General features: G+C 73.2%; 54 protein-coding genes and 1 pseudogene (1 of these 55 cut by a window edge). 36 read left to right on the top strand and 19 right to left on the bottom strand.

Features of this window, described 5'->3' with window-relative positions; genetic code table 11:
• On the bottom strand, positions 1-264 hold the 5' portion of the coding sequence (locus AQJ66_RS19330; RefSeq protein ID WP_061923490.1) for a hypothetical protein. Its footprint begins 966 nt before the window's first position; the window shows 264 of its 1,230 coding nt (coding positions 1-264); its start codon is at positions 262-264; its stop codon lies beyond the left edge, outside the window.
• Between the two features lie 135 nt (positions 265-399).
• On the opposite strand from AQJ66_RS19330, the gene recD2 reads away from it, so the two are divergent.
• Both recD2 and AQJ66_RS19320 read left to right on the top strand, forming a co-directional pair.
• Positions 400-2,655 carry an SF1B family DNA helicase RecD2 gene (gene recD2 / locus AQJ66_RS19325; protein WP_061923487.1) on the top strand — a complete coding sequence of 752 codons (2,256 nt, stop codon included), beginning with the start codon at positions 400-402 and terminating at the stop codon, positions 2,653-2,655.
• A gap of 240 nt (positions 2,656-2,895) precedes the next feature.
• Positions 2,896-4,185: a citrate synthase gene (locus AQJ66_RS19320; protein WP_061923484.1), complete on the top strand. Its 1,290-nt coding sequence runs from the start codon at positions 2,896-2,898 to the stop codon at positions 4,183-4,185.
• A gap of 656 nt (positions 4,186-4,841) precedes the next feature.
• Here AQJ66_RS19320 and AQJ66_RS19315 read toward each other — a convergent pair.
• The 4 genes from AQJ66_RS19315 to AQJ66_RS19300 form a co-directional block, all read right to left on the bottom strand.
• The gene (locus tag AQJ66_RS19315) at positions 4,842-7,103 is read right to left on the bottom strand and encodes a heavy metal translocating P-type ATPase (RefSeq protein WP_061923481.1); all 2,262 of its coding nucleotides are present in this window, start codon (positions 7,101-7,103) and stop codon (positions 4,842-4,844) included.
• Positions 7,104-7,204: 101 nt separating this feature from the next.
• Positions 7,205-7,444: a heavy-metal-associated domain-containing protein gene (locus tag AQJ66_RS19310; RefSeq protein WP_061923479.1), complete on the bottom strand. Its 240-nt coding sequence runs from the start codon at positions 7,442-7,444 to the stop codon at positions 7,205-7,207.
• A gap of 72 nt (positions 7,445-7,516) precedes the next feature.
• A complete protein-coding gene (locus AQJ66_RS19305; RefSeq protein ID WP_061923476.1) occupies positions 7,517-8,467 on the bottom strand; it encodes a PrsW family glutamic-type intramembrane protease in 951 nt (316 codons plus the stop codon).
• Positions 8,468-8,564: 97 nt separating this feature from the next.
• Positions 8,565-9,257 (bottom strand): TetR family transcriptional regulator, encoded by a 693-nt coding sequence (locus AQJ66_RS19300; RefSeq protein WP_208611398.1) that lies wholly within the window; start codon positions 9,255-9,257, stop codon positions 8,565-8,567.
• Between the two features lie 106 nt (positions 9,258-9,363).
• Here AQJ66_RS19300 and AQJ66_RS19295 point away from each other — a divergent pair, with 106 nt between their 5' ends.
• Positions 9,364-11,595, top strand: a complete 2,232-nt coding sequence (locus AQJ66_RS19295; RefSeq protein ID WP_061923471.1) for an MMPL family transporter — start codon at positions 9,364-9,366, stop codon at positions 11,593-11,595.
• Between the two features lie 146 nt (positions 11,596-11,741).
• Here AQJ66_RS19295 and AQJ66_RS19290 read toward each other — a convergent pair whose 3' ends face one another.
• Together AQJ66_RS19290 and AQJ66_RS19285 are read right to left on the bottom strand one after the other, a co-directional pair.
• Positions 11,742-12,626: a hypothetical protein gene (locus AQJ66_RS19290; RefSeq protein ID WP_244162874.1), complete on the bottom strand. Its 885-nt coding sequence runs from the start codon at positions 12,624-12,626 to the stop codon at positions 11,742-11,744.
• A gap of 5 nt (positions 12,627-12,631) precedes the next feature.
• Positions 12,632-13,285, bottom strand: a complete 654-nt coding sequence (locus AQJ66_RS19285; RefSeq protein ID WP_061923466.1) for a papain-like cysteine protease family protein — start codon at positions 13,283-13,285, stop codon at positions 12,632-12,634.
• A 253-nt stretch (positions 13,286-13,538) separates the two neighbouring features.
• Between AQJ66_RS19285 and AQJ66_RS19280 the strand changes: the two genes are divergently transcribed.
• Positions 13,539-14,540: a hypothetical protein gene (locus tag AQJ66_RS19280; protein WP_425264292.1), complete on the top strand. Its 1,002-nt coding sequence runs from the start codon at positions 13,539-13,541 to the stop codon at positions 14,538-14,540.
• Between the two features lie 60 nt (positions 14,541-14,600).
• Positions 14,601-15,647, top strand: coding sequence for a zinc-dependent alcohol dehydrogenase family protein (locus AQJ66_RS19275; RefSeq protein WP_061923463.1), 1,047 nt, complete (start codon positions 14,601-14,603; stop codon positions 15,645-15,647).
• 84 nt (positions 15,648-15,731) lie between these two features.
• On the opposite strand, the gene AQJ66_RS38885 is transcribed toward AQJ66_RS19275, so the two are convergent.
• From AQJ66_RS38885 to AQJ66_RS19265, 3 genes are all read right to left on the bottom strand, one after another.
• Positions 15,732-16,160, bottom strand: coding sequence for a hypothetical protein (locus tag AQJ66_RS38885; RefSeq protein WP_159052585.1), 429 nt, complete (start codon positions 16,158-16,160; stop codon positions 15,732-15,734).
• 217 nt (positions 16,161-16,377) lie between these two features.
• Positions 16,378-16,578, bottom strand: coding sequence for a helix-turn-helix transcriptional regulator (locus tag AQJ66_RS19270; RefSeq protein WP_061923461.1), 201 nt, complete (start codon positions 16,576-16,578; stop codon positions 16,378-16,380).
• 246 nt (positions 16,579-16,824) lie between these two features.
• Complete coding sequence (locus tag AQJ66_RS19265) at positions 16,825-17,739, bottom strand: sugar phosphate isomerase/epimerase family protein (protein WP_079060287.1); 915 nt, start codon at positions 17,737-17,739, stop codon at positions 16,825-16,827.
• A gap of 125 nt (positions 17,740-17,864) precedes the next feature.
• Here AQJ66_RS19265 and iolC point away from each other — a divergent pair, with 125 nt between their 5' ends.
• The 6 genes from iolC (at position 17,865) to AQJ66_RS19235 (ending at position 25,798) form a co-directional block, all read left to right on the top strand.
• A complete protein-coding gene (iolC, locus tag AQJ66_RS19260) occupies positions 17,865-18,815 on the top strand; it encodes a 5-dehydro-2-deoxygluconokinase (RefSeq protein ID WP_061923456.1) in 951 nt (316 codons plus the stop codon).
• Positions 18,816-18,883: 68 nt separating this feature from the next.
• Positions 18,884-19,762 carry a Cgl0159 family (beta/alpha)8-fold protein gene (locus tag AQJ66_RS19255; RefSeq protein ID WP_061924019.1) on the top strand — a complete coding sequence of 293 codons (879 nt, stop codon included), beginning with the start codon at positions 18,884-18,886 and terminating at the stop codon, positions 19,760-19,762.
• Positions 19,763-19,769: 7 nt separating this feature from the next.
• Positions 19,770-20,594, top strand: coding sequence for a 5-deoxy-glucuronate isomerase (iolB, locus tag AQJ66_RS19250; RefSeq protein WP_061923453.1), 825 nt, complete (start codon positions 19,770-19,772; stop codon positions 20,592-20,594).
• Positions 20,591-22,468, top strand: a complete 1,878-nt coding sequence (gene iolD, locus AQJ66_RS19245; RefSeq protein ID WP_061923450.1) for a 3D-(3,5/4)-trihydroxycyclohexane-1,2-dione acylhydrolase (decyclizing) — start codon at positions 20,591-20,593, stop codon at positions 22,466-22,468. The genes iolB and iolD overlap by 4 nt, the downstream gene beginning before the upstream one ends.
• A gap of 14 nt (positions 22,469-22,482) precedes the next feature.
• Entirely contained in the window at positions 22,483-23,985 is a 1,503-nt protein-coding gene (gene mmsA / locus AQJ66_RS19240) for a CoA-acylating methylmalonate-semialdehyde dehydrogenase (protein WP_061923447.1), read from the top strand.
• A 421-nt stretch (positions 23,986-24,406) separates the two neighbouring features.
• Positions 24,407-25,798 (top strand): APC family permease, encoded by a 1,392-nt coding sequence (locus tag AQJ66_RS19235; protein ID WP_061923444.1) that lies wholly within the window; start codon positions 24,407-24,409, stop codon positions 25,796-25,798.
• 4 nt (positions 25,799-25,802) lie between these two features.
• On the opposite strand, the gene AQJ66_RS19230 is transcribed toward AQJ66_RS19235, so the two are convergent.
• Complete coding sequence (locus tag AQJ66_RS19230; RefSeq protein WP_061923441.1) at positions 25,803-26,228, bottom strand: GNAT family N-acetyltransferase; 426 nt, start codon at positions 26,226-26,228, stop codon at positions 25,803-25,805.
• 114 nt (positions 26,229-26,342) lie between these two features.
• On the opposite strand from AQJ66_RS19230, the gene AQJ66_RS19225 reads away from it, so the two are divergent.
• From AQJ66_RS19225 to AQJ66_RS19200, 6 genes are all read left to right on the top strand, one after another.
• The gene (locus AQJ66_RS19225) at positions 26,343-28,994 is read left to right on the top strand and encodes an alpha/beta fold hydrolase (RefSeq protein WP_061923438.1); all 2,652 of its coding nucleotides are present in this window, start codon (positions 26,343-26,345) and stop codon (positions 28,992-28,994) included.
• On the top strand, positions 28,991-29,854 hold the full coding sequence (locus AQJ66_RS19220) for an ABC transporter permease (RefSeq protein WP_061923435.1): 864 nt from the start codon (positions 28,991-28,993) through the stop codon (positions 29,852-29,854). The genes AQJ66_RS19225 and AQJ66_RS19220 overlap by 4 nt, the downstream gene beginning before the upstream one ends.
• 182 nt (positions 29,855-30,036) lie before the next feature.
• Entirely contained in the window at positions 30,037-30,426 is a 390-nt protein-coding gene (locus AQJ66_RS19215) for a hypothetical protein (protein WP_061923431.1), read from the top strand.
• A gap of 442 nt (positions 30,427-30,868) precedes the next feature.
• Positions 30,869-31,189 (top strand): hypothetical protein, encoded by a 321-nt coding sequence (locus AQJ66_RS19210; RefSeq protein ID WP_061923428.1) that lies wholly within the window; start codon positions 30,869-30,871, stop codon positions 31,187-31,189.
• Positions 31,190-31,256: 67 nt separating this feature from the next.
• A complete protein-coding gene (locus tag AQJ66_RS19205; protein ID WP_061923425.1) occupies positions 31,257-31,577 on the top strand; it encodes a hypothetical protein in 321 nt (106 codons plus the stop codon).
• 74 nt (positions 31,578-31,651) lie between these two features.
• Complete coding sequence (locus tag AQJ66_RS19200; RefSeq protein WP_061923422.1) at positions 31,652-31,975, top strand: hypothetical protein; 324 nt, start codon at positions 31,652-31,654, stop codon at positions 31,973-31,975.
• A gap of 173 nt (positions 31,976-32,148) precedes the next feature.
• Here the strand turns inward: AQJ66_RS19200 and AQJ66_RS19195 are convergent, their stop codons facing one another.
• Positions 32,149-32,478, bottom strand: a complete 330-nt coding sequence (locus AQJ66_RS19195; RefSeq protein WP_061923421.1) for a hypothetical protein — start codon at positions 32,476-32,478, stop codon at positions 32,149-32,151.
• A 327-nt stretch (positions 32,479-32,805) separates the two neighbouring features.
• Between AQJ66_RS19195 and AQJ66_RS19190 the strand changes: the two genes are divergently transcribed.
• The 8 genes from AQJ66_RS19190 (at position 32,806) to AQJ66_RS19155 (ending at position 42,422) form a co-directional block, all read left to right on the top strand.
• Complete coding sequence (locus tag AQJ66_RS19190) at positions 32,806-33,990, top strand: glycosyltransferase (protein WP_061923417.1); 1,185 nt, start codon at positions 32,806-32,808, stop codon at positions 33,988-33,990.
• Entirely contained in the window at positions 33,987-35,447 is a 1,461-nt protein-coding gene (locus tag AQJ66_RS19185) for an exopolysaccharide biosynthesis polyprenyl glycosylphosphotransferase (protein WP_061923414.1), read from the top strand. Before AQJ66_RS19190 ends, AQJ66_RS19185 begins: the two co-directional genes overlap by 4 nt.
• A 57-nt stretch (positions 35,448-35,504) precedes the next feature.
• Positions 35,505-36,785 carry an O-antigen ligase family protein gene (locus AQJ66_RS19180; RefSeq protein WP_061924017.1) on the top strand — a complete coding sequence of 427 codons (1,281 nt, stop codon included), beginning with the start codon at positions 35,505-35,507 and terminating at the stop codon, positions 36,783-36,785.
• A gap of 212 nt (positions 36,786-36,997) precedes the next feature.
• Positions 36,998-38,704, top strand: a complete 1,707-nt coding sequence (locus AQJ66_RS19175; RefSeq protein ID WP_425264294.1) for a lipid II flippase MurJ — start codon at positions 36,998-37,000, stop codon at positions 38,702-38,704.
• Positions 38,694-39,497 (top strand): polysaccharide deacetylase family protein, encoded by an 804-nt coding sequence (locus tag AQJ66_RS19170; protein WP_061923412.1) that lies wholly within the window; start codon positions 38,694-38,696, stop codon positions 39,495-39,497. Before AQJ66_RS19175 ends, AQJ66_RS19170 begins: the two co-directional genes overlap by 11 nt.
• Complete coding sequence (locus AQJ66_RS19165; protein WP_061923408.1) at positions 39,494-40,633, top strand: glycosyltransferase; 1,140 nt, start codon at positions 39,494-39,496, stop codon at positions 40,631-40,633. The genes AQJ66_RS19170 and AQJ66_RS19165 overlap by 4 nt, the downstream gene beginning before the upstream one ends.
• Positions 40,633-41,298 carry a YveK family protein gene (locus AQJ66_RS38345; RefSeq protein ID WP_061923405.1) on the top strand — a complete coding sequence of 222 codons (666 nt, stop codon included), beginning with the start codon at positions 40,633-40,635 and terminating at the stop codon, positions 41,296-41,298. The genes AQJ66_RS19165 and AQJ66_RS38345 overlap by 1 nt, the downstream gene beginning before the upstream one ends.
• The gene (locus AQJ66_RS19155; RefSeq protein ID WP_061923402.1) at positions 41,295-42,422 is read left to right on the top strand and encodes a GNAT family N-acetyltransferase; all 1,128 of its coding nucleotides are present in this window, start codon (positions 41,295-41,297) and stop codon (positions 42,420-42,422) included. Before AQJ66_RS38345 ends, AQJ66_RS19155 begins: the two co-directional genes overlap by 4 nt.
• A 3-nt stretch (positions 42,423-42,425) precedes the next feature.
• Here the strand turns inward: AQJ66_RS19155 and AQJ66_RS19150 are convergent, their stop codons facing one another.
• The 3 genes and pseudogenes from AQJ66_RS19150 to AQJ66_RS37385 form a co-directional block, all read right to left on the bottom strand.
• Entirely contained in the window at positions 42,426-43,655 is a 1,230-nt protein-coding gene (locus tag AQJ66_RS19150; RefSeq protein WP_107118974.1) for a glycoside hydrolase family 26 protein, read from the bottom strand.
• A gap of 150 nt (positions 43,656-43,805) precedes the next feature.
• Positions 43,806-44,441: a hypothetical protein gene (locus AQJ66_RS38880; protein ID WP_159052584.1), complete on the bottom strand. Its 636-nt coding sequence runs from the start codon at positions 44,439-44,441 to the stop codon at positions 43,806-43,808.
• A 215-nt stretch (positions 44,442-44,656) separates the two neighbouring features.
• Positions 44,657-44,976, bottom strand: a pseudogene (locus AQJ66_RS37385) (long-chain fatty acid--CoA ligase); the annotation flags it as partial.
• Between the two features lie 111 nt (positions 44,977-45,087).
• Between AQJ66_RS37385 and AQJ66_RS19140 the strand changes: the two are divergent.
• The 8 genes from AQJ66_RS19140 (at position 45,088) to AQJ66_RS19105 (ending at position 51,087) form a co-directional block, all read left to right on the top strand.
• Entirely contained in the window at positions 45,088-45,585 is a 498-nt protein-coding gene (locus AQJ66_RS19140) for a tyrosinase family oxidase copper chaperone (protein WP_061923397.1), read from the top strand.
• Positions 45,569-46,435, top strand: coding sequence for a tyrosinase family protein (locus AQJ66_RS19135; protein ID WP_061923394.1), 867 nt, complete (start codon positions 45,569-45,571; stop codon positions 46,433-46,435). Before AQJ66_RS19140 ends, AQJ66_RS19135 begins: the two co-directional genes overlap by 17 nt.
• Before the next feature lie 157 nt (positions 46,436-46,592).
• Positions 46,593-47,552: a D-2-hydroxyacid dehydrogenase family protein gene (locus AQJ66_RS19130; protein WP_061923391.1), complete on the top strand. Its 960-nt coding sequence runs from the start codon at positions 46,593-46,595 to the stop codon at positions 47,550-47,552.
• 183 nt (positions 47,553-47,735) lie between these two features.
• Positions 47,736-49,136 carry a condensation domain-containing protein gene (locus AQJ66_RS19125; RefSeq protein WP_061923388.1) on the top strand — a complete coding sequence of 467 codons (1,401 nt, stop codon included), beginning with the start codon at positions 47,736-47,738 and terminating at the stop codon, positions 49,134-49,136.
• 150 nt (positions 49,137-49,286) lie between these two features.
• Entirely contained in the window at positions 49,287-49,529 is a 243-nt protein-coding gene (locus tag AQJ66_RS19120) for a hypothetical protein (protein ID WP_061923385.1), read from the top strand.
• A 163-nt stretch (positions 49,530-49,692) separates the two neighbouring features.
• Positions 49,693-50,058, top strand: a complete 366-nt coding sequence (locus AQJ66_RS19115; RefSeq protein WP_061923381.1) for a hypothetical protein — start codon at positions 49,693-49,695, stop codon at positions 50,056-50,058.
• 122 nt (positions 50,059-50,180) lie between these two features.
• A complete protein-coding gene (locus tag AQJ66_RS19110) occupies positions 50,181-50,573 on the top strand; it encodes a hypothetical protein (protein ID WP_061923378.1) in 393 nt (130 codons plus the stop codon).
• Between the two features lie 166 nt (positions 50,574-50,739).
• A complete protein-coding gene (locus tag AQJ66_RS19105; protein WP_061923375.1) occupies positions 50,740-51,087 on the top strand; it encodes a hypothetical protein in 348 nt (115 codons plus the stop codon).
• Positions 51,088-51,190: 103 nt separating this feature from the next.
• Here AQJ66_RS19105 and AQJ66_RS19100 read toward each other — a convergent pair whose 3' ends face one another.
• The 3 genes from AQJ66_RS19100 to AQJ66_RS19090 all read right to left on the bottom strand — a co-directional run bounded on the left by AQJ66_RS19100 (position 51,191) and on the right by AQJ66_RS19090 (position 52,750).
• Positions 51,191-51,490, bottom strand: a complete 300-nt coding sequence (locus AQJ66_RS19100; RefSeq protein WP_061923372.1) for a hypothetical protein — start codon at positions 51,488-51,490, stop codon at positions 51,191-51,193.
• Positions 51,491-51,763: 273 nt separating this feature from the next.
• A complete protein-coding gene (locus AQJ66_RS19095; protein WP_061923369.1) occupies positions 51,764-52,048 on the bottom strand; it encodes a hypothetical protein in 285 nt (94 codons plus the stop codon).
• 216 nt (positions 52,049-52,264) lie between these two features.
• On the bottom strand, positions 52,265-52,750 hold the full coding sequence (locus AQJ66_RS19090; protein ID WP_061923366.1) for a hypothetical protein: 486 nt from the start codon (positions 52,748-52,750) through the stop codon (positions 52,265-52,267).
• Positions 52,751-53,184: 434 nt separating this feature from the next.
• Between AQJ66_RS19090 and AQJ66_RS19085 the strand changes: the two genes are divergently transcribed.
• Both AQJ66_RS19085 and AQJ66_RS19080 read left to right on the top strand, forming a co-directional pair.
• On the top strand, positions 53,185-53,958 hold the full coding sequence (locus tag AQJ66_RS19085; protein ID WP_061923363.1) for a hypothetical protein: 774 nt from the start codon (positions 53,185-53,187) through the stop codon (positions 53,956-53,958).
• Between the two features lie 88 nt (positions 53,959-54,046).
• Positions 54,047-54,325 carry a hypothetical protein gene (locus tag AQJ66_RS19080; RefSeq protein WP_061923360.1) on the top strand — a complete coding sequence of 93 codons (279 nt, stop codon included), beginning with the start codon at positions 54,047-54,049 and terminating at the stop codon, positions 54,323-54,325.
• A gap of 106 nt (positions 54,326-54,431) precedes the next feature.
• Here the strand turns inward: AQJ66_RS19080 and AQJ66_RS37380 are convergent, their stop codons facing one another.
• Positions 54,432-54,794, bottom strand: coding sequence for an ASCH domain-containing protein (locus AQJ66_RS37380; RefSeq protein WP_107118978.1), 363 nt, complete (start codon positions 54,792-54,794; stop codon positions 54,432-54,434).
• 253 nt (positions 54,795-55,047) lie between these two features.
• Between AQJ66_RS37380 and AQJ66_RS19070 the strand changes: the two genes are divergently transcribed.
• Positions 55,048-55,341 carry a hypothetical protein gene (locus AQJ66_RS19070; RefSeq protein WP_159052583.1) on the top strand — a complete coding sequence of 98 codons (294 nt, stop codon included), beginning with the start codon at positions 55,048-55,050 and terminating at the stop codon, positions 55,339-55,341.
• Positions 55,342-55,555: the final 214 nt, after the last annotated feature.

Below are 55,555 nucleotides of genomic sequence, written 5' to 3'. Positions count from 1 at the left end.
CAGGAAGTCGCCCCAGAAGACGACCGCGTCGTGGTCGCGGAGGGTGTCGAGGTCCTCGATCAGGGACCGGAAGCGGAACGGGAGTTCGGTGTCCCGCGCGCACGCGCGCAGCGGCACGGTCTCCGGCGGGTGCAGGGTGTACCAGGTCGTGTCGAACCCGGCGCCCGTGCGCCGGCGCAGTGACTCGAAGGCCAGGTCGACGGTCAGCATCCCCGTGTTGCGGTAGCCGATGTTGGGCGCGGTGATGACGGCGACGCGTGCCATGTGCTCGTTTCCCCCCAGCGGTTGCTGCCCCGGAGCGGGGTGCGGTGCGGTCACCGGCCAACGTACACAGCGGGGCCGGTCACCGGATTCCCCGGGCAGGGCAACGCTGTCACACCCCACCGGTACCGTCGGGTCATGTCCAACCACACGGGGAACCCCACGGCCGAGCGCCGGCTCGCCGTGCTCGAGGGCGTCCTGGAGCGGATCACGTACGCCAACGAGGAGAACGGCTACACGGTCGCCCGGGTCGACACCGGACGGGGCGCCGGCGACCTGCTCACCGTGGTCGGCGCGCTGCTCGGCGCCCAGGTCGGGGAGTCCCTGCGGATGGAGGGCCGCTGGGGCTCGCATCCGCAGTACGGCAAGCAGTTCCACGTCGAGAACTACACGACCGTCCTGCCGGCCACCGTCCAGGGCATCCGGCGCTACCTCGGGTCCGGGCTGGTCAAGGGCATCGGGCCGGTGTTCGCCGACCGCATCACGCAGCACTTCGGGGTGGACACGCTGCGGATCATCGAGGAAGAGCCCAAGAGGCTCGTCGAGGTGCCCGGCCTCGGTCCCAAGCGGACCAGGAAGATCGCCGACGCCTGGGAGGAGCAGAAGGCGATCAAGGAGGTCATGCTCTTCCTCCAGACGGTCGAGGTGTCGACGTCGATCGCGGTGCGGATCTACAAGAAGTACGGGGACGCGTCCATCTCGGTCGTCAGGAACCAGCCCTACCGGCTCGCCTCCGACGTCTGGGGCATCGGGTTCCTCACCGCCGACAAGATCGCCCGGTCCGTCGGCATCCCGCACGACAGCCCCGACCGGGTCAAGGCGGGCCTGCAGTACGCGCTGTCCCAGTCCGCCGACCAGGGCCACTGCTACCTGCCCGAGGAGCGGCTGATCGCCGACGCCGTCAAGCTCCTCCAGGTCGACACCGGGCTCGTCATCGAGTGCCTCGCCGAGCTGGCCGGGCCGGGGGAGGAGGGCGAGGAGCCGGGGGTCGTACGGGAGAAGGTGCCGGGGCCGGACGGGGACCCGCAGCCGGTCACCGCCGTGTACCTGGTGCCGTTCCACCGCGCCGAACTCTCCCTGTCCGCCCAGCTGCTGCGGCTGCTGCGGACGGACGCGGACCGGATGCCGGCCTTCCGGGACGTCGACTGGGGCAGGGCCCTGGGCTGGCTGAGGGGCCGGACCGGGACCGACCTGGCGCCCGAGCAGGAGGCCGCCGTCCGGCTCGCGCTGACGGAGAAGGTCGCCGTCCTCACCGGCGGGCCCGGCTGCGGCAAGTCCTTCACCGTCCGCTCGATCGTGGAGCTGGCCCGCGCCAAGCGGGCGAAGGTGCTGCTGGCCGCCCCCACCGGGCGGGCCGCCAAGCGCCTGGCCGAGCTGACCGGCGCCGAGGCCTCCACCGTCCACCGCCTGCTGGAGCTCAAGCCCGGCGGCGACGCGGCCTACGACCGGGACCGGCCGCTCGACGCCGACCTGGTGGTCGTCGACGAGGCCTCCATGCTGGACCTGCTGCTCGCCAACAAGCTGGTCAAGGCCGTGCCGCCGGGCGCCCACCTCCTGTTCGTCGGGGACGTGGACCAGCTGCCCAGCGTGGGGGCCGGCGAGGTGCTGCGCGACCTGCTCGCCGACGGCGGCCCCGTCCCGGCCGTCCGGCTCACGCGGGTGTTCCGGCAGGCCCAGCAGTCGGGCGTCGTCACCAACGCGCACCGGATCAACGCCGGGCAGCATCCGCTCACCGACGGCCTGAAGGACTTCTTCCTCTTCGTCCAGGACGACACCGAGGAGGCCGGCCGGCTCGCCGTGGACGTGGCCGCGCGGCGGCTCCCGGCCAGGTTCGGACTCGATCCGCGCCGGGACGTGCAGGTGCTCGCGCCGATGCACCGGGGACCGGCCGGCGCCGGCGTGCTCAACGGCCTGCTCCAGCAGGCCATCACGCCCGGCCGGCCCGACCTGCCGGAGAAGCGGTTCGGCGGCCGGGTCTTCCGTGTCGGCGACAAGGTCACCCAGATCCGCAACAATTACGAGAAGGGGGAGAACGGCGTCTTCAACGGCACCGTGGGCGTGGTCACCTCGCTCGACCCGGTCGACCAGCGCCTGACGGTGCTGACCGACGAGGACGAGGAGGTTCCCTACGAATTCGACGAACTGGACGAACTGGCGCACGCGTACGCCGTGACGATCCACCGTTCACAGGGAAGTGAATATCCCGCCGTGGTGATTCCCGTCACCACCGGCGCGTGGATGATGCTCCAGCGGAACCTGCTGTACACGGCGGTGACACGGGCGAAGCGACTGGTCGTCCTCGTCGGTTCACGCAAGGCGATCGGACAGGCGGTGCGCACGGTGTCGGCGGGCCGGCGCTGCACGGCGCTGGACCACCGGCTGCGCGGCTCCTGACCGCCCGCGACCAGGGACGCGGACCCCGGTCGCCAAAAAATGATCGATCAAATGAGTCGTGAAGGTCACAGAGCACTTCCAGTTGCCTGCCGGAGGGGGCAGGATGAGCAGGTTGGCGGCACTGAGTGCCGCCGATAGGCCCAATGGTCGACCCCGAGTGCACTCTCCTGAGCCAAATGGGGGATGGTAGAGACAGTCAGGGCACCTCGAAGATGAGGCACTACGTCGGTGAGGGAAGACGTGAGCGACAACTCTGTAGTACTGCGGTACGGCGACGGCGAGTACACCTACCCGGTGGTCGACAGCACCGTCGGTGACAAGGGCTTCGACATCGGGAAGCTCCGCGCCCAGACCGGTCTGGTGACTCTGGACAGCGGTTACGGCAACACGGCCGCCTATAAATCCGCCATCACCTACCTCGACGGCGAGGCGGGCATCCTCCGCTACCGCGGCTACCCCATCGAGCAGCTGGCCGAGCGCTCCACCTTCCTCGAGGTGGCGTACCTGCTGATCAACGGCGAACTGCCGACCGTCGACGAGCTGACGACGTTCAAGGACGACATCACGCGGCACACCCTGCTGCACGAGGACGTCAAGAACTTCTACAAGGGCTTCCCGCGCGACGCCCACCCGATGGCCATGCTGTCCTCGGTCGTCTCGGCGCTGTCCACCTTCTACCAGGACAGCCACAACCCGTTCGACGAGAAGCAGCGCAACCTCTCCACGATCCGCCTGCTCGCCAAGCTCCCGACGATCGCGGCCTACGCGTACAAGAAGTCGATCGGTCACCCGTTCGTCTACCCGCGCAACGACCTCGGTTACGTCGAGAACTTCCTGCGGATGACCTTCTCGGTGCCGGCGGACGAGTACGAGCTCGACCCGGTCGTCGTCTCCGCCCTGGACAAGCTGCTCATCCTGCACGCGGACCACGAGCAGAACTGCTCGACGTCGACGGTCCGCCTGGTGGGCTCCTCCCAGGCCAACATGTTCGCGTCGATCTCGGCCGGCATCAGCGCCCTGTGGGGCCCGCTGCACGGCGGCGCCAACCAGTCGGTGCTGGAGATGCTCGAGGGCATCCAGACCTCCGGCGGTGACGTCGACTCCTTCATCCGCAAGGTGAAGAACAAGGAGGACGGCGTCCGGCTGATGGGCTTCGGCCACCGGGTCTACAAGAACTTCGACCCCCGCGCCAAGATCATCAAGGCCGCCGCGCACGACGTGCTGTCCGCCCTCGGCAAGTCCGACGAGCTGCTGGACATCGCGCTGAAGCTGGAGGAGCACGCGCTCTCCGACGACTACTTCGTCTCGCGCAGCCTCTACCCGAACGTCGACTTCTACACGGGTCTGATCTACCGGGCCATGGGCTTCCCGACCGAGATGTTCACGGTCCTGTTCGCCCTCGGCCGCCTGCCGGGCTGGATCGCCCAGTGGCAGGAGATGATCAAGGAGCCGGGCTCCCGCATCGGCCGCCCGCGCCAGATCTACACGGGCGTGGTCGAGCGCGACTTCGTTCCGGTCGAGGAGCGCTGAGTCCTGTTCGGGGCGTCCGGGAGCGCGTGAGCCTTCCGGACGCCGCCTGAACGGCGCGGCACCGCACGACGCGGACACCGCACGTCACGACTGGCGCGTCACGACACGCGCGTCACGAAGCGGAAAAGAAGGCGCCCTGGAGCGCCGGTCCCCCCACGGGCCGGCGTCCAGGGCGCCTTCCCATGTCCCGGTGCGGATTCCCCCCACGGGATCCGGCCGGGCGCTCGGAGAGGACAGCGCCTGAATCGCTGTCTGAGCACGACGGGTGGACCCGCCGTACTCCAGTGATGCGGTGCGATCTGCCGGGACAGCGCACGCAGGGAGGGCCGCTCAAAGCTTCCCGGTGTACGTGCCCCGGCAACGCATCTCTGAGGAGGTCCCCCAAGACATCCCCAGATGCCAGTCAGCGCCCCCCAAGACGCTGGTCTGACATCGCCAACTTAGACCTTCGAACCCCTTCGATGGTTACGTTCGCATCACTGTGATCTGCGTCTCTTGCATATGTCCTATAGGTGCGCAAGAGCCCCGATACGCCGATCGAGACTCAAGCGTAAGGATGATGCGCGAGCCTTGTGAAGAGCTTATGTGAGGCTCGCGCAGGACTCTAGGGGGACTCTTACATCCACGGCACCGAACCGCCGGTAACCCTTGGGGAGTTACCGGAAGCGGCGCAGCCGCAGGCTGTTGGTCACCACGAACACCGAGGAGAAGGCCATCGCCGCACCAGCGATCATGGGGTTCAGCAGGCCGGCGGCGGCCAGCGGCAGCGCCGCCACGTTGTAGCCGAAGGCCCACACCAGATTGCCCTTGATGGTGGTCAGGGTGCGCCGGGAGAGCCGGATGGCGTCCGCGGCCACCCGGAGGTCACCGCGCACCAGGGTGAGGTCGCCGGCCTCGATCGCGGCGTCCGTGCCGGTGCCCATCGCCAGCCCCAGGTCGGCGGTGGCGAGCGCGGCCGCGTCGTTGACGCCGTCGCCGACCATGGCCACGGCGCGCCCCTCGCCCTGCAGCCGCCGTACGACCTCCACCTTGTCCTCGGGGAGGACCTCCGCGTACACGTCGCCGGGGCCGATGCCGACCGCGCGCGCGACCGCCTCGGCGACCGTGCGGTTGTCCCCGGTGAGCAGCACCGGCGTGAGCCCCAGCGCGCGCAGGTCGCGCACCGCCTCGGCGCTGGTCTCCTTGACCGCGTCGGCGACGGCGAGCACTCCGCGCGCCTGCCCGTCCCAGCCGACCGTCACGGCCGTGCGGCCGTTCCGCTCGGCCTCGCGCCGGGCCCGGGCCAGCTCCTCGGGGAGATCGCCGTGCAGCCGGCCCACGGCCACCTCGTGGCCCGCCACGCGCCCGCGCACGCCCCGTCCGGGCACGTTCTGGAAGTGCTCGACGGCGGGCAGCGTGCCGGCGCGCTCCTCGGCGCCCGTGGCGATCGCGCGGGCCACCGGGTGCTCGGAGGCGTGCTCGAGGGCGCCCGCGAGCCGGAGCACCTCCTTCTCGTCCTCGCCGTCGGCGGCGTAGACCTCCTGGAGCGTCATCCGGCCGGTGGTGACCGTGCCGGTCTTGTCCAGGACGACCGTGTCGACGCGCCGGGTGGACTCCAGCACCTCCGGGCCCTTGATGAGGATGCCGAGCTGGGCGCCCCGCCCGGTGCCGACCATCAGCGCGGTCGGCGTGGCCAGGCCCAGCGCGCAGGGGCAGGCGATGATCAGGACGGCCACGGCGGCGGTGAACGCGGCGACCGGGTCGCCGGTCGCACCGAGCCAGGTGCCGAAGGTGGCGAGCGCGATGAGGATGACCACGGGAACGAACACGGCGGAGATCCGGTCGGCGAGCCGCTGCACCTCGGCCTTGCCGTTCTGCGCGTCCTCCACCAGCCGGGCCATCCGGGCGAGCTGGGTGTCGGCGCCGACCCGGGTGGCCTCGACCACCAGCCGGCCGCCCGCGTTGACCGTGGCGCCGGTGACCCGGTCGCCGGGCCCGACGTCCACCGGCACCGACTCGCCGGTCAGCATCGAGGCGTCCACCGCGGAGACGCCCTCCACCACCGTGCCGTCGGTGGCGATCTTCTCGCCGGGCCGTACGACGAACCGGTCGCCCACGGCCAGCGAGGCCACCGGGACCCGGACCTCGCGGCCCTCCCGCAGCACGGCGACGTCCTTGGCTCCCAGCTCCATCAGCGCCTTCAGGGCCGCGCCCGCGCGCCGCTTGGAGCGGGCCTCCAGATAGCGGCCGAGCAGGATCAGCGCGACGACCCCGGCGGCCACCTCCAGGTAGATGGTGGAGGCGCCGTCGGTCCGGGAGACGGTGAGGCGGAACTCGTCGTGCATGCCGGGCATGCCCGCGTCGCCGAAGAACAGCGCCCACAGCGACCAGCCGAACGCGGCGAGCGTGCCGACCGAGACGAGCGTGTCCATGGTGGCGGCGCCGTGGCGGAGGTTGGTCCAGGCGGCGCGGTGGAAGGGCAGGCCGCCCCAGACGACGGCCGGCGCGGCGAGGGTCAGCGAGAGCCACTGCCAGTTGTCGAACTGCAGCGCGGGGACCATGGCGAGCAGCACGACGGGGGCCGCGAGCAGCGCGGAGACCAGCAGCCGGTGGCGGAGGGCGGCGAGCTCGGGATCCCGTCCGGCGGCTTCCCCGGCCCGCGGCTCGGGCTCCGGCGGCGCGGGCTCCTCGGCGGTGTAGCCGGTCTTCACCACGGTCGCGATCAGGTCGGCGACCTGGACGTCCGGAGCGTGGCTGACCTTCGCCTTCTGCGTCGCGAAGTTCACGGTGGCGCTCACGCCGTCCATGCGGTTGAGCTTCTTCTCCACCCGGGCGGCGCAGGAGGCGCAGGTCATCCCGCCGATGATCAGCTCGACCTCGGAGGCCGCGCCCGTGGCGCCGCCGGCGCCGGACGGTGCTGCGGTGGTGCTGCTGGTCATGTCCGTACTCCAGACATCGGACCGGACCGTACGGATCCAGTATCGGCTGGTCGGCACGGCCCGGTCGGCGAGGCGAACAATCTTTTCGGGTCCGGCTGCGGTCAGGCGCGGCCGGCGAGCTCGAAGCCGGCCTCGTCCACGGCGGCGCGGACGGCCTCGTCGTCGAGGGGGGCCTCGGAGACGACGGTCACCTCGCCGGTGGACGCGACGGCCTTCACCGAGGTCACACCGGGGATCTCGGAGATCTCGCCGGAGACGGAGCCCTCGCAGTGGCCACAGCTCATGCCGGTCACCTTGTAGACGGTGGTGACGTGGCCCGAAGTGTCGGTCTGGGCGGTCATGTCGTTACTCCTCGTCGCATGGGGGGCCGGTGGGGCCGACGGTGGAACCCCACGCTTCCCAACAGTATACCCCTAGGGGGTATTCCTCCACGGAAGGTCCCGCTGCGCCAGTGAGCGCGCCCAGGCGGCCCCTAGCAGGGCCACGAGTACCAGGCTCCCGACCGAGAACAACGTGAAGAGGTGTCCCTGTCCGGCGCCGGGCCACAGCGTGCGCCCCGGCGCGAAGGGCTGCGCGGGCGGGGCGGTCGCGGTCAGGCGGGCCACCAGCCGGGCGGCGACTCCGTGCGAGGCGTCCCACAGAGCGTGCAGCACGCCGACGCCGAGACAGGTGCGCACGACCGGCGCGGCGAGGCGGAACTGCCCGTTCGGACGGCGGAAGGACAGCAGCGCACCGCCCGCGATCGCGGCCCACAGTCCCTGCCCGACGGGGGCGGCCAGCCCGCGCAGGAGCTCCGTCTCCACCAGCGTCCCGGGGCCGGTGCCCGGCGCGCGCAGGGCCGCGTCGAGCGCGTAGCCGCAGCTCTCCAGGGCCGCGAAGCCGCACCCGGCCGCCGCGCCGAGCACCAGCCCGGCGCGCGTCCCGCGGATGCCCGGCTGGCGGCGCAGCGCGAACACCAGCGCGCCGAGCTGCGCCGCCACCGCCAGCAGGCCGGCGCCCAGGAACGTCCCCAGGGAGGGGTGGAGCAGGTACGGCTCCACCGCGGCGGCCGCGAACACGCCGAGCGCGCCGCCCGCCAGGAAGCAGCCGAGGACCGCGCTGACACCCAGGTCGCGCGCGTGCCGCTCGTACGCCCACAGCACGAAGGAGACCGGGACCAGGAAGCCGCCGAGCAGGATCGAGGAGGGCAGCAGCGCCCCGGTCCCGGTCGCGCAGGTCACGGCGGCCATCAGCACCCACAGGGCGAGCCCGCCGCCCAGGCAGCGCTTCCACAGGCCCGCGCCGATGCGGGGATACGGCGGTGGCGGCTGCTGAGGGCCGGGGATGCGGGCCCGGGGTGTGCCGGGCTGCGGGGAGTGGGTCACGGCGGTCCCCCTCGGAACTCCTGGGCGCCTGCGGGGCTGTTCATCCCGCACCCTATGCAGACACGCCCTTCGCCGCAGTCCGGGAGATCCCGACGGGTCAGGCGGCGCCGGGCCGGTCGCCCGCCAGCGGCTGGAGGTAGCGCGTCAGCACGTTCTTGACCTCCTGGACGTAGGCCGTGCGCTCGGCGCCCTCGTGGGCGAGGACCAGTTCCAGGCCGGCCTTGTAGACGCCGAGGCAGACGTGCGCCGTGCGGGTGATGTCGGCCGGGGAGCTCCGCGGCAGCAGGGAGGCGAGCAGGTCCTCGATGCGGCCGATCAGGGTGGTGTGCAGCTGGTCGTGCGCGTCGGCGATCCTGCCGGGCACGTCCGGGCCGTGCATCAGGGCGAAGAAGACCGGGTGCTCGGTGTTGAACGCCATGAACCGGTCGACGGCCGAGCCGACGGCCTCCTCCAGCGAGGTGGCGGGGTCGACGGGGGTGAGCACCTCGCCGTAGGTCTCCCGCATCTCGTGCATGAGACGGTCGCCGAGTTCGACCGCGATCGCCTCCTTGTTCGGGAAGAACTGGTACAGCGTGCCGGGCGAGACACCGGCCTCGCGGGCGATCGCGTTGGTGCTGGCGGCCGTGTAGCCGGTGGTGCAGAAGACCTGGGCGGCGGCGGTGAGGAGCTGCGCGATGCGGCGCTCGCCGCGCGCCTGGCGGCGGCGCGGCTGCTCCTGTTCCGAGGTGTCGGACACGCGTGATCCCCAGCCCTTCGAAGGCGATTGACAAACACGAGCGGTCGCTCGCATTCTTGAGGAACGCGAGCGATCTCTCGTGTTTGCCATTTTATGGCAATGACCGACCCGTGCTGCCTGCCCGCACACACATGGGTCCCGGTGAAGGGGACACCGCACGATGACCGAAGTCAACACGGCACCGCACCAGGGGGACGGGCCGCCGGACGGGCCGCCGCGCCCCGGGGGCTGGACCCGGTTCGTGACCGCCCGCCCGCGCCTGTCGCTGCTCGTGGCCCTGGTGCTCACGGCGCTGGCCGTGCTGGCCGGCAGCGGGGTCGCGGACCACCTGGGCAGCGGCGGCTGGGAGGACCCGGCCGCCGAGTCGACGTACGCCACCAAGGCGCTGGAGCGCGAGTTCCCCGGCTCCCAGCCCAACCTGCTGCTCCTGGTCGACTCGGGGCGCGCCTCGGTCGACGATCCCGCGGTCGCCGCCGCCGCCCGCGGACTGGCCGCCCGGCTGGCCGGGGAGAAGGGTGTGACCGGCGTCGGCTCCTACTGGCAGGCCGCCCCCGCCGCGGCCGGCGCCCTGCGCGCCAAGGACGGCCACGAGGCGCTGATCGCCGCCCGCATCACCGGCGACGAGAACGCGATGGGCCGCACCCTGGACCGCATAGCGCCCCGCTACCGGGGCACGCACGGCCCGGTCGAGGTGAAGGTCGGAGGCGTCGTCGCGGTCCGGCACGAGATGCAGACGATCATCAAGGAGGACCTGACCCGCGCCGAGACGATCGCCCTGCCGATCACCCTGGTACTGCTGGTCATGGTCTTCGGCAGCGCGATCGCGGCCCTGCTGCCGCTGGGCATCGGCATCGTCGCCATCCTCGGCACGAACGCGGTGCTGCGCGGCCTGACGACGTTCACCGACGTCTCCGTCTTCGCGCTGAACCTCACCACGGCCCTCGGCCTGGGCCTCGCCATCGACTACGCCCTGTTCATCGTCCGCCGCTATCGCGAGGAGCTGTCCACGGGCGCCGACCCGCGGACGGCGGTCGGCACGACGCTGCGCACCGCCGGGCGGACCGTGCTGTTCTCCGCCCTCACCGTCGCGGTGTCGCTGGCCGCCATGATGCTCTTCCCGCAGTACTTCCTGCGGTCCTTCGCCTACGCCGGCATCGCCGTGGTGCTGCTCGCCGCGGCGGCCGCCCTCATCCTGCTCCCGGCGGCGCTCGTGCTGCTCGGCCACCGGGTCAACTCCCTGGACCTGCGCCGCCTGTTCCGCCGGGACCGCCGTGACTCCCGGGAGCAGGGCGCCGCCTGGGCGAGGACGGCCGGCCTGGTGATGCGCCGCGCCCCTCTCTTCGCCCTCGGCACGACGGCCCTCCTGGTGATCCTCGGACTGCCGTTCCTCGGCGTGAAGTTCGGCACCGCCGACGACCGGCAGCTGCCGTCGGGCGCCGAGTCCCACGTGGTCCAGCAGCACATCCGCGACGGCTTCCCCGGCAGCCCCGGCGGCGGCCTCGAAGTCCTCGCCGAGGGCAGCGCCACCGAGGCCCAGTACACCGCCTACAAGCAGCGGGTGGCCGCGCTGCCCGAGGTGGTCCGCGTCGACGGCCCGCTGGTCGAGGGCGACACGGCCTACTTCACGGTGCAGCCGAGGGGCGAGGCCGTGGACGACGCCGCGCAGCGGCTGGTGGGCGACCTGCGGTCGGTGAAGGCCCCGTTCACCACCAAGGTGACCGGCACGGCCGCCGTCCTGGTCGACTCCAAGCACGCGATAGCCGAACGGCTGCCGTGGGCCGGGGCGTTCATCGCGGTCGTCACCCTGCTGCTGGTCTTCCTGCTCACCGGAAGCGTGCTCATACCCCTGCAGGCCGTCGTCCTCAACGCGCTCAGCCTGACGGCGATGTTCGGCGCGGTGGTCTGGGTCTTCCAGGACGGCCATCTGTCCAGCGCGCTCGGCTTCACCGGCTCCGGCTCGATCGAGACCACCCTGCCCGTGCTGATGTTCTGCGTGGCCTTCGGCCTCTCCATGGACTACGGCGTGTTCCTGCTCTCGCGCATCAAGGAGGAGTACGACCGCACCGGCGACCACGACGAGGCGGTGCGGCACGGCCTGCAGCGCACCGGCGGGCTGATCACCGCGGCCGCGGTGATCCTGGCCGTGGTCATGGTGGCGATCGGCACCTCCCGGGTGACCAACACCAAGATGCTCGGCCTCGGCATCGCGCTCGCGGTGCTGATGGACGCCATGGTCGTGCGCAGCCTGCTGGTCCCGGCGATCATGCGGCTCACCGGCCGCGCCACCTGGTGGGCACCGGCGCCGCTGCGCCGCTTCCACCGGCGGTTCGGGCTCAGCGAGGGCGAGGCACCGGCCGCGCCCGCCGAGGAGCGGGAGCCCGCGCGGGTGTGAGGACCGGGGGAAACCCGGAGGAAACCGGGGGAGGGGAGGTCCCGGTGGCGTGGGTCCGTTGGCGGACCTCCCCTCGGTGCGTGCCGACGACGTGTGGGGACATCGCGGTACGCTCCCCCGTTCCCGACGGGTCACGGTGTGTCAGGTCACCGTGGCCCGTGGTCTCGCAGCCGCCGCCCGGCGAGGGCGACGCCCAGGGCGAGCGCCGCACCGGCGGCACCCAGACCGGCCAGAGTGCCGGCGTCCGCGCCGGACGGGCGCGACGCCTGCTCGGCCGCCGTCCGTTCCGCCACCACCTCGGCCGACTTCGTGGCGGCCCGGGCGGACGCCCGGCCGAAGCCGCCGGCGTAGCCGTCCCGGTCGTAGCGGGAGCCGGTCAGTCGGGAGCCGTAGGCCGCCCGGACGTGGTGCCGGTAGCCGGTCAGGGTGGTGCCGTGGGCGCCGACGGCCGCCCGCGCCTCGGTGTTGAGCGGCAGCACCCGGCCGCCGCGCAGCAGGTACCAGGCGTTGACCTGCGGTTCGCGGAACACGGTGCCGTGGCCGTGGGCCCGGGCGGCGTAGGTGGGCTCGTCGGAGCCGCTGGCGATGTTCACCACCTGCCAGCCGTGCGCGGTGCGCACGCTCCACACCGAGGCCCGCTGTCCGGTCGCCGAGACCGCCTCGGCGGCCACGAACGCCGGCTCGGCGACCGGTGCGCCCGCGCGTCCCGCGACGAAGTCGGCGTTCAGTGTGAACACGGTGGTGGCGGCGCCGGTGAGACGGGGCGCGCCGGCCGTCCGGTCCGGTCGCGCGGCGGGGGTGCCGGGGTCCGGGTCGTGGGCGAAGAAGCGCCGCAGCACGCCGAGGGTGGTGCCGTCGCCGGCCGCCGCCCGGGCGGCGGCGATCTGGCCGGCGCTGTAGGCGTGCGGGACGGCGGGGGCCGCGGGCGCGGCCGTGGCCGAGGCGGTGCCGCAGAGCACGAGCGCGGTGGCGGCCAGGGTCCCGGCGGCGGCCGGGCGCATCAGCGCACGGAGTTCGCGGGTACGCCGCATCGCGCTCACGCCCCGATCCCGTAGAGCGTGTGCGTCCAGCTGAAGTCCGCGTTGCTCGTGTAGTAGCTGTAGGTCGCCCAGTTGTAGCGGTAGTCGTCGGGCCACGGATCCCCCCAGTACACCCAGTTCCGGGAGGTGTCGTAGCCGTAGAGCACCTCCATGTGGCCGCCGCCGGAGCTCCACTGGACACGGGTCTGCACCGGGCGCCCGGCGTCGATCTCGCTCTGCACGCCGCCGTAGCCGAGCCGGCCCTGGACGTAGGAGCCGGGGTCCAGGCCCATCCAGTCGTACGCCGTCTGGTCGTCGGCGAGGGTGGCCTGGCTGTTGGGGCAGCTGGTGTCCGGGCTGTAGCCGAAGGCCGCGTCGCAGAACGAGTTCTGGCTGTAGTCGCGGCCGAACCAGGCGGCGATGGTGGCGCCGCTGGCCGCCCAGCACCAGTTGGACCGCTGCTGGGCCTGCATGGTGATGTCCAGCTGCCTGGCGCCGCTGGAAGTCGAGGCAGCGGTGGCGGCCGCGGCGGTCGTGCCGGCCGGCGGGGGAGCGGCGGCAGCGGCGGTGCTCGCCGTGGCGAGGGTCAGCGCGGTGGCCAGCAGGCAGCTCGCGAGGGCGAGCCCGCGTCTGCCGCCGGGCCGCGGCGGGTGGGGAGCGGTGGATGACATGGGGGCGGTCCTCCCTGGAGAGGGGTACGGCGGAAGGAGCGCGTCCGGACGCTTGCGGATGAGCATTCAACCGGTGACTGTGTACGGTCAACGGCTGGGAGCCGGAGGCCGGTTCGGGTGTGAACCAGGGGTGCACGGGTGTGAATGCCGCAGCCCTCGCCGCTGGTGACCTCGCGACAGGCGGCCCCGGCCGCAGACCGGAAAGTGGATGTTCACGTCGCGCGGGAACGCGGCGGAGCGGAGAGGAGGTTCCGTGACGCAGGACCGCGACGACCCCGACGACTCCGGTGCCGGCGCGGGCCCCGCCGAGCGGCCCGCCCGCCCCGCGCCGGCCGCCGCGCGCGGCGCGGCCGAGGCGCGGCTCGCCGAGGCGCTGCGCACCGGCCCGTTCCCGGAGGCGCTGCGGGCCGCGCTGGCCGCCCGCGGCCTGGCCCTGCACCGGGTACGGCACCGGCTGGCCCAGCGCGGCATCCACGTCGGCGTGACCAGCCTGAGCTACTGGCAGCGCGGGGTCCGCCGGCCGGACCGGCCCGAGTCGCTGCGCGCGGTGAGCGCGCTGGAGGACGTGCTGGAGCTGCCGGAGCACGCCCTGACCCGGCTGCTCGGGCCGCGCGCGGCGGCCGACCACCCGGTGTCCCGGACGCTGCGGGCACTGGTCGGCCCGGACTCGGTGCTGGAGCGGCTGCTCGCCGAGCTGGAGGCGCCGCAGGACGGCGGGCTGCACACCGTGCTGCAGTACGAGCGGGTGGAGATCGACCGCGCGCGGCACCTCGCCTCCCGCGAGGCCCAGCACGTGGTCCGTGCCCACCGGGACGGCGTGGACCGCTACGTGGCGATCCACTGCGGTGAACCGGGCTGCGACACCGCGGCCGTGCGGGTCCTGGGCCTGGACAACTGCCGGACGGGCCGGGTGCGGCGGGCGCCGGAGGCGGGGGTGGTGGTCGCGGAGCTGCTGTTCGACGCGCGGCTCGCGGCGGGCGAGACGGCGGTGCTGCGCTACCGCTTCGAGGACGGCACGGGCGAGCCGAGCCACGAGTACTTCCGCGGCTTCACCTACGCGGGCGGCAGCTACACCCTCCAGGTCTGCTTCGACCGCACCGCGCTGCCGGTGCGCTGCCGGCGCTTCGGCCGGCCCTCGGCACAGGCCCCGCCGCGCTACGCCGACAGCCTGACCCTGAACGCGTACGGCACGGTGCACGTCGTGGAGCCGCAGATCCGGCCCGGGCACGTGGGCGTGGCCTGGGACTGGAACTAGTACGGTCCCACCGGACCGGTACGGGCCGGTGCGGCCCCGGTGGAGAGGATGCGAGGGCGGATGCGCGCGGTGGTGTTCGAGGAGTACGGCGGGCCGGCCGAGGTGCGGGAGGTGCCCGACCCGGTGCCCGCCGGGCACGGGGCCGTGGTGCGGGTCGAGGCCACGGGGCTGTGCCGCAGTGACTGGCACGGCTGGATGGGCCACGACCCGGACGTCACCCTGCCGCACGTGCCGGGCCACGAACTCGCCGGCGTGGTCGAGGCGGTGGGCGAGCGGGTGACCGGGTGGCGGCCCGGCGACCGGGTCACCGTGCCGTTCGTCTGCGCGTGCGGCGGCTGCCCGTCCTGCGCGGCCGGCGACCAGCAGGTGTGCGAGCGGCAGACCCAGCCCGGCTTCCACCACTGGGGGTCCTTCGCGCAGTACGTCGCTCTCGACCACGCCGACGTCAACCTGGTCGCGATCCCGGACGGGATGGCGTACGCCACCGCGGCCGCCCTCGGCTGCCGCTTCGCCACCGCCTTCCGCGCGGTGGTGCAGCAGGGCCGGGTGGCGGCGGGGGAGTGGGTCGCGGTGCACGGCTGCGGCGGGGTCGGGCTGTCGGCGGTGATGATCGCGGCGGCGTCGGGCGCCCGGGTGGTCGCCGTCGACGTCTCGCCCCGGGCCCTGGAGCTGGCCCGGAGCTTCGGCGCGGCCCGGTGCGTGGACGCGGCCGGGGTGCCGGACACCGCGGCGGCCGTCCGCGAGCTGACCGGCGGCGGCGCCCACCTGTCCCTCGACGCCCTCGGCTCGCCCGCCACCTGCGCGGCCTCCGTCGGCTCGCTGCGCCGCCGGGGCCGGCACGTCCAGGTGGGCCTGCTGCCCTCGCCGGACGGCACCACCCCCGTCCCGCTGGCCCGCGCGATCGCACTGGAGCTGGAACTCCTCGGCAGCCACGGCATGGCCGCGCACGCCTACCCCGGGATGCTGGAACTGGTCGGGGCGGGAGTGCTCCGCCCCGAGCTGCTGGTCACCCGCACGATCCCCCTCGACGCGGCCCCGGCGGCCCTCGCCGCCCTCGGCACGGCCCCGGGAGCGGGGGTCACCGTCATCGAGCCCTGGAGCCGGTGACGCCCGCCGGCCTGCGGACTCAGCCGCCCGTGCCCCGCGTTCCCGCCCGGTGCTCCGCGAACTGGCGGAGGATCACCCAGCGCGTCACGGCGTACCCGAGCACGCCGGTGTACCCGGCCATGAACGCCACGCATCCCGCCGGGGAGAGGCCGGACAGCCCCAGGGCGCCGAGCAGCCGCGGCACGACGGCGGCGACGACGGCCGCCCCCGCCCCGATGGGCAGCCCGAGCGCCCACCACCGCGCGGGCAGCCGCGCCGCCAGGCGTCCGCCGGGAGGCCCGCCGTCGCCACGACGCGTCCGGTGGCCGGGTCGTGCCGTACGGCCTTGGTGACGAACAGCGAGACCAGCGGCGACAGCAGGAGGGAGGTCACGACGACGTCGGTGGTGAGGCCTCTGCTCCCGGTGAGCGGGACGAACCCGTTCCGGCGCCGGCCGAGCCAGGTGATCAGCGAGTTGATCACCACGTTGACGAGCGCGGCGGTCGTCGCCTGCCTGCGCGGGTACGAGGTCACCGGCGGCCGGCCCGCAAGAGGCGCGCCGCGCGCACGGCCGGGGTCGTCATCGGTGCACCTCCTGGACACGGGACCTGGTCACCGCCGGAGCGGACGCCCGATGCGTACCCCCTGCCCTTCCGCAACGGAGGCCTCCCACTCCCGGGGCCTCGGTGAAGGGCCGCGGGGCACGACCTGTGCCCCACCGGCGCCGTGGGGCACAGGTGGGGCCATGCCGTCAGCCCTGCCTGCGGCCCCGGTTGCCGGGTCGGGCGGCGACCCAGGCGCGGACGGTCTCGGCGTACCAGTAGGGCTTGCCGCCCTCCACGTGGTCGGGTGCGGGCAGCAGACCGTGCTTGCGGTAGGACCGTACGGTGTCGGGCTGGACGCGGATGTGCGCCGCGATCTCCTTGTAGGACCAGAGCCTTCGGTCGGTCATGTGGCACCTCCCCGCGCGCGCCGCGGCGGCGGCCGGGGGGCGGCCGTCAGGGGGAGCCGGGCGCTGCGCTCGCGATCAGCCTGTGCCCGGTCAACGACGCTCGGTGACCATCGGACAGCCCCTGTCGCCCCCGTGTGACCAAGCGCCCGCGCGGATGCGACATGCGTGACACGGCTGAGGTTTTTGTGACGAGCCCGCAGCAATGAGGCGGGCCGGACCGGCGCCGCCGGCCCGGCCAGGGTCCGGCTACGCCCCGCAGGACCGCAGGAACGCCCGGGTGCGGCGGGCGATGGGCAGCGGCTTGTCCGGGTCGCACGGGTACATGTCCTGCTCGACGATCGCGAACAGGTCCGCGTCGAGCTTCCCCGCCGCCTGGAGCACCGGCCCCAGCTCGGGCACCCCGGCCGGCGGCTCGCACATCACGCCCTGCGCCACGGCCGGGCCGAACGGCGTGCCCTGTGCGCGCACGTCGGCCAGGATCTCCGGGTCGACCTGCTTGAGGTGCAGGTAGCCGATCCGCTCGCCGTAGGTCTCGATCAGCTTGACGCTGTCCCCGCCGCAGTAGGCGTAGTGCCCGGTGTCCAGGCACAGGGAGACCAGGTCGGCGTCGGTGCCGTCGAGGAAGCGGGTGACGTTCTCCTCGCTGTCGATGTGGGTGTCGGCGTGCGGGTGGACGACGATCGTCAGCCCGTAGCGCTCGCGCACCTCCCGGCCGAGCCGCTCGGTCAGCGTGGTGAGGTCGCGCCACTGCCCCGGGGTCAGCTCGGAGGGCTCCAGCACCTGGCCCGTCTTGTCGTCCCGCCAGAAGGACGGGATGACGACCAGGTGGCGGGCGCCCATCGCCTGGGTGAGGGCGGCGATGTCGGAGACGTGCGCCCACGTCCTGTCCCACACGGCCGGGCCGTGGTGCAGGCCCGTGAACACCGTGCCGGCCGACACCTTCAGGCCGCGCCGGGCGGTCTCGTCGGCGAGCACCGCCGGGTCGGTGGGCAGATAGCCGTAGGGGCCCAGCTCGATCCACTCGTAGCCCGAGTCGGCGACCTCGTCGAGGAAGCGCTGCCAGGGGACCTGCCGGGGGTCGTCGGGGAACCACACGCCCCAGGAGTCGGGCGCCGATCCGATCCGGATGCGGGACAGTGAGGAGGGTGACAAAGACGTCATGGCCGTCAGCGTGCGGGGCCGTGGAAAGCGGTGTCAAGCTCTCGTCCGAATGTCTGGACAAAATATTGACAGGGTCCGGGAGGCAGGACTAGAAAGCCGGGGAGAGCCGTGACGAAGGGAAGCCGATGGCGTACGACCTGATCACCATGGGGCGGATCGGAGTGGACCTGTATCCGCTCCAGACCGGGGTCCCACTCGCCCAGGTGTCGTCCTTCGGCAAGTTCCTCGGCGGGTCGGCGACGAACGTCGCGGTGGCCGCCGCCCGGCTCGGCCGGCGGACCGCCGTGATCACCCGCACCGGCGACGACCCGTTCGGCGCCTACCTGCACGAGGCGCTGCGCGGCTTCGGCGTCGACGACCGCTGGGTCACCCCGGTCCCCGGGCTGCCGACCCCGGTCACCTTCTGCGAGGTCTTCCCGCCGGACGACTTCCCGCTGTACTTCTACCGGCAGCCCAAGGCCCCCGACCTGGAGATCGACGCCCACGAACTGGACCTGGACGCGGTCCGGGACGCCCGGATCTTCTGGGTCACCGGCACCGGGCTGAGCGAGGAGCCGAGCCGTACGGCGACCCTCGCGGCGCTCGCCCACCGGGCCCGTTCCGCCACGACGGTCTTCGACCTGGACTGGCGCCCGATGTTCTGGACCCACCCCGGCGAGGCCCGTCCCTTCTACGCGGAGGCCCTGCGCCACACCACGGTGGCCGTCGGCAACCTGGACGAGGTCGAGGTCGCCACCGGGGTCCGCGAACCCCACGCGGCGGCCCGCGCGCTGCTGGCCGCCGGGGTGGAGATCGCCGTCGTGAAGCAGGGCCCGAAGGGCGTCCTCGCGGTCAGCGCCTCCGGAGAGTCCGCCGAGGTCCCGCCCCTGCCCGTCACCGTCCTCAACGGACTCGGCGCCGGGGACGCCTTCGGCGGCTCCCTGTGCCACGGCCTCCTCGCCGGCTGGGACCTGGAGACGAACATGCGGCACGCCAACGCGGCCGGCGCCATCGTCGCCTCCCGCCTGGAGTGCTCCTCCGCGATGCCCACCCCCGACGAGGTGGCCGCCGCGCTCGAGGCCGGAGCGGTGCTGTGAGGGCGGGACGCGTCGCGGGCGCGCACCCCGAGGGCGGGGACACCGCGGGCCGGCACCCCCGCGTCGACGTGGCGGAACTGGTCCGCACCCGCGTCCACCACCCCGAGGCCATCGCCGAGGCCGCCGCCCGGCGGGCGCGCAGGCCCCTGCTGAACACGAGCGGCCGGCTGATGATCGTCGCCGCCGACCACCCGGCCCGCGGCGCGCTCGGGGTCGGGGACCGCAGGCTCGCCATGGCCAACCGCGCCGACCTGCTGGAGCGGCTGTGCCTGGCGCTGTCCCGGCCCGGCGTCGACGGCGTCCTCGCCACCGCCGACATCCTCGACGACCTGCTCCTGCTCGGCGCGCTCGAGCACAAGGTCGTCATGGGCTCCATGAACCGCGGCGGCCTGCAGGGCGCCAGCTTCGAACTGGACGACCGCTTCACCGGCCACCGCCCCACCGACATCCAGCGCCTCGGCTTCGACGCCGGCAAGCTGCTGCTGCGCATCGACTACGCCGACCCGGGCTCCCTGGCCACCCTGGAGTCCACCGCCCGCGCCATCGACGACATGGCCGCGCGTCGGCTGCCCGTCTTCGTGGAGCCGTTCATCAGCCGCCGCACCCCCGAGGGCCGGCTGCGCAACGACCTGTCCGCCGAGGCGGTCACCAAGTCCATCGCCATCGCCTCCGGCCTCGGCGGCTCCTCGGCCTACACCTGGCTGAAGGTGCCGGTCACCGAGAACCCCGACGACATGGCCCGGGTCATGGAGACCTCCACCCTGCCGGCCGTGCTGCTCGGCGGCGACATAGGGGACTCGCCCGAGGACCAGGTCGCCGCCTACGAGAAGTGGCGCGGCGCGCTGCAACTGCCCACCGTGCGCGGCCTGGTGGTCGGCCGCTCGCTGCTGTACCCGGCGGACGGCGACGTGGCCGCCGCCGTGGACACCGCCGTAGGACTGCTGTGAGGGCCGCATGACCAGCACCGACCTGTACCTGCCCCGGGGCGCCACCGCGAACGCCGAGTACGCCGTCGACATCGACCCGAAGCGGGCCGGCTGGGCGCACAGCAGCCTGCGCGTCGTGGAGCTGGCACCGGGTGCTTCCCATACGTTCACCACCGGGGACAGCGAGTGGATCGTGCTTCCGCTGGGCGGCGGAGGTACCGTGCGGATCGAGGAAGAGGACTTCCAACTCCTGGGCCGGGAAAGCGTGTTCAGCGGAGCCTCGGACTTCGTGTACGCCCCCCGGGACGCCCGGGTCCAGATCGCCTCCGGCGCGGGAGGCCGCTTCGCCCTGGCAGGAGCGAAGTGCGAGCGACGACTCCCCGCCCGCTACGGCCCCGCGCCGGAGGTCCCCGTCGAGGAGCGCGGCAGCGGCGGCTGCGCCCGCCAGGTGCGCAACTTCGCCTCGGCCGACTCCTTCGACTGCGACAAGCTGATCGCCGTCGAGGTGATCACCCCCGGCGGCCACTGGTCGTCGTACCCGCCGCACAAGCACGACGAGCACCGGCCGGGCGAGGAGTCCGCGCTGGAGGAGATCTACTACTTCGAGATCGACGGCCCGAACGGCCTGGGCTACCAGCGGGTGTTCCCCTCGCGCGAGGGCGGCTCGGACGTCCTCGCCGAGGTCCGCTCCGGCGACGCCGTCCTCGTCCCCGACGGATGGCACGGGCCGTCCATCGCCCAGCCGGGCCACGCCATGTACTACCTGAACGTCATGGCGGGCCCGGGCGCGACCCGGGAGTGGCGGATCCGCTTCCACCCCGACCACGTAGAGAGCACAGGGGGCTACCGATGACGATCCGGCTGACCGTCGCGCAGGCGCTGGTCCGTTTCCTCGCCGCCCAGTACACCGAACGCGACGGCGAGCGGCAGCGGCTGATCGGCGCGACCTGGGGCATCTTCGGGCACGGCAACGTGGCCGGCCTCGGCCAGGCGCTGGTCGAGTACGCCGACGTCATGCCGTACCACCAGGGCCGCAACGAGCAGTCGATGGTGCACGCGGCGGTCGGCTACGCCCGCCAGTCGAACCGCCTGTCCACGCACGCGGTGACGACCTCCATCGGCCCGGGCGCCACCAACCTGGTCACCGGGGCGGCCCTCGCCACCGTCAACCACCTGCCGGTCCTGCTCCTGCCCGGGGACGTCTTCGCCACCCGCCCCGCCGACCCGGTCCTGCAGCAGCTGGAGCCGCCGTACGCGGGCGACGTGTCCGTCAACGACACCCTGCGCCCGGTGTCGAGGTACTTCGACCGCGTCACCCGGCCTGAGCAGCTGATGCCGAGCGCCCTGCAGGCGGTGCGGGTCCTCACCGACCCCGTGGAGACCGGCGCGGTCACCCTCGCGCTGCCCCAGGACGTGCAGGCGGAGGGCTTCGACTGGCCGGAGGAGTTCTTCGCGACGCGCGTGTGGACCGTACGGCGCCCCGTCGCCGACCGGACCGAACTCGCCGCGGCCGTCCGCGCGGTCCGGGCCGCCCGCCGCCCCCTCGTCATCGCGGGCGGCGGAGTCCACCACAGCCGCGCCGAGCAGGCCCTCGCCGAGTTCGCCGGGGCCACCCGGATACCGGTCGCCTCCACCCAGGCCGGCAAGGGATCCCTGCGCCACGACCACCCGCAGGACGTCGGCGGCGTCGGCCACACCGGCACCGCGACGGCCGACGAGCTCGCCCGCACCGCGGACCTGGTGATCGGCGTCGGGACGCGGTACACGGACTTCACCACGGCCTCCGGCACCCTCTTCGAGAACCCGGACGTCCGCTTCCTCAACCTCAACATCGCCGCCTTCGACGGCCACAAGCTGGCCGGGCTGCCGCTGGTCGCGGACGCCCGCAGCGGCCTGGGCGAGCTGACCCGGGAGCTGGCGGCGCACGGGTACACGGTCGCCGACTCCTACGTCGGTGAGTACACCGAGGACAAGGAGCGCTGGGAGCAGCGCGTCGACGCGTGCTTCGAGGCCGACGAACCGGACGTGAGGCCCACCCAGCCGCAGGTCCTCGGGGCGCTCGACGCCCTGGCCGACGAGTCCGACGTCATCGTCAACGCGGCCGGCTCGCTCCCCGGCGACCTGCACAAGCTCTGGCGGGCGCGGTCCCACGACCAGTACCACCTGGAGTACGGCTACTCCTGCATGGGCTACGAGATCCCGGCCGCCATCGGGGTGAAACTCGCCGCGCCCGAGCGGAACGTGTGGGCGCTGGTCGGTGACGGGACGTACCTGATGATGCCCACGGAGATCGTGACGGCCGTGCAGGAGGGCGTCGCGATCAAGATCCTGCTGGTGCAGAACCACGGGTACGCCTCGATCGGCGGCCTGTCGGAGTCGGTGGGCGGCGAGCGGTTCGGCACGGCCTACCGGTTCACCGCCGCGGACGGCACCTACACCGGCGCCCCGCTGCCCGTCGACCTCGCCTCCAACGTGGCGAGCCTCGGCATGCGCGTGCTGCGCGCGAAGACCGTGCGGGACCTGCGCGCGGCGCTCGCCGAGGCGCGCGCCGCCGACACTCCCACATGTGTCTATGTGGAGACCGAAACGTCCGACACTGTGTCGGGCGCGCCTCCGGCGCAGGCCTGGTGGGATGTTCCTGTGGCCGAGACCGCGACCCGAGCGTCCGCGGTCAAGGCACGTGAGCTGTACGAACGGCACGTCTCGACCCGACGCCGCCATCTGTGAAGGAGTACTCGGTCATGACGAAGATCGTCAACCACTGGATCGGCGGCAAGACCGTCGAAGGCGCGTCGGGCACGTACGGGCCGGTCACCGACCCGGCGACCGGCGCGGTCACCACGAAGGTCGCGTTCGCGTCGGTGGACGAGGTGGACGCCGCGGTGGCCGCGGCCAAGGACGCCTACGCCACCTGGGGCCAGTCCTCGCTGGCCCAGCGCACGTCCGTCCTCTTCAAGTTCCGGGCGCTGCTGGACGCCAACCGCGACGCCATCGCCGAGCTGATCACCGCCGAGCACGGCAAGGTGCACTCCGACGCGCTCGGCGAGGTCGCCCGCGGCCTGGAGATCGTCGACCTGGCCTGCGGCATCAACGTGCAGCTCAAGGGCGAGCTGTCGACGCAGGTGGCCAGCCGCGTGGACGTGTCGTCGATCCGGCAGCCGCTGGGCGTCGTCGCCGGCATCACGCCGTTCAACTTCCCGGCGATGGTCCCGATGTGGATGTTCCCGATCGCCATCGCGTGCGGCAACACCTTCGTGCTGAAGCCGTCCGAGAAGGACCCGTCGGCGTCCGTCAAGATCGCCGAGCTGCTCGCCGAGGCGGGCCTGCCCGACGGCGTGTTCAACGTCGTGCACGGCGACAAGGTGGCCGTGGACCGCCTGCTGGAGCACCCGGACGTCAAGGCGGTCTCCTTCGTCGGCTCCACCCCGATCGCCCGCCACATCCACACCACCGCCTCCGCCAACGGCAAGCGGGTGCAGGCCCTCGGCGGCGCCAAGAACCACATGCTGGTCCTGCCGGACGCCGACCTGGACGCGGCGGCGGACGCGGCCGTCTCGGCGGCCTACGGCTCCGCGGGCGAGCGCTGCATGGCGATCTCGGCCGTCGTGGCCGTGGGCGCCATCGGCGACACGCTGGTGGAGAAGATCCGCGAGCGCGCCGAGAAGATCAAGATCGGCCCCGGCAACGACCCCTCCTCCGAGATGGGCCCGCTGATCACCAAGGCCCACCGCGACAAGGTGGCCTCCTACGTCGAGGGCGCCGCCGCCGAGGGCTGCGAGGTCGTTCTGGACGGCACCGGCCACACCGTCGAGGGCTACGAGGACGGCCACTGGATCGGCATCTCGCTGCTGGACAGGGTGCCGACCACCGCCAGGGCCTACCAGGACGAGATCTTCGGCCCGGTGCTGTGCGTGCTGCGCGTGGACACCTACGAGGAGGGCGTGGCCCTCATGAACGCCTCGCCGTTCGGCAACGGCACCGCGATCTTCACCCGGGACGGCGGCGCGGCCCGCCGCTTCCAGCTGGAGATCGAGGCCGGCATGGTCGGCGTGAACGTCCCGATCCCGGTGCCGGTGGGCTACCACTCCTTCGGCGGCTGGAAGGACTCGCTCTTCGGCGACCACCACATCTACGGCAACGACGGCACGCACTTCTACACCCGCGGCAAGGTCGTCACCACCCGCTGGCCCGACCCGGCCGACGCCCCGGCCGGCGTGGACCTGGGTTTCCCGCGCAACCACTGACGCCCCTTCCGCCCCCTCCGTGCCCCGCTCCGGCGCCTGCCGAGCGGGGCACAGGTGCGTCCGGGGGCGTCCGGATACCGGACGTGGCGGTATTTTTTTATGACCTTGGCTGCGGTTCCCGTTTCGCGAGGATGAAACGGGTGATGAAGGTATCCCGCTTATTTGATCTTCGAAAGCAAGGTCACGAGCGACAGAAGCTTGATGGGATCACCTACAGGGGTTCGCCACCTAGGAAAGTGATGTCACGTAAGGTCGCCGGCGAGTGCGGAATCCGAAGGTAAACAGCCATTGACGCAGCGGTTTTCGTCGGGGTTCGCTATGCACCGCCAGGAGCGGACGAGACGAACGCACGACGAGCCGCCGGAGGCGATAGCGCTCCTGGCCCCACCCTCACACGCACCAGCCGATCGGAAGCCGCCGCATGACCGACACGCTCCAGAAGTCCCTGGCCGAGACCCAGCAGGCCCACCCGCCGGGGCTGAAGCGTTCCATCGGTGTCGTCGGCGGCACCCTGCTGACCCTCTCCTGCGTCACGCCGGCCTCCACCCTCTTCGTGGTCGTCCCCGACCTGTTCGGCTCCCTCGGCACCGCCACCGCCCTGACGATCGCCATCGGCTCCCTCCTCTGTATCGCCGTGGCGTTCTGCTACTCCGAGCTGGGCACCCTCATCCCCAGCGCGGGCGGCGAGTACGCCATGGTGTCGACGCTGGCGGGCCGGCTCGCCGGCTGGCTGGTCTTCGTGCTGTCCCTGCTGGTCGTCATGATCGTGCCGCCCGTCATCGCCATGGGCACGGCCGACTACCTGACCCCGATCGTGCACCTCGACCCGGCCATGACCGGCGCCGGCGTGATGCTGCTCGCCACCCTCGCCGGCCTGCTCGACCTGCGCGCCAACGCCTGGATCACCGGCATCTTCCTGGTCCTGGAGGTCATCGCGGCCGGGGTCGTCGCCCTGCTCGGCTTCACGCACAGCCACCGCGGGGCCGGCAGCCTCGTCTCCATGCAGGTGGCCGGCGCGCACGGGCACACCGACACCGTGACCGCCATGCTGGTCGTCTCCGGGCTCGCCATCGCCCTCTTCGTCACCCAGGGCTTCTCGACGGCCGTCTACCTGTCCGAGGAGCTGGAGCACCCGCGCCGCAACGTCGCCCGTACCGTGCTGGCCACGCTCGCCATCTCCACCGTGATCATCCTCGTGCCGGTCGCCGCCATCACCATGGGCGCCTCCGACATCAAGGAGCTGACCGGCGGCGACATCAGCTCCATGGTCACCGCCTGGTCCAACTCCGCGGTCGGCACCTTCGTCAGCCTGTGCGTGGCCCTCGCGATCATCAACGCGGGCATCGTCATGGTCATCCAGAACTCCCGGGTGCTGTTCGCCTCCGCCCGCGACAAGGCCTGGCCCGAGCCGGTCAACCACGTCTTCTCCAAGCTCGGCCGCTTCGGCTCCCCCTGGGTGGCCACGCTGGCGGTCGGCGTCCCCGGCGCGCTGCTCTGCTTCGTCAACCTCGACACCCTCTACGGCGTCACCGGCGTCTCCGTGACCGGCATGTACCTGCTGGTGGCGGTCGCCGCCCTGCTGTCGCGCCGCGGCTCCCACCGGCACACGCCGGCCTGGCGGATGCCGCTGTGGCCCGCGGTGCCCGTCCTGCTGATCGTGGTCCTCGCCTACATCCTCACCCAGCAGGAGACGAGCTACCTGCTGTGGACCGGCGGCATCACCGCGGTGGCCACCCTCTACTGGGCGCTGTACCTGCGCCCGCGCCGCGACACCCGCTGGCTGGTGTCCCTGCCGGAGGACGCCCAGGCCTGACGGATCAGCCGAGGTCCCACGCCACCACCGCGCACGTCCCCTCGCCCTTGCCGCCCGCACTGCGATAGGCGGCAAGGGCGGCGTCGTTCCCGGTGTCGACCGCGACCCACATCCCGTGGCAGCCCCGCTCCCGGGCCACCGCGGCCAGCCGCTCCACCAGCGCCCGCCCGATCCCGCGGCGGCGGTACGGCTCCGCGACCGCCAGCTCGTACAGGAACATCTCGGCGCCCTTGTCGGGGTGCACGGTCTCCACACCGCTCACGAACCCGACCGGGCCGCCGGCCCCCTCCGCGCGCGCGAGGAGCAGATGGTGCCCGGCGGAGGTCAAGAACCGCTCGGCCCACTCGGGGCGGACCGGATGATCGAACAGGTGCTCGACCGCGGTGAGGTCGGCGACGGTCGTGGCGCGGCGGATGTCGGGAGAGCCCATGCGCCTTCGTACCACGCCCGCAGTACACGGACGCCGGGCCGTACGCCCCGGGGAGGGCCGCGGTTCAGCCCCTGGGCCGCATGCGCTGTCGGCGGCGCCCCGTACCGTTGAGGCATGGATCTTCGAGTGCCCGCGCTGCGAGGGCTGCTGAAGGGGCCGCGCCGGCTGATGGCCGCCGCGGCCGCCGTCGTGGTGCTCGCCGGCGCCGGCACCTGGACGGCCGCCGCCTCCCCCGACACGCCGCCGGTGCGGCGCGGCGACCGCGTCCTGACCATGGCCGACGGGACCCGCATCGACACCTCGTACTTCACCGCCGGACCCGCCGGCCGCCGCCCGGCCGTCCTGCTCGGGCACGGCTTCGGCGGCAGCAAGGACGACATGCGCCGGCAGGCCGCGGACCTGGCCCGGGACGGGTACGCGGTGCTGACCTGGTCGGCGCGCGGCTTCGGCCGCTCCACCGGCCGCATCGGGCTCAACGACCCCGGGCACGAGGTCGCCGACGTCTCCCGGCTCATCGACTGGCTGGCCCGCCGGCCCGAGGTCCGCCTCGACAGGCCGGGCGACCCGCGCGTCGGCGTGGCCGGCGGCTCCTACGGCGGCGCGATCGCCCTGCTCGCCGCCGGACACGACCGCCGGGTCGACGCCATCGCCCCGTCCATCACCTACTGGAACCTGGCCGACGCCCTCTTCCCCGACGGCGTCTTCAAGAAGCTCTGGACCGGCGTCTTCTTCAACCTGGGCGGCGGCTGCGCCCGCTTCGAGCCCGCCCTGTGCCGGATGTACGACCGGGTCGCCGAGTCCGGGACGCCGGACGCGGCCGCCCGCAGGCTGCTGGAGGAGCGCTCGCCGTCCGCCGTCGCCGGCCGCATCAAGGTGCCCACCCTGCTGGTGCAGGGCCAGACCGACTCCCTGTTCACCCTCGCCCAGTCCGACGCGGCGGAGAAGGCCATCCACGCGAACGGCGCCCCGGTGGACGTCGACTGGATCGCGGGCGGGCACGACGGCGGCGACCTGGAGACCGCCCGGGTCGAGCGGCGCGTGACGGCCTGGTTCGACCGCTATCTGAAGGGGGACAGGGCCGCAGACACCGGCCCCGCCTTCCGGATCACCCGCACCGGCGGCGTCGACTCCACGGACGGCGCGGCCCAGCTGCGCGGCGCGAGCGCCGGCAGCTACCCCGGCCTGCGCGACCACCAGCGGCCCGTCCACCTCACCGGCCGCGAGCAGCACGTCACCAACCCGGCCGGCGCCAGTCCGCCCGGCGTCTCCGCCCTGCCCGGGCTCGGCGGCTCCGGCGGCCTCGCCCAGCTGTCCGCGCTCGGCGTCGGCGTCTCCCTCGACTTCCCCGGCCAGTACGCCCGGTTCGACTCCGCACCCCTGGCCCGGGCCCTGCGGATCACCGGTTCCCCGACGGTCACCGTGCACGTCGCCTCCACCGGCCGGGACGCCGTCCTGTTCGGCAAGGTGTACGACGTCGGCCCCGGCGGCAGCCCCCAGGTGCTGCCCGCCCAGCTGGTCGCCCCCGTCCGGGTGAGCGGCGCGCGGTCCGGCAAGGACGTCACGATCAGCCTCCCGGCGATCGACCACGAGGTGCAGAAGGGCCACCGGCTCCGCCTCGTCCTCGCCTCCACCGACCTCGGGTACGCCTCCCCGGCCGCCCCGGCGACGTACACCGTCTCCCTCAGGTCGGACCTGAGGGTGCCGACGGCTCCCGCCGTGCACACCGCCGCCGCCCCGCTGCCCTCCTGGGTGTGGTGGCTGCCCCTGGCCGGCGCCGCCGCCGGGCTCGCCCTGCTGCTCACCGCCCGCCGCCGGAGCGCCACCCCCGCGCCCGACCCCGGGCTCGCCGAGGTCCCGTTGGAGATCACGGGCCTCAGCAAGCGCTACGCCCGGTCCGCCGACCGGTACGCGGTGCGCGAGCTGTCCTTCCGCGTGGAGAAGGGCCAGGTGCTCGGCCTGCTCGGGCCCAACGGCGCCGGCAAGACCACCACCCTGCGCATGCTGATGGGCCTGATCCGGCCCGACGACGGTGAGATCCGGGTCTTCGGGCACGCCATCCGGCCCGGCGCGCCGGTGCTCTCCCGGGTCGGCGCCTTCGTGGAGGGCGCCGGCTTCCTGCCCCACCTGTCCGGCCGGGAGAACCTCGAGCTGTACTGGCGGGCCACCGGCCGCCCGCCGCAGGACGCCCACCTCGACGAGGCCCTGGAGATCGCCGGACTCGGCGGCGCCCTCGCCCGCGCGGTGCGCACCTACTCCCAGGGCATGCGGCAGCGCCTGGCCATCGCCCAGGCCATGCTCGGCCTGCCCGACCTGCTCATCCTGGACGAGCCCACCAACGGCCTGGACCCGCCGCAGATCCGCGAGATGCGCCAGGTGATGATCCGCTACGCGGCCGGCGGCCGCACGGTGATCGTCTCCAGCCACCTCCTCGCCGAGGTCGAGCAGTCCTGCACCCACCTGGTGGTGATGGACCGCGGCCGGCTGGTCCAGGCGGGCCCGGTGCGCGAGATCGTCGGCTCCGGCGACACCCTGCTGGTCGGCACCGGCACCGCCGTGGAGGAGCCGGTCGTCGAGAAGGTGGCCGCGCTGCCCGGCGTCGCCTCCGCCGTCCGCACCGAGGACGGGCTGCTGATCCGCCTCGAACCCGGCGGCACGGCCGAACGGCTCGTCGTGGAGCTGGTGCGCCTGGAGGTGCCCGTCGCCTCGGTCGGCCCGCACCGCCGCCTGGAAGACGCCTTCCTCACCCTGATCGGAGGTTCCGCATGAGCACGCTGGCCGAGTCCGCCGGAACGGCGCCCGGCTACCGCGCGGGCCGCACCCTGCCCCTGCGGGTGGAGCTGGTGCGGCAGCTCAAGCGGCGCCGCACCCTGATCATGGGCGCGATCCTCGCCGTCCTGCCGTTCGTGCTGCTGATCGCCTTCGCCATCGGCGGCGACCCGGCGGACCGCAACGGCCGGGTCACGCTGATGGACACGGCGACCGCCTCCGGCGCCAACTTCGCCGCGGTCAACCTGTTCGTCTCGGCGGGCTTCCTGCTGGTGATCCCGGTCGCCCTGTTCTGCGGGGACACGGTGGCCTCGGAGGCCGGCTGGTCCTCCCTGCGCTACCTGCTGGCCGCGCCCGTGCCCCGGGCCCGGCTGCTGTGGTCCAAGCTCGCCGTCGGGCTCGGGCTGAGCCTCGCCGCGATGGTGCTGCTCCCGGTGGTGGCCCTCGCGGTCGGCACGGCCGCCTACGGCTGGGGCCCGCTGCAGATCCCCACCGGCGGCACGCTGGACGCGGGCACGGCGGCCGGGCGCCTGGTGGTCGTGGTGGCCTACCTCTTCGTGTCCCAACTGGTCACCGCCGGGCTGGCGTTCTGGCTGTCGACCCGGACCGACGCCCCGCTCGGCGCGGTCGGCGGCGCGGTGGGCCTCACCATCGTCGGCAACGTCCTGGACGCCGTCACCGCCCTCGGCCACTGGCGCGACTTCCTGCCCGCGCACTGGCAGTTCGCCTGGGCCGACGCCGTCCAGCCGCGGCCCGAGTGGTCCGGGATGATCCAGGGCACGGCGGTCTCCGTCGCCTACGCGCTGGTGCTGTTCGCACTGGCCTTCCGGGGGTTCGCCCGCAAGGACGTCGTGTCCTAGGCGCACCATACGATGAATTGATTCGCCGACCACATGTGAATATCTCTGGAAATATAAAAACGACGCCTTCTTTCACTCCCGCGATATTCATGCGTATGGAGTAGTGCCTCATTTTGGGCCGACTGCGGACTGCTATGTTCTGCGTCTGTCGGACTAGAGGTCGCTTTCACGTGAGGTGAATCATGAAGAAGGCAGTTTTCACAACTGCGGCGCTGGCCATCGGGGCCGGTCTCGTCGGCGGCTCCGCCGCCGCCGCGTCGGCCGCCGCGGCGCCGGCCGGTACCACCGGTCCGCTCGGCCTGGTGTCCCAGACCGAGGTCACGCCGGCGGTCGTGCCCGCGGCCGACACCGTGACCCGGCTGGCCCGTCAGGGCAACGTCACCCAGGGCAGCGCGTTCGACGAGAAGAAGCCGGCGAAGATCTCCGGCGTCTACCTGGACGGCATGGGGCGCGGCAGCGGCAAGAAGCCCGCCGTCCCGGTGAAGAACCCCGTCGGCACCGGTGCCTTCCAGCTGCACCCGCTGAACGCGCCGACCAGCGCCGGCCTCGGCAGCCTGCTCGACCAGGCCTGACCCCGACAGCCGGCAGGCAAGCCGGCGTACGGCGAAAGCACTACTTCGGAGACCGACACCGCGGTGTCGAGGGACGGTCGGGCCCCGGTGGCGGCCTGGCTCGACGGCGTCCCGGACACCCGCTGCGGCGATGCCGGTCCACACGACGGCTCACCGGGACACGAGCACGAGACAACCGCACAGGCCCCCTCCGGTCCACCGGCTTCCTCCTCGCCGGTGGACCGGACGCATGTCCGGGCCCCTCGGCCTGCCGCCCCCCGGGACACGTCGCATCGCCTTCCGCGAATGGGGGCGAAAAGGCGTGCGCCGGGCCGCGCGGGGCACCGTTCCGCCATTTGATGGAATCTGCGCCGCAGGAGCGATGTCACCGTGACTTTCCATCGCGCATTTCGGTTTCTTGCTGTGTAAGCGTGTCCTACCGTGAATCCAGGAAGGAACCGAGTTGCCCAGGAAGTTCGCGGTCATCACTGCACTCGCCCTTGGCGCTGTCTGCGGCAGCGCTGGCGTTGCCTCCGCTCACTCGAACCACACCAACGCCACTGGCGGTGACGGCTTCTCGTCGTCCCCGGTCGTCGTGAACGCCCCTCAGCAGGGTGTCCTCGTCGTCAACGGCACGCTCGTCGATGGTCGCTGCGTCGCGCCGTGGTCCAACGGTGCCGTTCTCGCCGGCGTCGTCGCACCGCACTCGAAGTACGCCGCCTGCAACACGGGCATGGTCGACGAGTCGCAGAACGCCCCGAGCGTGAGCGGTCTGCTCTTCTGACCCCTGCTCCGACGCATTTCGAGCAGATGAAAAACCCTTCTGAAACGCAGCCCTGAAAGGCCATCTCATGCGTAACAAGGTTACGGCCATCTCCGCCCTCGCCGCCGGCGTCGTCCTCGCGGCCGCGGGCACCGCCGCAGCCGACAACTGCACGACCGTCAAGGGTGGCGAAGGCATCTCGTCGGGCCCGGTCGTCGTGAACGCCCCCCAGCAGGGCGTCCTCGTCTCCAACGGCACGCTCGTCGACCTGCGCTGCGCGGTGCCGTGGTCGAACGGTGCCGCCGCTGTCGCCGGTGCCGTCGCGCCGCACTCGAAGTACGCCGCGTGCAACACGGGCATGGTCGACGAGTCGCAGAACGCCCCGATCGTGGGCGGCCTGCTCTTCTGACCCCCTCTGCTCCGATTCGGTTCGGAGCAGGGCGGACGCCCCCCAATCCGCTCCCCATCTGAAAGGCGCATCCCATGCGTAAGAAGGTCACTGCCCTCTCCGTCCTGGCTGCGGGCATCGTGCTCGCGGCCGGCGGCACCGCCACGGCCCACGACAACGACACCCACGTCACCGGTGGCAAGGGCATCTCGGAGGGTCCCGTCGTCGTGAACGGCCCCCAGCAGGGTCTCGCGGTGGCCAACGGCGCCCTGGTCGACGCCCGCTGCCTCGCGCCGTGGTCCGACGGTGCCGCCCTCGATGGCGTCGTCATGGCGCCGCACTCGCGCTACGCCGCCTGCGACACCGGCACGGTCGACGAGTCGCACAACGCCCCCACCGTGGGCGGCCTGCTGTTCTGATCCGTACCCCCGCCTGGCGGCCCGCCGTATGTCGGCGGGCCGCCGTCGGCTTTGCCGCGCCGATTCGCGCGTCCGCTCCCGGTCTGAGTGGTGAAACATTTCTTCCTTGAACACGCCGAAGGCCGACCCCCGGCGTGACGGAGTCGGCCTCGAAAACCCGGCGGTCGCGACCGCTACTTGACCAGCGGAAGCCCGCCCGTCGCCTTGCCGCCGAGGGGGACCTTGCCGCCGAGCGGGCTCTTGCCGTTGAGGGGGTTCGGCAGAGTGGCGCCGAAAACCGGGGTCTTCACCACGCCCGACCGCTTCACGCCGTCGGCCGCGCTCCTGACCTCGCCCGCCAGGTCACCGGTCGGAAGGTCGGCCGCCTGCGGCAGACTCCGGGCGACCGCGCTGCCGTCCCCGGCAAGACCCTGCGCCGGCATGCCCGCCGCCACGGCGGGAGACGCGGCACCGGCGAGGGCGAGGGCCCCGACCGCGAGGGCGGCAGCCTTCAGACTCTTCATGGTGTTCCTTTCCTCAAAGCTCGGTTCTCCCGGACCAACGAGGCAGGAACGGCACGGGAAACCCCGCCCGCGGCAAGTTCCGGGAACTCATACGAGAAGACCAGGTGATGAGGTCCGCCGCATGCGGCGAGCCCATCGGATTATCTGTAATATCCGCCCGCCGGAAGGATGTCATTCCGACACAGTTGACGGTTCCGCGGATAAATACAGATAAGAGGCTAGTGTTGCCTTCCGAATGCAGCGCATTTCGCATCGAACCCGCGACCGCACACCCTTGTGCCGAGTGTGCCGAGTTCGGAATCTTTCTTCGGAAGGGAAGCCTCGGTCATGCGCATTCCCCCTGGTCCCGTCCCGCGCCGTGCGACACCGTTCGCGGTACGCGAGCCGCACGTCCTGCACGTCACCCAGCCGGTCGAGGGCGGTGTCGCCCGGCTCGTGACGGACCTGGCCGCGGCACAGCTCGCCGCGGGGCTGCGCGTCACCGTGGCCTGCCCGCGGGGCGGCATGCTGACCGACGCCCTGCGCGCGGTGGGCTGCGAGGTGCTCCCCTGGGACGCGACCCGCGCACCCGGGCACCGGCTCCCGGACGAGGTGTGGCGCCTGACGCGGCTGGTGCGCGGGGTGCGGCCCGACGTGCTGCACGCGCACAGCGCCAAGGCGGGACTCGCGGCGCGGCTCGCGGTGCGCGGCCGGGTGCCGACCGTCTTCCAGCCGCACGCCTGGTCGTTCGAGGCCGTGGACGGCGGCATGGCCCGGGCGGCGCTGCGCTGGGAGCGGTTCGCGGCGCGGTGGGCGTCGCGGGTGCTGTGCGTGAGCGAGGCGGAACGGCGCACCGGTGAGCTGCACGGCATCACCGCCCGCTGGCACGTGGTCCCCAACGGCGTCGACACCCGCAGGCTGCGGCCCGAGGGCCCCAGCGCCCGGGCCGCGGCGGGCCCGCTCGTCGTCTGCGTGGGACGGCTGTGCCGGCAGAAGGGGCAGGACGTGCTCCTGCGGGCCTGGCCCGCCGTCGAGCGCCGACTGCCCGGGGCCCGCCTGGTACTGGTCGGCGACGGACCGGACGCCGGCCGGCTGCGCGCCGCCGCGCCCGCCTCGGTCGAGTTCGCCGGCCCGGCACGCGACGCCGCCCCCTGGTACCGGGCCGCCGACGTCGTCGTCCTGCCGTCCCGCTGGGAGGGCATGGCGCTCGTCCCCCTGGAGGCCATGGCCTGCGGCCGCCCGGTCCTCGTCACGGACGTGGACGGGGCGCGCGAGAGCCTGCCGCCCGGCCACCTGCCGTTCTGCCTGGTGCCGCCGGAGGACCCCGACGCGCTGGGGCGGGCGCTCGCGGAGCTGCTGCGCCGCGGTCCGCTGCGCGCGGCACTCGGCGCACAGGGCCGCGCCCACGTGCTCGGCGCCCACGACGTCCGGCAGGTCACGCACGCGGTGACCGGCCTGTACCGCGAGCTGCTGGGCATCGTCACCCGGCCGTGCGTCGTCCCCAACCAGAGCAGGGAGTCCATCACCACATGAGTGCGGAAAGCACCGTTCCCGCTCCTGCCGGGCAGCCCAGGGCCGCGGGGCGCGCCGTCACCGTCCTCGACCCGCCCGGCACCGGCGGGCGCGGGCTGCCCGCCGGACGCACGTCCCACCGGCCGCGGTGGACCTCCTGGACCCCCCTGCTCACCGTCGACGCCGCCGCGACCCTGCTGGGCGCCCTCGTCCTGCCCGAAGACCACCGGCACGCGTGGCTGACCGCGCTGCTGGGCCTGTGCGTGCTCGGCCTCAACCGGCGTGCCCTGCTGTACGACACCTCGGCCGTCCCCGGCGTGCTCGAGGACGTCCCGGCCGTCTGCGCCCGGATCGCCGTCGGCTGGGCGGGCGTAGCGGCCCTCTTCCTGCGGTCGCTGCCGGTGGCCGTGCTGGCCGGCGCGTGCGCCGTGCACTGCGCGGCGGCGTGCGCGGGCCGCGAGGCGGTGCACGGGCGCCGGCGCAGGGCTCTGCGGCACCGGCCGCGCCCCGCCCTCGTGGTGGGCCCGGTCCCGGCGGCCGTGCGCGTCGCCGCCGCGTTGCTGCGCTGCCCGGCGGGCGGCGTACGGCCGGTCGGCGTCGTCGCCGACACCCCGACCCCCGTTCCGCACCCCGGCGACCCGACCGGGCTGCCGGTCCTCGTCCATGACGAGGACGCGGTGCGCGCGCTCATCCAGAACGGCGTGGAGACGGTCCTCGTCGTGGGACCCGCGACCCGGGGCCACCGGGTCGCGCTGCTGCGGCAGTTCGCCGCGTTCGGCTGCGCGCTGTGGGAGCTCGACACGGACGTGCCGTCGTACGGGCTGCGCGTCGGGCGCGGCCGGGCCGGGCACCTGGCGGGCTTCTCCCGCCGGCCGTTGTGCCCGGACGCCGGGCGCCGCAGGGACGTCGTGGGCAAGCGGGTCCTCGACATGGTGCTGTCCGGCTCGCTGCTGCTGCTCGCCGCCCCGGTGCTGCTGGTGTGCGCGGTCGTGCTGAGGGCCGCCGAGGGGCCGGGCGTGGTGTTCCGCCAGGTGCGGATCGGCAAGGACGGGCGGCCCTTCACCATGCTGAAGTTCCGCACCCACCGGCCCGCCAGCGCCTACGAGTCCGCGACCCGCTGGAGCGTGGCGGACGAGCAGCACATGAGCCGCTTCTGCCACTTCCTGCGCCGTATGTCGCTGGACGAGCTGCTCCAGCTGTGGAACGTCTTCCGCGGTGACATGAGCCTGGTCGGGCCGCGGCCGGAACGGCCCTACTTCGTAGCCAAGTTCAGCCAGGTGCACCCCGGCTATCCGGCGCGCCACCGGGTGCGCGGCGGGATCACCGGACTCGCCCAGATCCACGGGCTGCGCGGCGACACCTCGATCGAGGACCGGTGCCGCTTCGACAACGCCTACATCGACGAGTGGTCGCTGTGGCAGGACGTCTGCATCCTGGTGCGCACCGCGACGCAGTTCGTCCGGCCGACGGGGAGCTGAGCACCGGTGAGCACTGTCCCGGCGGTCTCCTCCCCGGCGGTCCCGCCCCCGCCCCCGCTGCCGCTGCTGCCTGCGCTGCGCAGGGCCGCCCCCGTCCTGCCCGTCGTGGCGGTCGTCGCCCTGCTGGGGCTGCCGGTCGGCCCGGACGGGGGAGGCGCCACACCCGCCGACGCGGCCTCGGGGCTGGTCGTGCTGTGGGCCGCCGTCCGCACCGCGCGGCAGGCCTCGCGCCCGCTGACCCGGACGGCGGCCGTGCTGCTCGGGCTGCCCGTCGTGGGCATCGCGGTCGCCGCGGCCGGCGCGGCGGGCCCCGGCGACGCGCTCGCCGGACTGGCCCGCTACCTGCAGGTGTTCGTCCTGGTCCCGATCGCGGTGCTGCTGCTCCTGCGCGACCGGCGCGACGCCCGGCTGGTGCTCTGGTCGCTGGTCGCCCTCGCACTGGGGCAGGGCGCGCTCGGGGTGCACCAGTACCTCACCGGAACCGGGGCCTCCTACCAGGGTGCCGACATCCGCGCGGTGGGCACCTTCGGGCCGCAGGACGTGATGGGGATGGCGGCCGTCGTCGCCTTCGGCGTCGTCACGGCGACGGGACTCGCTCTCGAGGCTCCGGCGCGGCGGCAGCGGGCCGTGGCGGCGGGCTGCGCGCTGCTGCTGCTCGTCCCGCTCGCGGTGTCCTTCAGCCGCGGCGCCTGGATCGCCACGGCCGTCGCCTGCGGGGCCCAGCTGCTGCTGACCGGAGTGCGGCGGGCGGCGGCGGTGTGCGCGGCCGCGGTCGCGGCGGCGGTGGTGCTGGTGGGCGGGCTCGGTGTCGGCGCCACGGCGCTGCAGGAGCGGCTGACCAGCATCGTCCGGGTCGCCGACGCGCCGGACCAGTCCGTCGTCGACCGCTACACCCTGTGGGCGGCGGCCACCGGCATGTGGCGCGAGCACCCGGTGACGGGCGTGGGGCTGAAGGCCTTCCCCGCGTACCGGGACGGCCACGCGTCGCTCGCGCTGTCGTCGGGCAGCGACACGGGCGGGGCCGGCCGGGCGTTCCGGCGCCAGCCGCTGCTCTCCCCGCACAACATGTACCTGCTGCTCCTCAGCGAACAGGGCCTGCTCGGCCTGCTGACGGTGGCGGGCAGCTGGCTGGCCCTGCTGGTCCGCGCCCTGCGGCGGCTGCCGGGCGCGGGACGCGCCCGCGACTGCGCCACCGCCGCCTGCGGCCTGCTGCTGTGGCAGCTCGTGGACTTCGCGTACGCCGACATCGGCGGCCCCTCCACGATCCTGACGTCCGTCGCCCTGGGCCTCGCCGCCTGGTGGGCCCTGCCCCACGCTTCCCCGGAGACGCCGCGGTGAGACCCACACCCCCGGCGCCCCAGGGCACCCCCACACCCCGGACGACGCCACACGGCACCGCCGCGCACCTGGGCGCCGAGCACGAGCCGCCGACGGGGACGGCAGCCGTCCGGCACCCGGCCGCTGAGCCCGGCGTGCCGTGGAACGGCGAGCCGGCGGCGCCCGTGCGGCAGCCGGTGCCCGGGCCCGGCGACGCGCAGGGCCGTGCGCCGGTGGTGCCGACGGCGTCCGTGCGGCACCCGGAGCCCGAGCGGAGCCGTGCGCACGGCGAAGCCCCGGCGTCCGCAGCCGATGCCGTCACCGCCGTGCGCGGGAGGGCCGAAGGCACCGGGTCCGGGCGGTTCCTCGCCAGGGCGACGCTGCTGTCCGCCGTGTTGTCCGTGGCCGGGTCGCTGCTGGGGCTCGGCAGGGACCAGGTGCTGGCCCACGTCTTCGGGGCCGGGGCGGAGACCGACGCCTTCCTGGTGGCCTGGACCGTGTCCGAGACGGCGGCGACGCTGCTGATCGACGGCGGCATGGCCTACGTGCTGGTCCCCGCGTTCAGCGTGGCGGTCGCCCGGCGGGCGCGCGGCAACGGCGGCCCCGACCCGGTGCGCGCGCTGGTCGCGGCCTCCCTGCCGCGGCTGTGCCTGGGCCTCGCGGCCGTCGCGGCGGTGCTCGTCGCGGCGGCACCCCTGCTGGTCGCCGCCCTCGCGCCCAGCCTGCCCGACGCGTCCCTCGCCGTGGACTGCACCCGCCTGACCTCGACCTGCGTCCTGACCTTCGGGCTGGCCGGATACTGCAGCGCGGCCCTGCGGGCGCACGGCGCGTTCCTCGCCCCGGCGGCCATCTCCGTCGCGCTCAACGTCGCCGTCATCAGCACGGTGTGCGTCCTCGGCGACCGCTGGGGCGTGCGCTCGGCCGCGCTGGGAGTCGCGCTCGGCGGAGCCCTCATGCTCGCCGTCCAGGCCCCGTTCCTGTGGCGCCGGATCGCCGGCCGGCCCCGCCGCCCCCGCCCGCGCGCCTGGATCCCGGGCCCCGGCGGGGACGACCGCCGGGCGGTGACCCTCGCCCTGGTCACGGCCGTGCTGCTGTACGTGCTGTGCCGCCAGTCCCAGGTCCTCGCCGAGCGCTACCTCGCCTCAGGCCTGCCCGCCGGCGCCATCTCCCACCTCAACTACGCGCAGAAGGTCGCCCAGTTGCCCATGTCGCTGTCCCTGATGGTGTGCGTGGTCACCTTCCCGGTGCTGGCCAGAGCCGTCGCCGACGGCGACCTGCGGCGGGCCCGGGACCGCATGGAACGGGACCTGGTGCTGGTGAGCTGCCTGGTGCTGCTGGGCACCGCCGTGGTCGAGGCCTGCGCGCCGGGGATCATCCGGCTCCTCTTCCAGCACGGCGCGTTCACGGCCGCCGACACCGCCGCGACCGCCTCCGCCATGCGGGTCTACGCGCTCGGGCTGCTCGGCCAGACCCTGGTGGGCGCACTCGCGCGGTCGTACTTCTCGGCCGGCCGCGCCAGCTGGTACCCGCTGGCCGCGATGGCCGCGGGCCTGGCCGTCACCATCGGCCTCGGCGCCTGCACGGTGGGGTTCTGGGGCGCGCGCGGCATCGCCGCCGCCAACGCCGCGGGCATCACCCTCACGGCGCTGCTCCTGCTGCGCGGGCTCGGCGCGCGCAGCCTCCCGGTGCGCGTCCACCGGGTCCTCGCCGAACTGGCCGGGCCGGTGGGCGCGGCCGTCGCCGCCACCGCGGCCGGGGCCGTCTGCGCGGCGCCGTTCGACTCGGCCCCGGCGGCCGTCGCCGCGGGCTGCGCGGCCGTGACGGCCGTCTTCGTCCCGCTGGTGTGGGCCCTGGACACGGCCGGCGCGCGGACCCTGCTGTCCTCGGCCGCGCACCCTCTCCGACGCTCCGTCACACGAAGGCTGAACCATGGTCGTTGACATCACCCTGCCCCCGTACACGTTCGAACCGGTCCGTGGACCCCTGCGCGAACCGGTCGTCCGCCGGCGCCGGGCGTGGGGTCCCGCCGCCTGGGTGGCGATGTACCACTCGGTCTCGGACCACCCCGAGGACCCGTACGACATCACCGTCTCGCCCGCCCGCCTCGACCGCCAGCTCGCCTGGCTGCGCGCCCGCGGCCTGCGCGGGGTCAGCATGCGGGACCTGCTCGCGGCGCGGGCGCGCGAACAGGAGCGCGGGCTGGTCGGGCTCACCTTCGACGACGGGTACGCCGACTTCCTCACCACCGCGCTGCCGGTCCTCGGCCGCTGGGGCTGCGGGGCCACCCTGTTCGTCCTGCCCGGGCGGCTCGACGGCGAGAACGACTGGGACGCGCTCGGCCCGCGCAAGCGCCTCCTGGGCGCCGAGGGCATCCGCCGGGCGGCGGCCGCGGGCATCGAGATCGCCTCGCACGGCCTCACCCACGTCGACCTCACCAAGGCCGGCCCCAACGAGATGCGCGCCGAGGTCCACCGAAGCCGCTCCGTCCTGGCCGACCTCATCGACGCCGACGTCCAGGGCTTCTGCTACCCCTACGGCCGCCTCGACCAGCACGTCCACGACACCGTGCGCCAGGCCGGGTACCGCTACGCCTGCGCCATCGCGCCCCCACCCGCCCTGGCCGGCGACTTCGCGGTGCCCCGGCTGCACATCGCCCAGGCCGACACGGCCGCGCGGCTGGAGCTGAAGCGGCGTCTCGCGCGGGTCCGCGGCCGGGCACTGGAGGCCGTGTGAGGGCCCTGCACGTCATCACCGGCCTCGGTGTCGGCGGCGCGGAGCAGCAACTGCGCCTGCTGCTTCGCCGGTTGCCGGCCCGGTGCGACGTGGTGACGCTGACCAACCCGGGCCCGGTCGCCGAGGGTCTGCGGGCCGACGGGGTCCGGGTCACCGACCTCGGCATGCGCGGCAACCGCGACCTCGCCGCCCTGCCCCGGCTCACCGGGCTGATCCGCGCCGGCCGCTACGACCTCGTGCACACGCACCTGTACCGGGCCTGCCTGTACGGCCGGGCCGCGGCGCGCCTGGCGGGGGTGCGGGCGGTGGTGGCCACCGAGCACTCCCTGGGCGACGCCCGGATCGAGGGCCGCCGGCTGACCCCGGGCGTCCGGGCCCTGTACCTGGCCGGCGAGCGCCTCGGCCGGGCCACGGTCGCCGTCTCCCCGACCGTGGCCGAACGGCTGCGGCGGTGGGGAGTGCCCGCCCAGCGCGTCCGGACCATCCCGAACGGCATCGACGCCGCCCTGTTCCGCTACGACCCGGCGCTGCGCGAGCGGGCCCGGGCGCACTACGGCATCCCGCCGGACGCGTACGTCGTCGGCGGGCTGGGGCGCCTCACCGCCGGCAAACGCTTCGGCGTCCTCGTCCGCGCGCTGGGAGAACTCCCGCGGGACGTACGGCTGCTGCTGGTCGGCGGCGGGGACGAGGAGCGGGCGCTGCGGCGCACCGCCCGCGACCTGGGGGTGGCCGACCGGGTCGTGCTGACCGGCGAACGGCCGTACCTGCCGGACCCGGCGGACCCCGCGCCCGGCCTGCCCGGCCTGCTGTCGGCGATGGACGTGCTCGCCGCCCCGTCGGCCGAGGAGGCCTTCGGCCTGGCCGTGCTGGAGGCGCTCGCGGCCGGCCTCCCCGTGCTCTACACGACCTGTCCCGCCGTCGACGACCTGCCGCCGGGCAGCGCACCGGGCGCCCGGCGCGTCCCGGGCGGCGCAGGCGCGTACGCCCGGGAGCTGCTGCGGCTGCGCGGGGCGGGACCCGGCGACCGCAGCATCCCCCCGGCGGTGCGGCACTACGCCGTCGACCGCACCGCCCGCCAGCTCATGGACGTGTACACGGCCGTCCTGGCCGGCTCGACCCTGGAAGTGAGGCCCTGATGACCGACGACCACCCCACGGAACCCGTACGACCGCCCCGCCGAAGCCGCTGGCGGGCGGTGCTGCGATGGCTGCTGGTCCCGTCCGGCGTCCTGCTCGGCGCGTCCGCCGGCGCCGCGTACGGCGTGATGACGCCACCGCAGTACACCGCCACGAGCTACGTCATCGCCGTACCGGCCGACAAGGCGGCACCCGACTCCGCGGCGACCCTCGGGTTCGCCCAGACGTACGGCCGGGTCGCGACGCAGCTCGCCGTGCTGGGCAGGGCCCAGGACGCGGCGGGCGTACCGGTGCGGACGCTGCGCCGGAGCGTACGGGCCGAGACCTCGCCCGACGCGCCGATGATCGCGATCTCGGCGACGTCCCGGCGCCGCGGCCGGGCCACCGCCATCGCCGACGCCGTCTCGCGCGCCCTGACCACACAGGCCGAGCGGGCCAAGCGGAGCACCGGTGTCTCGCTCGTCCTGCTCTCCCGGGCCGTCCCGCCCACCGAGCCGTCGTCCCCCTCCACGGTGCTGACCGCACTCGTCGGCGCGAGCGCCGGCGGCCTCCTGGGCGGCCTCGGCCTGCTGGCCCGGCCGCGGCGGGCCCCGGCGGACGACGACCGGGCGCGGGCGCAGGTGCCCGTCCAGGCCCCCGCCGCGGAACCGCAGGGGGTGCGGTGACCGCCGGGACCTGCCGCGCCCTGTCGGTGGAGGTGTGCACCGACGCCCCCGCGTTCGGGCGGCTGGCCGGGGAGTGGGAGCGGCTGTACCGGGCGTGCCGGGCGGCGACGCCGTTCCAGAACCACGCCTGGCTGCACTCGTGGTGGCTGTCGTACGGCACGCCGGGCGCGCTGCGGGTGGTCCTGGTGCGCCGGAGCGGTGAGCTGGTGGCCGCCGCGCCGCTCATGCGGGTGCACCGCCCGCTGCCGGCGCTGGTGCCCGTCGGCGGGGCGATCTCCGACTTCTGCGACGTCCTCCTCGACGAGGCGGCGGCCGACCTGGCGGTCCCGGCGCTGGCGGACGCCCTGGCCGGCCTGGCCCGTACCGCGCTGATCGACTTCCGTGAGGTGCGGCCCGGCAGCGCGGTGGAGCGGGTGTACCACTGCTGGCAGGGCCCGCGGCACCGGGTGCCCGACTCCCTGTGCCTGGAGCTGCCGGCCGTCCCGATGGACCAACTGGTCGGGCGGCTGTCGTCGAAGCGGGCCCAGCGGGTCCGCAACCGGATGAGCAAGCTCGCCCGGATCGGCGTCCGGTGGCGCTCCGTGGGCCCCGACGAGACCGGCGCGGCGCTCGGCCGGCTCATCGAACTGCACCGGTTGCAGTGGGAGGGCCGGAAGGTGACCCCGGAGCACCTGCGGCCGCGGTTCCTCGACCACCTGGTCCGCTCGGTGGTGCCGATGGTCCGGTGCGGCGAGGCCGTGGTGAGGGAGTTCCTGCTGGAGGACGAGGTCGTGGCCGTCGACCTGACCTTGCAGTCCCGGCAGCTGGCCGGGAAGTACCTGTACGGCGTCCATCCGCGGCTGCGCGAGCGCAAGGTGGACGTGACGACGATGCTGCTCATCGCGGCCGTCGAGGAACTGCCCCCGCAGGGGACCGCGGAAGGCCCGGTGCTCAGCCTGCTGCGCGGTACCGAGCCGTACAAGTACCAGTGGCGGCCCCGCGGCATCGTCAACCAGCGTCTGCTGCTGGCCCGTCGGCGCACCGCGCCGCTGCTCGCGGCCGCCGCCTGCGAGGCCGCCGCGCGCGCCCGGGCCAAGCAGCTCCTGGGCCGGGCACCGGCCGACCCGCAGCCCGCGGCGGCCTAGACCCTAGCCCCCGGTGGGCCGCCCCGGCGGCCGGCAGGGGCAGTGGTGCGGTGGGCGGGGCGTGACCACGGCCGGCGGTGTCGGGTTCGGGCTCGGGCGCGGCTCCGGGGGAGCCGTGGGCACCGGCGGGGTGGGGACCGCGGGCCGTGCCGGGTCCGGTGCGGGCGGGCCGGACAGCGCCGCGCGGTAGACGGCGGAGGCCCGGGGATTGTCCGAGCACTGCCACACGCCGTGCGGGCAGTAGTCGGTGATCGTCTGGTACAGCGGCGGGTGCTGGTCCAGCCACGCGAGCATGCGCAGCATGTACGACCTGTTGTCGCCGTTGCGGAACAGGCCCCACTCGGGATACGAGAACGGCTTGCCGTGGGCCCGGGCGAAGTCGACCTGGGCCTGCAGCCCGTACGGCTCGGACACCTGCTCGTCGAAGGAGACGCCCTCGGGCTGGTCGTAGGAGTCCATGCCGACGATGTCGACGACGTCGTCCCCGGGGTAGCAGCTCGGCCACGGCACCGCGTCCGCGCCCCGGTTCGGGGCGAAGTCGAACCGGAACCGCTGCCCGGGGACCGAGCGCATGGCGGTGACGATGCGCCGCCAGTACGCCTTCCAGCGCTCCGGGTCGGGGCCGCAGCGGTGGGTGTAGGTGACGCCGTTCATCTCCCAGCCGAGCACCAGGATGGTGTCCGGCACCCCCAGGCCGACCAGGCGCCGGGCCAGGGAAGTGAAGTGCTCGTCGAACTCGCCGGTCGCCGCGCGGCGCAGCAGCCCCCTGACCCGCGCGTCGGGCACCGGCACCTCGTTGTGCTCCATCAGGGGCACGTTGAGCACGAGCAGCCGGTCGGCCCGGGCCCGCCGCCAGGCGGCCCAGCTGTCGAGGAAGCCCGGCGCGCCCTCGATGTTGCTCCACAGGTCGCCCGGCAGGTAGGTGTGCCCCACGCGCACCTCGGCGCCGTCGAGCCAGGAGCCGAAGGCCCTCGTGCGCTCCACGCCGGGGGGCCCGTAGCCGAGGTACGCGCCGAAGGCGGGCGACGGGGACGCCGCAGCGGAGCCGGCCCGCGTCCCGTCGGCCGGGCACGCGGACGGGGCCGTCTGCGCGCACGGCAGCGGGTCGGGCCGGTCCGCGGCGCCGATCGACTCGAGGGCGGGGGCCTGGGCGATCGCCGCCGACGCGAGTGCTCCGGCGGTGATGAGCACCAGGCGCCGCCTGAGGGTGGACCACCGACGCGCAGACGTCATTCCCACTCCTTCGGTGCGGCTCCGCCCCAGAAGCTGAGGCACAGTCATATATACGGCGAATGCACCAAACGAGTCGGGCGGCTCGGCGGCCGGTAGCCCGCACGGGTGACCGCGAGGTGCCGGACGCGAGGCGTCCGGCACCTCCGTGACCTACCGGCGGGCCGAGGTCCGGCCCCGCCGGTACAGGACGGTGCCGGCGGCCAGCAGCGCGGCGCTGCCGGCCACGGCCGCGGCCGTGCCCTCGGCGCCGGTCTCGGCCATGACGGGAGGCGCGGCCGGCGGCACGACGGCCTTGGCGGGCGGCGTCTTCGACGGGGTCGGAGTGGGCTTCGCCGGGGGTGCCGGCGTGACGGTCGGGGGCGGCGGCGTGGGCGAGCCGCACGAGCAGTCGTCGGAGCCGTAACCGTCGGAGGAGTCGTCGGAGCCGTAGCCCGACGCCCCGTAGCCCGGCGTGTCGTCCGACTTGGTGTCGGAGGTGACGCTCACGGAACCGGCCGTGGAGGAGCCGGTTCCGGAGGTGTCCGGCGTCCCGATGGCGGAGTCCTTCGACGTGTCGCCGGCGGACTTGTCGTCGCCGTATCCGGACGTGCCGTCTCCGAGCACGGGCTTCAGGGCGTCCAGCGGAGCCGGCGTGTTCCTGTGCACCGTGTTGCCCGACAGCGCGGCGGCGGACGAGTCCGCCGCCGTACGCGAGCCGGAGTCCGCGTAGGCCCAGGTGCCGTACAGAGACAGGGCGCTCGTCGCGGCGGCGGCCACGACCAATCCCTTGGTCAGAGTCTGTCGCACTCTCGTTGTCTTTCTCTCGGCGGGAAGGGAAGCCGGCGCCGGTCGTCGATGCGATCGCCTCGTGTGCCGGATTCCGCAGGGGTCGGCGCAGGGACCGTGATGCCGCACGTTCGCACTCGCCACGACCTGCGGACTGTGAACGACCGATGGAGGCCCGAAGAAACCGAGACGCCGTGAATGGCGCGGAATTCACCCGATTGCCCGCCCTGGCTCGGTCACCCGCCGTACAGGGCCTCCACCTCGTCCGCGTACGCGGCCGGCACCGCGTGCCGCTTCCCCTTCAGGGACGCCGTGAGCAGCCCGTTCCCCTCGGTGGACGCGCCCTCGACCGGCGCGAAGGCGCGGATCGACTCGGCCCGGGAGACGGCCGCGCCGGCGTGGTCCACGGCCCGCCGCACCTCGGCGCGCGGCCGAGGGACCCGGACGAGGGACGCCGTCGGCGGTCCGGGGGCAGTTCGCGGACCGGCAGCCAGGGGGCGACCGCCTCGGGGCCGAGGGTGACCGGCGCGGCGACGAAGGGCCGGTTGCCGCCGACGCTCCTCGCCCGCCGGCCGGCTCGGGTCACCGGTCCGGCCGCACCGCGGTGACCGGAAGGCCCGTGCGGCGGTTACCGGGAGGGACAACCGAACCGGACGAGGAGTGAACGATGGTCACAGGCGTCGGCGGAACGCCGGGGTGCGGGCAGCGCGGAACTCCGGCCGCGGGCGGGGCGGAGTCCCGGGGGAGGACACGGCGGCACGCCGTACGGGGAATGCTCCTCACGGCCGTGACCGCCGCCCTCGCCCCGGTCGTCGCGGCCTGCCGGCAGCCGCGCGCCGCGGACGGCCGCGCCCGGCGCGCCGCGGCCTTCGACGAGACCTACCGCGGCCGCCGCATCCGGGGCGCCGAGGTCCGCGCCGAGGGGGCCGCCGGCAGCCGCTGGGACGTCACCGTCGACGGCCGCCCGCTGCACCTGATGCGCCGCGCCGACGGCACCTGGCTGAGCATGGTCGACCACTACTGCTCGTACCCGACGCCGCTCGCCGCGGCCCGCGCGGCGGTCGACGAACTCGGCCCCGGCGAGCACCTGCGCGACCTGGCGCCCGGCCCGATGGACGGGGGACCGGTGCACGCGGGAGGTGGGGAGCATGGTGTACACGCGTAAGAACGTCAGCACCCTGACCCCCACCGAGCGGCGGCGGTTCGTCAACGCCCTGCTGACGGTCAAACGGCGCGGCGAGTACGACGAGTTCGTGCGCACGCACATCGAGTACTACACGCCCGACGGCGAACAGGGCCTGCGCGCCGCCCACATGGCACCCTCCTTCCTGCCCTGGCACCGCAAGTTCCTGCTGGAACTGGAGCGGGCGCTGCGCCGGGTCGACGCCTCGGTGACGGTGCCGTACTGGGACTGGACCCGCGACCGCACGGCCCGTTCCGTGCCGTGGACCGCCGACCTGCTCGGCGGCAACGGACGCGCCTCGGACCGGCAGGTGATGACCGGGCCGTTCGCCTACGGCGCGGGCCACTGGCCCGTCAAAGTGAACGTCACGGACGGCCACTTCCTCACCCGCGACCTCGGCCGCGCCCGCTCCCCGATCCAACTGCCCACCGCCGCCGAGCTGGAGGGCGCGCTGTCCGACCCCGTCTACGACGTGGCGCCCTGGGACTCCACGGTCGGCCGGGGGTTCCGCAACAAGCTGGAGGGCTGGGGCGCGGGCCGGGGCAGCGTGTCCTGGCGCAACCACAACCGGGTCCACCGCTGGGTCGGCGGGCTGATGGTCGGCGGCGCCTCCGTCAACGACCCCGTCTTCTGGCTGCACCACGCCTTCGTGGACCTGCAGTGGACCCGCTGGCGGCGGCGCCACCCCGGCGCCCGGTACCTCCCGGCCGAGCCGCCCGGCGCCGGCGACGCCCAGCACGACCGGGTGGTGGCCCGGCACGAGCGGATGCCGCCGTGGGACGTGACGCCCCACGAACTGGAGGACCTGAGCGACGTCTACCGGTACGAGTGAGGCCGGTTCGCGGCGGACGGGCGGGCGCCCGGCCCCGGCTCACCCGGGAGCCGGGGCCCGTTCACCGGCCCGGGTGCGCCAGTGGTGGACTGGGACCGCCGGCGGCCCCGGCCGCCGGCGCCGCCACGCACCACACCGACTGGGGAGACACACCGACATGCGACTGCGCTGTGCCGTGCTCGACGACTTCCAGAACGCCGCGCTCACCTCCGCCGACTGGTCCGCCGTCCAGGACCGGGTGGAGGTCGTCGGCTTTCGCGAGCACATCGCCGACGAGGACGAACTCGCGCACGTCCTGGCCGACTTCGACATCGTCGTCACCCTGCGCGAACGGGTCCCCTTCCCGGCCTCCCTGCTCGACCGCCTGCCCCGCCTGAAGCTGCTCGTCGCCTCCGGCATGCGCAACTCGGTGCTCGACTACGCGGCCGCCGAGCGGGGCGGTGTGACGGTGTGCGGAACGGCCAGCTCCTCGACCCCGCCCGTAGAAATGACCTGGGCGCTGCTGCTGGGCCTCGCCCGCGGCCTGGTGACCGAGAACGGCGCGCTGCGCACCGGTGGCCCGTGGCAGTCCACGGTCGGCGCCGACCTGCACGGCCGCCGCCTCGGACTGCTCGGCCTCGGCAACATCGGCGGCCGGGTGGCCCGGGTCGGTCTCGCCTTCGGCATGCGGGTCACCGCCTGGAGCCAGAACCTCACCCAGGAGCGCGCCGCCGAGGTGGGCGCCGAACGGGCCGCCTCCAAGGAGGAACTGCTGCGCACCAGCGACTTCGTCTCCCTCCACCTCAAACTGAGCGAGCGCACCCGGGGCCTGCTCGGCGCGGCCGAACTCGCCCTGCTCAAGCCGACCGCGTACCTGATCAACACCTCGCGCGCCGGCCTCGTCGACCAGGACGCCCTGCTCGCCGCTTTGCGCGAGGGCCGGATCGCCGGCGCCGGCGTCGACGTCTTCGACACCGAACCGCTCCCGGCGGACCACCCGATGCGCACCGCCCCGCGCCTGCTCGCCACCCCCCACCTCGGCTACGTGTCCGAGGCCAACTACGCGACGTACTACGGCCAGGCCGTGGAGGACATCGAGGCGTTCCTGGCCGGCTCCCCGATACGCCGCCTCGGCTGACCGTCGCCGCGGCCACCCGCCGGACATCCGAACGGGCCCTTCCCGGAGCCCGGTTCGGCGGGTGCTTCGCTTCGCCGTTCGAGACGCCACACGTTCCGCTGAATGTCGGCGACACGGCGGGGACCACGCGCGCGCACGGCATCCCCTTGATCGATTCTGTGCCATCTGCGAACGGAGACGCCCGTGCGAATTTCTGACATCCAGCGCTGCGAGGTCCGGCCCGGACGGCTCGTCGAGTGGACGTTCAGTCCGGCGACCGTCGCGACGGCGGCGGCGCTGCCGACGGACTCACGGCCGCCGGCGTACAACCAGGAGTCGCATATCAGAACGGCGCGCACGGTGCGCGAGGACGGCCTGTTCGTGCCGACCTGGCTGGGCGCGGCCTTCGACCTGCCCGGCCGCGCCGACCTCGACGCGCTGGAGGAGGCGCTGCGCGCCTGGACGCTGCGGCACGAGACGCTGCGCAGCGGCTTCCGCTGGTCCGGCGACGAGATGCACCGGTTCACGCTCGAGCGGGACGACGTGTCGCTGCGCCGCGAGGTGGTCGGCGACTTCACCGACACCGGCAGGCTCGTACGGCACCTGCAGGACCGTTTCGACGTCGCTGCCGACGCGCTGGGCTGGCCGAACCTCATCTACGCGGCCGTCGTCCGCGACGACTCCACCAGCGTGTACCTGGCCTTCGACCACACCAACGTCGACGCCTACTCGCTGCAGCGCATCCCGGACGAGATCAACGAGTTGTACGCGGCGCGGCTCGCCGGCCACGCCGTGGGCGGCACGCAGGTCGGCAGCTACGTCGACTTCTGCGAGCTGGAACGGACCAACGCGGACGGCATCGACGACACCCACGCGATCGTCGGCCGCTGGCGGGAGTTCATCGGCCGCTGCGACGGCGTGCTGCCCAACTTCCCCGTCGATCTCGGCCTCGACCCCGGCGGCCGGCTCCCCACCCAGAAACTCATGCGCGAGTGGCTCGTGGACGCCGACGCCGCCGCCGCGTTCGAGGCGTACTGCCGGCGCCACGGCGGCAGCCTGGTGGGCGTCCTGGCCGCGACCAGCATGATCGTCCACGAGATCGGCGGACAGCCGGTCTACCGCACGGTCGTGCCGTTCCACACCCGGATGAAGTCCGCCTGGTCGGACTCCGTCGGCTGGTACGTCGGCGGAGCGCCGATCGAGGTGCCCGCGGCCCGGGACTTCGACGAAGCGCTCGCCGTGGTGCGCTCCGAACTCCAGGCCAACCGCTCGCTGGCCCGCATGCCGCTGGCCCGGGTCCTGCGCCTGCTCGGCGCAGACTTCCGCCCGACCTCGCCCGACCTCTACTCGATCGTCTCGTACGTCGACGCCCGTGTCGCCCCCGGTGCCACGCGCTGGTCCGAGCGGAAGGCGTACGGGCTGCTCCGGGTCTCCTACGGCGACCAGGTGTGCGTCTGGGTCAACCGCCTCGACGAGGGACTGTGGTTCGCCTGCCGCTACCCGGACACGGACGCGGCGTACAAGAACATGCGGCGGTACGTCGAGGCACTGCGGGGCCTGATCCTGTCGGTGCCCGCAAGTCCCCTGGCCGCGCACGGGCGTTGACGTCCTCTTCGCCCCGGGATGCGCCCATCTCCCCGTATGGACACGGGTATCGGCCGATGTGGAACACCCTGGTCGACTACTGCTAGTGTTCAGTTCGTCACGGTAGGCAATCAGTCTCTCTGTACAGGCAAATGAAGAACCGAGGGTTCCATGCGTAAGCTTCAGCAGGTCGTGATCGCAGCAGTGGCGGCCGGTGGCCTTTCCGCCGTCGGCGTCGGCGCCGGTACCGCCTTCGCCCACGACAACGGACCGGGAATGTCCGACCTCTACCGTCCGTACCAGGAGTGCAGCCCGCAGACGGTCGCCGAGAACGACGTCCCGGTCGCCGCGCTCGGCCTCGGCCAGACCTTCGACACCACCTGCGGTCAGTTCAACCACGCCTTCACCCGCTGAAGACGGCGGCGCGGCCCCGCGCGTGACGCGCTCCGGGGTTTCCTCCGAGTGCCCTCGAAGGGGCCGTCCCGCAAGGGCCTTTCCGCCCCGACACCCCCCACGCCCGGCGCGGCCGGCTCGCGGTGTACGGCGCCCGGGCACCCTCACGAAGGAATCGCACCACATGGTCAGCAGGAAGAAGATGGCGGTCGTCTCGGGGCTGCTCGGCGGCCTCGTCGCGACCTGTGCCGGCGCCGCCCAGGCGCACGCCGCGGCGGGCCCGGGCACCTGCACGCGCGACCTGCTGGGCAACGTCACCTGCGTCCAGCGGATCACCGGCGAGATGCCCCCGGGTGACGGGTTCACCGCCCCCCGGGTGCAGACCTGCCTGCCGACGGAACCGCTGACGCTGCCCACGTCCCCCATGAGCAACGGCACCACGCAGATCGGCCCCAAGGTGACCTGCGCCGGCCCGGCGCCGGTCCTCGGTACGGCCGACGAGGGTGACAAGGGTGACGGGAGTTCGGGGCTGGCGCGCCTGCTGAGCTGAGTCGCGGCCGCACCTGCCGACACGGCGCATAAGTACAGATCCCAAAATGATACTGAATGTGTGTCTATGCTCACATTAAGTAGTCAACCAGGGCGTCATGCCCGGGTACGAAAGGGTCAACCATGCGCAAGTTCCAGCGTGCTGCGGTCGTTGCCGCGGTCGTCGCGGGCCTGTCCACCTTCGGCATCAGCGCCAGCTTCGCCGGCGGCAACGGTGACGCTCCGCAGCTCACCGCCGTGGCCAACTCGCAGGCCAACGCCGTTGCCAACTGGAGCGCTCCCGCCGGGCACTCCATGCACGACCGGGGTGGCAAGTCCGACGAGGGCGGCAAGTCCGAGGACGGTGGCAAGCCGGAGGAGGGCGGCAAGTACGACGAGGGCGGCAAGTCGGACGAGGGCGGTTCCGAGTACGGCGGCAAGTCGGAGGACGGCGGCAAGTCGGAGGACGGCGCCAAGTACGCGGACGTCGTCTACGGCCAGTTCATCGCCCCGTTCTTCTCCAGCTTCTCCAAGTGAGGCAGGCGCATCGACACCCCCTCGATACGCCGCACGCAGCGGTGTGCTGAATAACGCCCAAGGCGGCAACGGCAGCCCGGACGCGCAGACAACCCACCAGGGTGCGCGTCCGGGCTGAACCTCTTGTTTTTTCGACCGATCAACCGATCGCAAAGGAACACAGCGCATGTTCAGCCGACAGAGGATCGCAACCTTCTCGGGGCTCGTCGGAACGCTTGCCGTGATGTCCCTGGGCGGCGCCCACGCGTACGCCGGCACCTCCCCGGGCGGCTGCGAGGCGTCCGTGCGGGACGACACCACCTGCGTCCACAAGGGCGAGACCCTCTACAAGGACAAGGGCGGCCGGTATGTCATCAAGCAGTCGCAGGACTGCTCGACGCTCGGCCGGCCGCACCTGGTGGATCCCGAGGACGGCCTGCTGGGCCGCGAGCCCACGGACACCGGGTCGCTGGTGGCGTGCTCCAACAGGACGAGCCTGCCCAAGGGCTTCGAGCCGCCCCGCTTCCCGTCCTGAGCCACCTCGCCGCTTCCGGGCGGCCGGTCCGCGGTTCTCCGGACGCGAAAATCCCGGTGCCCCGGCCTCAGGCCGGGGCACCGGGATTTTCGCGTGGCCCTGCTTACTTGCCGACGGTGTTGTTGCATCCCATCGACGAGCCCATGGAGGACTCCTGCGCGCCCGAGTTGCCTTCGCCGTTCAGCAGGTTGCCGCCCAGGCCGTTGGCGATGCCGACCTCACCGAGGATGTCGACGTTGGCGTCGTGCGACCTGCAGGTGGTGCTCTGCAGGATGCTGAAACGACCGCCGTCGTGTCCGCGGTTGCCGCCGTAACCCCCGTCGGCGTGGGCAGCGCCGACGCCCAGGAGCCCGACGCTCCCGAGGGCGGCGACCAGAACGGCAGCCTTGCGGAGCTTGTGCATGTTCTCTCCGGTGGAGTGAAGGGGATGCGATCTGCAGGAGATCGACTTCGTACGTTTATGGAGGCTAATAGCAACTATGCGACTCGCTATTGCGGCACGCTGAATGCGGTGAATTGTCACCACCTTGGACCATGGCTGGAAATACAATTCTTGTCATATAAAAATATGTGTAATGCGGAAGGGTTTGTGCCGTACGGAAGGCCCCGGCGCCGGGGTGAAGCCCGGGCCGGGGCCTGATGTCCGCTGTCCGGCCGCCCGTGCGGCGGCGCGCGACTAGAAGGCGCTGTTGTTGCAGCCCATGGTCGAGCCCTGGTGGGTGGCCTGGGCGCCGGGGTTGCCCTCGCCGTTCAGCGCGTTGCCCAGCACGCCGTCCAGCAGGCCGACCTCGCCGAGGATGTCGAGGTTCATGTCGTGCGAGCGGCAGCTGGTGCTCTGCAGGATGCTGAAGCGGTCACCCTTCTCGCCGCCCTTGCCGTCGGCGTGGGCGGTGCCGGCGCCCAGGAGGCCGACGGTGCTGAGCGCGGCGACCAGGACAGCGGCCTTGCGAAGCTTGTGCATGTCATCTCCGGTGGAGTGAAGAGGGTGCGATCTGCAGGAGATCGACTTCTTACAATTACGGGAGATTAATAGGAACTATCCCAAATCGGACAGCGGCGCGCCGGTTCCGTGAGCGCGTCGTCCCGCGATCACTGACATACCGTCATATGCCAACGGGCCCTGCGAGGAGTGCTCCTCGAAGGGCCCGCGGAGGCCGAAGTCGGGCGGTGCGGCCGCTCAGTGGGCGCTGGCGGCTGCGTTGGCCTGGCTGTTGGCCTGGGTGCAGCTGGTGCCGTGCGTCTCGGAGGCGCCGAGCAGGGCGACCGGGAGGTTGGCGTTGAGCAGCGACTGCGGGCTGCACTCCTGGTACGGACGGAAGATGTTGGCCTGGTTCAGCGGACCGGCTTGCGCGGGGGTCTGCTGCGGCGCGGCCTGCGGGGTGATCTGCGGGCTGAGTTGGGGATTGAGCTGCGGGTTGACCTGCGGGCTCACCTCGGCGGGCTGCTGGGGGGCCGCCTGCCGCTGCGGGGCCGGCGAGCCGTAGCTCTGCACGCTGGCCTGGGAGGAGGTCAACGAGGCGGCGTGGGCGTCGGGCTGGGAGACGGGTGGCGGAACGGCTCCGTTGTACGCGACGGGAGAGTCGGCGAAGCTGACGCCGCTGCCGATGGCGGACAGACCGCCTGCGGCTGCGACGACGAGCGCGACGTGCTGGAGCTTGCGCATGGAACCCTCGGCCCTTCATTGACCTGTGCGTGGAACGTATCGGGAAATGCTGGTGCGGCTGCGATGAACCGTCGTCCTGACTGCGTGGGGAACGAGGCGAACGCGACCCGGGACACGGGTGCCGGGGAAGTGGTCACCCGTCTGCCCCAATCCTTCGGCCGTGTCGAACGACGGCGTTCCACCGGCAATCGGGTGACGGAATTTCCGATCCCGTGACCGGGCCGGGGGAGACCTCGTTGCCAGCTTCGAGAGGGTGGCGAGCATGTGTCGGAGAGGGGCAATGGATTCGCTGCCGGCTCCGGCATGAAGTCCCCGTGCCAGACAGGTATTCGTGCCTGCCGGAGCGCCGTACGAGCCCCGGGCGGGCATGCACGCGGGACTGTGATGCATACAAACGGATTTCCCTGTACAGGTATTGAAGGGCCGAGCATTCCATGCGCAAGCTTCACAAGGCCGCGCTCGTCGTGGCAGCGGCCGGCGGTCTGTCCGCCATCGGCGCCGGCGTCAGCCATGCCGACTCTCCCGTCGGCTACAGCGGCGCCGCCCCGGCGCCCGCCCCGCAGTACCCGGCTCCCCAGTACGCGGCCCCGGCGCCCGCTCCCCAGTACGCGGCCCCGGCGCCCGCTCCCCAGTACGCGCCACCGCAGTACGCGGCCCCGGCCCCCGCCCCGCAGTACGCGGCACCCCAGTACGCGGCCCCGGCCCCCGCCCCGCAGTACGCACCGCCCCAGTACGCGGCCCCGCAGTACGCCGCTCCCCAGCAGAGCGCTCCGCAGCCCACGGCGGCCTCCAGCGCGACGGGCACCGCGCAGGCCTCCACCCAGCAGCCCTACGCCGCGCCGATGATGCAGGCGGGCCCGCAGCAGAGCGGGTACGCCTCGGCCTCGGCGTCCTCGGGCGGCTACGCCCAGGCGTCGGGCGCGGGCGCGCCGTACGCCCAGCCGCAGGCCGTCCCGCAGCCGGCCGTCGCACCGCAGGCGGCGCCGCAGGTCATGCCGCAGGTCGCTCCGCAGGTCGCCGTCCCGCAGGCTTTCGCACCGGAGCCCGCGCCGCGGGTGACCCCGCAGGTGAACCCTCAGGTCAACCCGCAGGTGAACCCCCTCATCAACCCGCTGGTCGCGCCCGGCTCACCGCAGATGGCCCCGCTGGGCCTCGGCCAGGTCGCGGCGCCTCCGGTGGGCCAGCTGGGCCTGCCCCACGTCGGCTGAGGGCCCTGCCGCACCCGTTCGCCACTCCCCCTCGATCTGCCGTACCTCGCAGATCGCAGATCGCACCAGCTCGACCAACGGAGACAACATGCGCAAGCTTCACAAGGCGGTCCTCGTGGGCGCCGCCGTCCTCGGCACCGTCGGATCCTTCGGCGTGGGCACCGCCGCCGCCCACGGTGAGCCGGGCCACGACATGGAGATCAGCCAGGGCGTCGAGTGCCGCTCGCACGACATGAACATCGACGTGCTCGGCAGCGTGGGCGCCCTCAACGGCGTGCTGGGCAACGCGCTCAACGGCGAGGGCGCCCCGGGCGCCCAGCCCAACCACCTCGGCTCCCACATGGGCTGCAACAACCAGGCCCTCTGAGCCCCACCCCGCACCGGGCTCATCACGACGCCCTCGCCGGACGGAACCCCTTCCGCCGGGCGGGGGCGTCGTGGCGTTGCGTCACCTCGACGGGGCGGGCACATGGTCAATCGGCGCCGCGAAGGTCTGTGACGAGGCGGAAGCGTTGCCGTACCACCGGCGTGGTGCCGTCCACGGTGAAGTCGGGATCATCGAGGGCCGCCCGCATCTCCTCGCCGCGCCAGAACCGCTCATGACCCTCGCGCCACTCGGCGACGCTGGTGTCCCCCTCTCCCTCGGCCACCACATGGGCGAGATCCACCCGCGCCAGCGGGACGACCCGCACACCGGTCAGCTCGATGACCGCGACCGGACGACCGTCCGAGTCGACGACGAACGAACGGCCTTGCTGCTGATCGGACGTCAAGTGCTGACGCCGTACGGCAAAGTCGTCGACTTGCTCGGCATGGACGCCGAGGGAAGCCTGCATGTGCTGGAGCTGAAGCGGAACCGCACGCCCCGTGAGGTGGTGGCGCAGGTCCTCGACTACGGTTGTAGCCCGGTGGATGCTTCTCCGTCGGCGGTATGCAGAACACTGCATCGATGCCGAGTTGCTCGAACTCCAAGAAGAGCTCCACATCGTGCTGCCAAAAGTGATGAGCCGTGCCTGGAGTGGCTCCACGCGTCTCCAGCTCAATGAGGAGTGAGGGAGTGCGCGTCAGCGCGCGTTTCCACTTTTTGTCTTGCGCGAGATGAACGGTCCACGAGTACTTGAGGTCCGGCCGAAGCGTGTACCCGAGCCGGCTCGACTTTCTGTCAGCAGCTCGGTGCTTCGGATCCACGATGAGCTTGACCTCGACGGCGACGGTCCGTCCCTCGTACGTCAGCAGCAGATCGTGCGCTCCCTGCCGGCCGTCTATGTCATTCAGCTCGACCTGCACGCCCAGTGTGCGGCTGATGCACCTACTGGCGAACTGAGCGGCGACGTCCGCCCTTTGCTCTGGCATGACACGACGGTACGAAGGACGCTGCCTTGAGTGCACCAGGCTTGTGGCCAGCAGTGGGCTAACGGCCAGATGCATGAGAGCTGATGAGAAACACCCAATCTCGCCTGACCGCCACCCTTGGGGGAAACCCGTATGGTCCCCACCCCCTGACCTAGGGGTTCGCCCTTGGCGCCCGTGGCTCGCCTGTCACTGAGGTCTTTTCATCCTGCGTCTGAGCTGGCCTGATGGAGGGTGAGGATGGCTT

Origin of the sequence: Streptomyces bungoensis (assembly GCF_001514215.1) — a bacterium.
Taxonomy (GTDB): domain Bacteria; phylum Actinomycetota; class Actinomycetes; order Streptomycetales; family Streptomycetaceae; genus Streptomyces; species Streptomyces bungoensis.
Note: the sequence above shows the minus strand (reverse complement) of the source record. Positions and strands in the feature narration are given on the sequence as shown.

Excerpts from the sequence above, each read along its gene's own strand:
- recD2 (WP_061923487.1), top strand. The coding sequence starts at position 400 with ATGTCCAACCACACGGGGAACCCCACGGCCGAGCGCCGGCTCGCCGTG.
- AQJ66_RS19315 (WP_061923481.1), bottom strand. The coding sequence starts at position 7,103 with ATGACCAGCAGCACCACCGCAGCACCGTCCGGCGCCGGCGGCGCCACG.
- AQJ66_RS19310 (WP_061923479.1), bottom strand. The coding sequence starts at position 7,444 with ATGACCGCCCAGACCGACACTTCGGGCCACGTCACCACCGTCTACAAG.
- AQJ66_RS19300 (WP_208611398.1), bottom strand. The coding sequence starts at position 9,257 with ATGCGAGCGACCGCTCGTGTTTGTCAATCGCCTTCGAAGGGCTGGGGA.
- AQJ66_RS19295 (WP_061923471.1), top strand. The coding sequence starts at position 9,364 with ATGACCGAAGTCAACACGGCACCGCACCAGGGGGACGGGCCGCCGGAC.
- AQJ66_RS19290 (WP_244162874.1), bottom strand. The coding sequence starts at position 12,626 with ATGCGGCGTACCCGCGAACTCCGTGCGCTGATGCGCCCGGCCGCCGCC.
- AQJ66_RS19285 (WP_061923466.1), bottom strand. The coding sequence starts at position 13,285 with ATGTCATCCACCGCTCCCCACCCGCCGCGGCCCGGCGGCAGACGCGGG.
- AQJ66_RS19275 (WP_061923463.1), top strand. The coding sequence starts at position 14,601 with ATGCGCGCGGTGGTGTTCGAGGAGTACGGCGGGCCGGCCGAGGTGCGG.
- AQJ66_RS19270 (WP_061923461.1), bottom strand. The coding sequence starts at position 16,578 with ATGACCGACCGAAGGCTCTGGTCCTACAAGGAGATCGCGGCGCACATC.
- AQJ66_RS19265 (WP_079060287.1), bottom strand. The coding sequence starts at position 17,739 with ATGACGTCTTTGTCACCCTCCTCACTGTCCCGCATCCGGATCGGATCG.
- iolC (WP_061923456.1), top strand. The coding sequence starts at position 17,865 with ATGGCGTACGACCTGATCACCATGGGGCGGATCGGAGTGGACCTGTAT.
- iolB (WP_061923453.1), top strand. The coding sequence starts at position 19,770 with ATGACCAGCACCGACCTGTACCTGCCCCGGGGCGCCACCGCGAACGCC.
- iolD (WP_061923450.1), top strand. The coding sequence starts at position 20,591 with ATGACGATCCGGCTGACCGTCGCGCAGGCGCTGGTCCGTTTCCTCGCC.
- mmsA (WP_061923447.1), top strand. The coding sequence starts at position 22,483 with ATGACGAAGATCGTCAACCACTGGATCGGCGGCAAGACCGTCGAAGGC.
- AQJ66_RS19235 (WP_061923444.1), top strand. The coding sequence starts at position 24,407 with ATGACCGACACGCTCCAGAAGTCCCTGGCCGAGACCCAGCAGGCCCAC.
- AQJ66_RS19230 (WP_061923441.1), bottom strand. The coding sequence starts at position 26,228 with ATGGGCTCTCCCGACATCCGCCGCGCCACGACCGTCGCCGACCTCACC.
- AQJ66_RS19225 (WP_061923438.1), top strand. The coding sequence starts at position 26,343 with ATGGATCTTCGAGTGCCCGCGCTGCGAGGGCTGCTGAAGGGGCCGCGC.
- AQJ66_RS19220 (WP_061923435.1), top strand. The coding sequence starts at position 28,991 with ATGAGCACGCTGGCCGAGTCCGCCGGAACGGCGCCCGGCTACCGCGCG.
- AQJ66_RS19215 (WP_061923431.1), top strand. The coding sequence starts at position 30,037 with ATGAAGAAGGCAGTTTTCACAACTGCGGCGCTGGCCATCGGGGCCGGT.
- AQJ66_RS19205 (WP_061923425.1), top strand. The coding sequence starts at position 31,257 with ATGCGTAACAAGGTTACGGCCATCTCCGCCCTCGCCGCCGGCGTCGTC.
- AQJ66_RS19200 (WP_061923422.1), top strand. The coding sequence starts at position 31,652 with ATGCGTAAGAAGGTCACTGCCCTCTCCGTCCTGGCTGCGGGCATCGTG.
- AQJ66_RS19195 (WP_061923421.1), bottom strand. The coding sequence starts at position 32,478 with ATGAAGAGTCTGAAGGCTGCCGCCCTCGCGGTCGGGGCCCTCGCCCTC.
- AQJ66_RS19190 (WP_061923417.1), top strand. The coding sequence starts at position 32,806 with ATGCGCATTCCCCCTGGTCCCGTCCCGCGCCGTGCGACACCGTTCGCG.
- AQJ66_RS19185 (WP_061923414.1), top strand. The coding sequence starts at position 33,987 with ATGAGTGCGGAAAGCACCGTTCCCGCTCCTGCCGGGCAGCCCAGGGCC.
- AQJ66_RS19170 (WP_061923412.1), top strand. The coding sequence starts at position 38,694 with ATGGTCGTTGACATCACCCTGCCCCCGTACACGTTCGAACCGGTCCGT.
- AQJ66_RS38345 (WP_061923405.1), top strand. The coding sequence starts at position 40,633 with ATGACCGACGACCACCCCACGGAACCCGTACGACCGCCCCGCCGAAGC.
- AQJ66_RS19150 (WP_107118974.1), bottom strand. The coding sequence starts at position 43,655 with ATGACGTCTGCGCGTCGGTGGTCCACCCTCAGGCGGCGCCTGGTGCTC.
- AQJ66_RS19140 (WP_061923397.1), top strand. The coding sequence starts at position 45,088 with ATGGTCACAGGCGTCGGCGGAACGCCGGGGTGCGGGCAGCGCGGAACT.
- AQJ66_RS19135 (WP_061923394.1), top strand. The coding sequence starts at position 45,569 with ATGGTGTACACGCGTAAGAACGTCAGCACCCTGACCCCCACCGAGCGG.
- AQJ66_RS19130 (WP_061923391.1), top strand. The coding sequence starts at position 46,593 with ATGCGACTGCGCTGTGCCGTGCTCGACGACTTCCAGAACGCCGCGCTC.
- AQJ66_RS19120 (WP_061923385.1), top strand. The coding sequence starts at position 49,287 with ATGCGTAAGCTTCAGCAGGTCGTGATCGCAGCAGTGGCGGCCGGTGGC.
- AQJ66_RS19115 (WP_061923381.1), top strand. The coding sequence starts at position 49,693 with ATGGTCAGCAGGAAGAAGATGGCGGTCGTCTCGGGGCTGCTCGGCGGC.
- AQJ66_RS19110 (WP_061923378.1), top strand. The coding sequence starts at position 50,181 with ATGCGCAAGTTCCAGCGTGCTGCGGTCGTTGCCGCGGTCGTCGCGGGC.
- AQJ66_RS19105 (WP_061923375.1), top strand. The coding sequence starts at position 50,740 with ATGTTCAGCCGACAGAGGATCGCAACCTTCTCGGGGCTCGTCGGAACG.
- AQJ66_RS19100 (WP_061923372.1), bottom strand. The coding sequence starts at position 51,490 with ATGCACAAGCTCCGCAAGGCTGCCGTTCTGGTCGCCGCCCTCGGGAGC.
- AQJ66_RS19095 (WP_061923369.1), bottom strand. The coding sequence starts at position 52,048 with ATGCACAAGCTTCGCAAGGCCGCTGTCCTGGTCGCCGCGCTCAGCACC.
- AQJ66_RS19090 (WP_061923366.1), bottom strand. The coding sequence starts at position 52,750 with ATGCGCAAGCTCCAGCACGTCGCGCTCGTCGTCGCAGCCGCAGGCGGT.
- AQJ66_RS19085 (WP_061923363.1), top strand. The coding sequence starts at position 53,185 with ATGCGCAAGCTTCACAAGGCCGCGCTCGTCGTGGCAGCGGCCGGCGGT.
- AQJ66_RS19080 (WP_061923360.1), top strand. The coding sequence starts at position 54,047 with ATGCGCAAGCTTCACAAGGCGGTCCTCGTGGGCGCCGCCGTCCTCGGC.
- AQJ66_RS37380 (WP_107118978.1), bottom strand. The coding sequence starts at position 54,794 with ATGCAGGCTTCCCTCGGCGTCCATGCCGAGCAAGTCGACGACTTTGCC.